The sequence below is a fragment of the Martinezella tropici genome, from assembly GCF_003287875.1.
GTDB lineage: Bacteria > Pseudomonadota > Alphaproteobacteria > Rhizobiales > Rhizobiaceae > Rhizobium > Rhizobium tropici_C.
The window spans coordinates 225,933-280,941 of record NZ_QMKK01000044.1; the positions used below are offsets into that span (position 1 = coordinate 225,933).

56 protein-coding genes and 1 other RNA gene (2 of these 57 only partly in view) are annotated in these 55,009 nt (G+C 60.4%); 34 read left to right on the forward strand and 23 right to left on the reverse strand.

The annotated features are described in order from the left end of the window. On the reverse strand, positions 1–608 hold the start of the coding sequence (locus DQ393_RS19425) for an ABC transporter transmembrane domain-containing protein (RefSeq protein WP_112343368.1). The gene continues 1,213 nt to the left of window position 1, outside the view; 608 of the gene's 1,821 nt are visible here — the first part of the coding sequence; it begins with the start codon at positions 606–608; its stop codon lies beyond the left edge, outside the window. 174 nt (positions 609–782) lie between these two features. Here DQ393_RS19425 and rpmE point away from each other — a divergent pair, with 174 nt between their 5' ends. Then, entirely contained in the window at positions 783–1,004 is a 222-nt protein-coding gene (gene rpmE, locus DQ393_RS19430) for a 50S ribosomal protein L31 (protein WP_034503571.1), read from the forward strand. A 75-nt stretch (positions 1,005–1,079) separates the two neighbouring features. On the opposite strand, the gene DQ393_RS19435 is transcribed toward rpmE, so the two are convergent. The 4 genes from DQ393_RS19435 to DQ393_RS19450 form a co-directional block, all read right to left on the reverse strand. After that, positions 1,080–3,017 carry an elongation factor G gene (locus tag DQ393_RS19435; RefSeq protein WP_112343369.1) on the reverse strand — a complete coding sequence of 646 codons (1,938 nt, stop codon included), beginning with the start codon at positions 3,015–3,017 and terminating at the stop codon, positions 1,080–1,082. Between the two features lie 279 nt (positions 3,018–3,296). Then, complete coding sequence (locus tag DQ393_RS19440) at positions 3,297–3,812, reverse strand: DUF1465 family protein (protein WP_112343370.1); 516 nt, start codon at positions 3,810–3,812, stop codon at positions 3,297–3,299. A gap of 385 nt (positions 3,813–4,197) precedes the next feature. Next, positions 4,198–4,389, reverse strand: coding sequence for a DUF1192 domain-containing protein (locus DQ393_RS19445; protein WP_112343371.1), 192 nt, complete (start codon positions 4,387–4,389; stop codon positions 4,198–4,200). Positions 4,390–4,417: 28 nt separating this feature from the next. Further along, the gene (locus DQ393_RS19450; protein ID WP_112343372.1) at positions 4,418–5,692 is read right to left on the reverse strand and encodes an MFS transporter; all 1,275 of its coding nucleotides are present in this window, start codon (positions 5,690–5,692) and stop codon (positions 4,418–4,420) included. Positions 5,693–5,846: 154 nt separating this feature from the next. Between DQ393_RS19450 and DQ393_RS19455 the strand changes: the two genes are divergently transcribed. Further along, complete coding sequence (locus DQ393_RS19455) at positions 5,847–6,080, forward strand: hypothetical protein (RefSeq protein ID WP_112343373.1); 234 nt, start codon at positions 5,847–5,849, stop codon at positions 6,078–6,080. 47 nt (positions 6,081–6,127) lie between these two features. Here the strand turns inward: DQ393_RS19455 and DQ393_RS19460 are convergent, their stop codons facing one another. The 8 genes from DQ393_RS19460 to tkt all read right to left on the reverse strand — a co-directional run bounded on the left by DQ393_RS19460 (position 6,128) and on the right by tkt (position 17,321). Then, entirely contained in the window at positions 6,128–7,045 is a 918-nt protein-coding gene (locus DQ393_RS19460) for a PhzF family phenazine biosynthesis protein (protein WP_112343374.1), read from the reverse strand. A gap of 159 nt (positions 7,046–7,204) precedes the next feature. Next, complete coding sequence (locus DQ393_RS19465) at positions 7,205–8,467, reverse strand: serine hydrolase domain-containing protein (RefSeq protein WP_112343375.1); 1,263 nt, start codon at positions 8,465–8,467, stop codon at positions 7,205–7,207. A gap of 330 nt (positions 8,468–8,797) precedes the next feature. Beyond that, complete coding sequence (locus tag DQ393_RS19470; RefSeq protein ID WP_112343376.1) at positions 8,798–9,823, reverse strand: class I fructose-bisphosphate aldolase; 1,026 nt, start codon at positions 9,821–9,823, stop codon at positions 8,798–8,800. A gap of 213 nt (positions 9,824–10,036) precedes the next feature. Beyond that, positions 10,037–11,239 (reverse strand): phosphoglycerate kinase, encoded by a 1,203-nt coding sequence (locus tag DQ393_RS19475; protein ID WP_112343377.1) that lies wholly within the window; start codon positions 11,237–11,239, stop codon positions 10,037–10,039. Positions 11,240–11,311: 72 nt separating this feature from the next. Further along, the gene (locus DQ393_RS19480; RefSeq protein WP_112343378.1) at positions 11,312–13,162 is read right to left on the reverse strand and encodes a potassium/proton antiporter; all 1,851 of its coding nucleotides are present in this window, start codon (positions 13,160–13,162) and stop codon (positions 11,312–11,314) included. Between the two features lie 514 nt (positions 13,163–13,676). After that, positions 13,677–14,261, reverse strand: a complete 585-nt coding sequence (locus DQ393_RS19485) for a putative glycolipid-binding domain-containing protein (protein WP_112343379.1) — start codon at positions 14,259–14,261, stop codon at positions 13,677–13,679. Between the two features lie 2 nt (positions 14,262–14,263). Beyond that, on the reverse strand, positions 14,264–15,274 hold the full coding sequence (gene gap, locus DQ393_RS19490) for a type I glyceraldehyde-3-phosphate dehydrogenase (RefSeq protein WP_112343380.1): 1,011 nt from the start codon (positions 15,272–15,274) through the stop codon (positions 14,264–14,266). Between the two features lie 64 nt (positions 15,275–15,338). Beyond that, positions 15,339–17,321, reverse strand: coding sequence for a transketolase (gene tkt / locus DQ393_RS19495; protein ID WP_112343381.1), 1,983 nt, complete (start codon positions 17,319–17,321; stop codon positions 15,339–15,341). 399 nt (positions 17,322–17,720) lie between these two features. Here tkt and DQ393_RS19500 point away from each other — a divergent pair, with 399 nt between their 5' ends. The 3 genes from DQ393_RS19500 to ssrS all read left to right on the forward strand — a co-directional run bounded on the left by DQ393_RS19500 (position 17,721) and on the right by ssrS (position 18,647). Further along, a complete protein-coding gene (locus DQ393_RS19500) occupies positions 17,721–17,996 on the forward strand; it encodes a DUF4164 domain-containing protein (protein WP_015341018.1) in 276 nt (91 codons plus the stop codon). Between the two features lie 48 nt (positions 17,997–18,044). After that, entirely contained in the window at positions 18,045–18,422 is a 378-nt protein-coding gene (locus DQ393_RS19505) for a cell division protein ZapA (protein WP_112343382.1), read from the forward strand. A 66-nt stretch (positions 18,423–18,488) separates the two neighbouring features. After that, positions 18,489–18,647: non-coding RNA, 6S RNA (gene ssrS, locus DQ393_RS19510), on the forward strand. 94 nt (positions 18,648–18,741) lie between these two features. Here ssrS and DQ393_RS19515 read toward each other — a convergent pair. After that, positions 18,742–20,541: a chloride channel protein gene (locus tag DQ393_RS19515; protein ID WP_112343383.1), complete on the reverse strand. Its 1,800-nt coding sequence runs from the start codon at positions 20,539–20,541 to the stop codon at positions 18,742–18,744. A gap of 291 nt (positions 20,542–20,832) precedes the next feature. Here DQ393_RS19515 and DQ393_RS19520 point away from each other — a divergent pair, with 291 nt between their 5' ends. Continuing rightward, positions 20,833–21,270 carry a MarR family winged helix-turn-helix transcriptional regulator gene (locus tag DQ393_RS19520; RefSeq protein ID WP_112343384.1) on the forward strand — a complete coding sequence of 146 codons (438 nt, stop codon included), beginning with the start codon at positions 20,833–20,835 and terminating at the stop codon, positions 21,268–21,270. Between the two features lie 40 nt (positions 21,271–21,310). Here the strand turns inward: DQ393_RS19520 and DQ393_RS19525 are convergent, their stop codons facing one another. Next, positions 21,311–22,027, reverse strand: a complete 717-nt coding sequence (locus tag DQ393_RS19525; RefSeq protein ID WP_112343385.1) for an SDR family oxidoreductase — start codon at positions 22,025–22,027, stop codon at positions 21,311–21,313. Between the two features lie 43 nt (positions 22,028–22,070). Next, on the reverse strand, positions 22,071–22,889 hold the full coding sequence (locus tag DQ393_RS19530) for an SDR family NAD(P)-dependent oxidoreductase (protein ID WP_112343386.1): 819 nt from the start codon (positions 22,887–22,889) through the stop codon (positions 22,071–22,073). Between the two features lie 101 nt (positions 22,890–22,990). On the opposite strand from DQ393_RS19530, the gene DQ393_RS19535 reads away from it, so the two are divergent. Further along, positions 22,991–23,854: a helix-turn-helix transcriptional regulator gene (locus DQ393_RS19535; RefSeq protein WP_112343387.1), complete on the forward strand. Its 864-nt coding sequence runs from the start codon at positions 22,991–22,993 to the stop codon at positions 23,852–23,854. A gap of 39 nt (positions 23,855–23,893) precedes the next feature. Here the strand turns inward: DQ393_RS19535 and DQ393_RS19540 are convergent, their stop codons facing one another. Beyond that, on the reverse strand, positions 23,894–24,223 hold the full coding sequence (locus DQ393_RS19540; protein WP_432422009.1) for an ArsR/SmtB family transcription factor: 330 nt from the start codon (positions 24,221–24,223) through the stop codon (positions 23,894–23,896). Positions 24,224–24,637: 414 nt separating this feature from the next. Here DQ393_RS19540 and mprF point away from each other — a divergent pair, with 414 nt between their 5' ends. The 8 genes from mprF (at position 24,638) to DQ393_RS19575 (ending at position 33,548) form a co-directional block, all read left to right on the forward strand. After that, the gene (gene mprF / locus DQ393_RS19545) at positions 24,638–27,247 is read left to right on the forward strand and encodes a bifunctional lysylphosphatidylglycerol flippase/synthetase MprF (protein ID WP_112343388.1); all 2,610 of its coding nucleotides are present in this window, start codon (positions 24,638–24,640) and stop codon (positions 27,245–27,247) included. Beyond that, entirely contained in the window at positions 27,244–28,641 is a 1,398-nt protein-coding gene (locus DQ393_RS19550; RefSeq protein WP_112343389.1) for a virulence factor, read from the forward strand. The genes mprF and DQ393_RS19550 overlap by 4 nt, the downstream gene beginning before the upstream one ends. 198 nt (positions 28,642–28,839) lie before the next feature. Continuing rightward, a complete protein-coding gene (locus DQ393_RS19555; RefSeq protein WP_112343390.1) occupies positions 28,840–29,514 on the forward strand; it encodes an HAD family hydrolase in 675 nt (224 codons plus the stop codon). 105 nt (positions 29,515–29,619) lie between these two features. Beyond that, positions 29,620–30,207 carry a 5-formyltetrahydrofolate cyclo-ligase gene (locus tag DQ393_RS19560; protein WP_112343391.1) on the forward strand — a complete coding sequence of 196 codons (588 nt, stop codon included), beginning with the start codon at positions 29,620–29,622 and terminating at the stop codon, positions 30,205–30,207. 3 nt (positions 30,208–30,210) lie between these two features. Then, positions 30,211–31,035 carry a TIGR00282 family metallophosphoesterase gene (locus tag DQ393_RS19565; RefSeq protein ID WP_112343392.1) on the forward strand — a complete coding sequence of 275 codons (825 nt, stop codon included), beginning with the start codon at positions 30,211–30,213 and terminating at the stop codon, positions 31,033–31,035. A 174-nt stretch (positions 31,036–31,209) separates the two neighbouring features. After that, positions 31,210–32,052 (forward strand): MBL fold metallo-hydrolase, encoded by an 843-nt coding sequence (locus tag DQ393_RS19570; RefSeq protein WP_112343393.1) that lies wholly within the window; start codon positions 31,210–31,212, stop codon positions 32,050–32,052. A gap of 85 nt (positions 32,053–32,137) precedes the next feature. Next, on the forward strand, positions 32,138–32,689 hold the full coding sequence (locus tag DQ393_RS33210; RefSeq protein ID WP_146758988.1) for a hypothetical protein: 552 nt from the start codon (positions 32,138–32,140) through the stop codon (positions 32,687–32,689). A gap of 112 nt (positions 32,690–32,801) precedes the next feature. After that, positions 32,802–33,548 carry a YebC/PmpR family DNA-binding transcriptional regulator gene (locus tag DQ393_RS19575; protein WP_095435726.1) on the forward strand — a complete coding sequence of 249 codons (747 nt, stop codon included), beginning with the start codon at positions 32,802–32,804 and terminating at the stop codon, positions 33,546–33,548. A 55-nt stretch (positions 33,549–33,603) separates the two neighbouring features. Here the strand turns inward: DQ393_RS19575 and DQ393_RS19580 are convergent, their stop codons facing one another. Beyond that, positions 33,604–34,401 carry an anti-sigma factor family protein gene (locus DQ393_RS19580; RefSeq protein ID WP_112343394.1) on the reverse strand — a complete coding sequence of 266 codons (798 nt, stop codon included), beginning with the start codon at positions 34,399–34,401 and terminating at the stop codon, positions 33,604–33,606. Next, positions 34,398–35,153 carry a sigma-70 family RNA polymerase sigma factor gene (locus tag DQ393_RS19585; protein WP_181592389.1) on the reverse strand — a complete coding sequence of 252 codons (756 nt, stop codon included), beginning with the start codon at positions 35,151–35,153 and terminating at the stop codon, positions 34,398–34,400. The genes DQ393_RS19580 and DQ393_RS19585 overlap by 4 nt, the downstream gene beginning before the upstream one ends. A 343-nt stretch (positions 35,154–35,496) precedes the next feature. Between DQ393_RS19585 and DQ393_RS19590 the strand changes: the two genes are divergently transcribed. The 3 genes from DQ393_RS19590 to DQ393_RS19600 all read left to right on the forward strand — a co-directional run bounded on the left by DQ393_RS19590 (position 35,497) and on the right by DQ393_RS19600 (position 37,498). Further along, entirely contained in the window at positions 35,497–36,471 is a 975-nt protein-coding gene (locus tag DQ393_RS19590) for an MBL fold metallo-hydrolase (RefSeq protein ID WP_112343396.1), read from the forward strand. A 25-nt stretch (positions 36,472–36,496) separates the two neighbouring features. Next, a complete protein-coding gene (locus tag DQ393_RS19595; RefSeq protein ID WP_112343397.1) occupies positions 36,497–36,958 on the forward strand; it encodes a tetratricopeptide repeat protein in 462 nt (153 codons plus the stop codon). 102 nt (positions 36,959–37,060) lie between these two features. After that, positions 37,061–37,498 carry a DoxX family protein gene (locus DQ393_RS19600; RefSeq protein ID WP_112343398.1) on the forward strand — a complete coding sequence of 146 codons (438 nt, stop codon included), beginning with the start codon at positions 37,061–37,063 and terminating at the stop codon, positions 37,496–37,498. Between the two features lie 63 nt (positions 37,499–37,561). On the opposite strand, the gene DQ393_RS19605 is transcribed toward DQ393_RS19600, so the two are convergent. Further along, complete coding sequence (locus DQ393_RS19605) at positions 37,562–38,560, reverse strand: LLM class flavin-dependent oxidoreductase (protein WP_112343428.1); 999 nt, start codon at positions 38,558–38,560, stop codon at positions 37,562–37,564. A 192-nt stretch (positions 38,561–38,752) separates the two neighbouring features. Here DQ393_RS19605 and ruvC point away from each other — a divergent pair, with 192 nt between their 5' ends. From ruvC to DQ393_RS19645, 8 genes are all read left to right on the forward strand, one after another. Continuing rightward, positions 38,753–39,265, forward strand: a complete 513-nt coding sequence (ruvC, locus tag DQ393_RS19610) for a crossover junction endodeoxyribonuclease RuvC (protein ID WP_095435719.1) — start codon at positions 38,753–38,755, stop codon at positions 39,263–39,265. A gap of 60 nt (positions 39,266–39,325) precedes the next feature. After that, positions 39,326–39,577, forward strand: a complete 252-nt coding sequence (locus tag DQ393_RS19615; RefSeq protein WP_069611835.1) for an AbrB/MazE/SpoVT family DNA-binding domain-containing protein — start codon at positions 39,326–39,328, stop codon at positions 39,575–39,577. Between the two features lie 2 nt (positions 39,578–39,579). Next, positions 39,580–39,993, forward strand: coding sequence for a type II toxin-antitoxin system VapC family toxin (locus DQ393_RS19620; protein WP_112343399.1), 414 nt, complete (start codon positions 39,580–39,582; stop codon positions 39,991–39,993). A 12-nt stretch (positions 39,994–40,005) separates the two neighbouring features. Continuing rightward, positions 40,006–40,620, forward strand: coding sequence for a Holliday junction branch migration protein RuvA (gene ruvA / locus DQ393_RS19625; RefSeq protein WP_112343400.1), 615 nt, complete (start codon positions 40,006–40,008; stop codon positions 40,618–40,620). A gap of 154 nt (positions 40,621–40,774) precedes the next feature. After that, positions 40,775–41,815, forward strand: a complete 1,041-nt coding sequence (gene ruvB / locus DQ393_RS19630) for a Holliday junction branch migration DNA helicase RuvB (protein ID WP_075851554.1) — start codon at positions 40,775–40,777, stop codon at positions 41,813–41,815. After that, entirely contained in the window at positions 41,816–42,718 is a 903-nt protein-coding gene (locus DQ393_RS19635; RefSeq protein ID WP_112343401.1) for a metallophosphoesterase, read from the forward strand. It abuts the gene before it with no gap. Positions 42,719–42,724: 6 nt separating this feature from the next. After that, a complete protein-coding gene (locus DQ393_RS19640; RefSeq protein WP_181592387.1) occupies positions 42,725–43,234 on the forward strand; it encodes an NUDIX hydrolase in 510 nt (169 codons plus the stop codon). Positions 43,235–43,245: 11 nt separating this feature from the next. Then, complete coding sequence (locus tag DQ393_RS19645; RefSeq protein WP_112343402.1) at positions 43,246–43,809, forward strand: DinB family protein; 564 nt, start codon at positions 43,246–43,248, stop codon at positions 43,807–43,809. Here the strand turns inward: DQ393_RS19645 and DQ393_RS19650 are convergent. The 3 genes from DQ393_RS19650 to DQ393_RS19660 are packed head-to-tail and all read right to left on the reverse strand — an operon-like array spanning position 43,754 to position 46,784. Beyond that, entirely contained in the window at positions 43,754–44,704 is a 951-nt protein-coding gene (locus DQ393_RS19650) for an NAD-dependent epimerase/dehydratase family protein (protein WP_112343403.1), read from the reverse strand. The two genes, DQ393_RS19645 and DQ393_RS19650, sit on opposite strands and share 56 nt — an antisense overlap. Then, positions 44,701–45,564, reverse strand: coding sequence for a glycosyltransferase (locus DQ393_RS19655; protein WP_245430405.1), 864 nt, complete (start codon positions 45,562–45,564; stop codon positions 44,701–44,703). Before DQ393_RS19655 ends, DQ393_RS19650 begins: the two co-directional genes overlap by 4 nt. Beyond that, positions 45,564–46,784: an NAD-dependent epimerase/dehydratase family protein gene (locus tag DQ393_RS19660; protein ID WP_112343404.1), complete on the reverse strand. Its 1,221-nt coding sequence runs from the start codon at positions 46,782–46,784 to the stop codon at positions 45,564–45,566. Before DQ393_RS19660 ends, DQ393_RS19655 begins: the two co-directional genes overlap by 1 nt. 136 nt (positions 46,785–46,920) lie before the next feature. On the opposite strand from DQ393_RS19660, the gene ybgC reads away from it, so the two are divergent. From ybgC to tilS, 8 genes are all read left to right on the forward strand, one after another. After that, a complete protein-coding gene (gene ybgC / locus DQ393_RS19665; RefSeq protein ID WP_112343431.1) occupies positions 46,921–47,376 on the forward strand; it encodes a tol-pal system-associated acyl-CoA thioesterase in 456 nt (151 codons plus the stop codon). Between the two features lie 427 nt (positions 47,377–47,803). Continuing rightward, positions 47,804–48,526, forward strand: a complete 723-nt coding sequence (tolQ, locus tag DQ393_RS19670; protein ID WP_112343405.1) for a protein TolQ — start codon at positions 47,804–47,806, stop codon at positions 48,524–48,526. 27 nt (positions 48,527–48,553) lie between these two features. Continuing rightward, on the forward strand, positions 48,554–49,012 hold the full coding sequence (gene tolR, locus DQ393_RS19675) for a protein TolR (protein ID WP_069611827.1): 459 nt from the start codon (positions 48,554–48,556) through the stop codon (positions 49,010–49,012). Between the two features lie 9 nt (positions 49,013–49,021). Then, positions 49,022–50,251 carry a hypothetical protein gene (locus DQ393_RS19680; RefSeq protein ID WP_112343406.1) on the forward strand — a complete coding sequence of 410 codons (1,230 nt, stop codon included), beginning with the start codon at positions 49,022–49,024 and terminating at the stop codon, positions 50,249–50,251. A gap of 322 nt (positions 50,252–50,573) precedes the next feature. Then, positions 50,574–51,878, forward strand: coding sequence for a Tol-Pal system beta propeller repeat protein TolB (tolB, locus tag DQ393_RS19690; RefSeq protein WP_112343432.1), 1,305 nt, complete (start codon positions 50,574–50,576; stop codon positions 51,876–51,878). Positions 51,879–52,030: 152 nt separating this feature from the next. Then, complete coding sequence (gene pal, locus DQ393_RS19695; RefSeq protein WP_112343408.1) at positions 52,031–52,564, forward strand: peptidoglycan-associated lipoprotein Pal; 534 nt, start codon at positions 52,031–52,033, stop codon at positions 52,562–52,564. A 159-nt stretch (positions 52,565–52,723) separates the two neighbouring features. Further along, positions 52,724–53,737, forward strand: a complete 1,014-nt coding sequence (ybgF, locus tag DQ393_RS19700; protein WP_112343409.1) for a tol-pal system protein YbgF — start codon at positions 52,724–52,726, stop codon at positions 53,735–53,737. Positions 53,738–53,742: 5 nt separating this feature from the next. Continuing rightward, a protein-coding gene (gene tilS, locus DQ393_RS19705; protein WP_112343410.1) for a tRNA lysidine(34) synthetase TilS crosses the window boundary here: on the forward strand, positions 53,743–55,009 show its 5' portion. The gene runs 65 nt beyond the window's last position; 1,267 of the gene's 1,332 nt are visible here — the first part of the coding sequence; its start codon is at positions 53,743–53,745; its stop codon lies beyond the right edge, outside the window.

Sequence of the window (55,009 nt, forward strand, 5' to 3'; positions counted from 1 at the left end):
CGCTTGCGCACGGAACGGCCGAAACTGACCAGCGGCAGGACGATGATCGGGATGGCGATCAGGACGATGCTGGAGAGCTTCGGGCTGGTGACGATCATCATGATCACGGCGCCGAGACAGAGGATGAGGTTGCGTAGCGCCACGGAGGCGGTAGCGCCGACCGCGGACTTGATCTGAGTCGTATCGGCCGTCAGGCGCGAGACGATCTCGCCCGACTGGTTGACATCGAAGAAGGAGGGCGACAGTCGCGTGACGTGGTCGAAGACCTCGCGGCGCATGTCGGAGACGATGCGCTCGCCGATGGAGATGACGAAATAATAGCGCAGCGCGCTCGCCGCGGCGAGCACAAGGGCCATGCCCAGGATCGCAATGAAATAGCTGTCGATCAGTCCACGATCGGCCTGATCGAAGCCGTGGTCGATCATGCGGCGCACGGCGACCGGCAGAGCGAGCGAGGTGACGGCTGCAAGGACGAGCGAAACAAGCGCTCCGGCCACCATGCCGCGATATCGCCTGAGGTATGGCGCCAGTCGTCCAAGGGGACGGATTGTACTGTTTTTCTTTTCCTCTGCCGGGCCAGTCTCTGACAAGTCGTCTCCAATCCCCATATCAGCAAGGGACTCGACGTTTCGCCCCTTGTTATCGCCGCTGCCTTCATGTATAGGCACGCCATCTTAATTGGAAGCCGTGGCCTTTAACGGACTGCGGCTTCATTTATTCAATCGGTTCGGTTGCCGCAATGCCTTGCGACAAATGGACCCTGGCATGACAGGAAGATTGTTATGAAGGCCAACATTCATCCCGACTACCACACGATCAAGGTAGTCATGACCGACGGCACCGAATATGAAACCCGCTCGACCTGGGGTTCTGAAGGCGCTGTCATGAACCTCGAAATCGACAGCAAGTCCCATCCGGCTTGGACCGGCGGTAACCAGCAGATGATGGACCGTGCCGGCCGCGTTTCGAAGTTCAACAAGCGCTTCGGCGGTCTCGGCATCTAATCGCTCTGCGATGTGCTGTTTGAAAAGAGCCCGGTTTTGCCGGGCTTTTTTGCGTTGATACAGAGCTTCGCACCCTCATCGCACACGCCGCAGGTAATCTGCGCGGTCGAACGGGTTTGTTGCTGAGCGCTCCCGAACGCGGTGCGGACCCGATAGCGGTGCATAATGATCGAAGGCGTGATCCAGGACACCCGCTCCGCCCGACAATCCCGGCAACTGCCTTTGAATGGCTTGGATCATGGATGATGCCACGATGCCTTCCAGCCGTGCCAGCCCACCGTCGATCAACGATTTTTTCACCGATGCCCCGGATTTTGCCAGCAGACTATGCGCGCCGGTCAGCGCCGTCGCTGGTATCTCGATATGAAAATGCTCGATGGGCTCGCACAGGATCGTGCGCGCGGACGAAAGCGCCGAAGCCAGCACCAGCGGCGTCAGCTTGCGGAAGTCCACCGCCGTCGTGGCCGGCGAGCTTTGACGCGCCGTCGTCATGGCGACGTGGCAATCGATGACTTGCCATCCGAAAAATCCTTCTTTCAATGTTTCGAACGTGGCTTCCTCGACGGCCCGGTAGAAGCTTGCCGGCATCTGGCCGACGTCCACTTCCAGGGCAAAGCTGTTGCCGGTGCCTTCCGGCCGTGGCTCGACGCGCAATCCGACGGTTGCGAGAAACGGATTGGGTTCCCTGAATATATGCTCAACCGCGCTCCCCGTTCCGACCGGCCTTTCGACATAGATGACGGTGCTTTCCTCGAAGGCGATGTCCAGGCCGAACTCGTTCGAGAGCGTCGCCTGGATGACCTCTTTCTGCACCTCGCCATAGAGCGAAACGTATATTTCGCCGGTTTCCTCGTTGGAGCGCAGGTTGATGAGCGGATCCTGTTCCGCGAGTTGGCCAAGGGCGAGCCAGAGCGCCGCGGTTTCGGAGGGGCGCATCGGGCGGACGCGTGTTTCCAAAGTAGGCGGCGCAAAGTGGCGAAGGCTTCCAAGTGACGTCTCGGTGCCGATCCAGTCGCCGATGCGGGCATTCGCGAGCCCGCCAACCTTGGCGATCTGCCCCGCGCTGATCTGCGTGACCTTGTCGGCTCGGCCGCTCCTGAAAAGCTGAAGGCTGCTGACCTTTGCCGGGCCGCGAGAAGTTTCGATGTCATCTCGAAGGTTGATCGTGCCTGATGCCAGATAGAGATAGGCGAGCTTCTCGCCGCCCCATCCGCGTTCGATCTTGAAGATCGTTCCGGAAACCGGACCATCAGGATTCGGACGCCGGCTCGGAAGCAAGGTTTCGATTGCCGAGATCAGGGTGGGGGTGCCAAGGCCCCGTGTCGCCGCACCGGCAAATGCCGGGTGAATCAAAGATTTTGCCACCTGATCGACGAGGGCGCGCTCCAGCCTTTGTCTCGTCAGGCGCTCCGGATGAAGCACGTAATCGGCCAGCATGGCGTCGTCGTTGACTGTAAGCGCCTCGCATAGGTGCGAGAAATGAGGATCGCTTCCAATATCTGCGGCTTCCACGACAGCGAGCCTGCCGCCGCCATTGCCGACATCCGACATCGTAACCGGGCGAACCGCCAGCTGGGTCGCAAGATCCTTGAGAACGTCATCGTAACGCGCGCCGAGGCGATCGATCTTGTTGATGAAGAACAGGAAGGGGATGCCGAGGCGCCGCAATGCGCGGACGAGCACGCGCGTCTGCGGCTGCACGCCCTCCACCGCCGAAACGACGACCACGGCCGCATCGAGCAATTGTAGGATCCGTTCGATCTCGGCGATGAAGTCCGGATGGCCTGGTGTGTCGATGAGGTTCACCGTCACATCGCCGATGGCAAAGGAAACCACCGCCGCGGCAATGGTGATGCCGCGTTGTCTTTCGAGTTCGAGACTGTCGGTCTGCGTATTGCCGGCATCGACGCTGCCGGGTTTGTCGATTATGCCGGTGTCGAAAAGGAGTCGCTCCGTAAGGCTAGTCTTGCCTGCGTCTACATGGGCGAGAATGCCCAGATTCAATGTGCGCATAGTCCATCATCTTCTCAGAATTTCGGATTTGATTTTCGTGAGAAGTGAGCCGGCGCATTGGGTCCTCCACGCACATCGATATCGGCTTGCCAGCCTTTCGTATGAGAAAGACTGGCACTTCTTTTTACAGATGTTTCGCGGAATCCGTCAACCTTTGCCCGGTTTCTACTTTGGGCTTAACTTTGCGTGTGGCTTTTCCGAGTGTGGAATGGCCGCCAAAACGAAACCGGCCGCGCCAGGCGCGACCGGTTCAAACTCATAACCGACAGTTTGAGTAGCTCAGTTGCCGCCGAAGGCAGTCTGCAGCAGGGTCAGCTGTGCTTTGACGCTGTTCTGGTTATCGGGAACCATCGCAGTCTCGGTCGGGCGATAGATCTCGCGGTCGAGCAGGGCGACGCGGTTCTGCAGGCGCAGCGAACGCTCGACCAGATCGCGGAAAGCTTCCGGCAGATCGTTCCAGCCCGGAGCGCTGCGGTCGACATTGAAGCCGTCGAGACGAACCTTGTTCTTTTCGGCCAGCACCTGGTCGCGTGACATTTCGCCATTGTTGACGGCGCGCTGCAGCAGCAGCCAGGAGGCCATCTGCATGAGGCGGGTGGTCAGCCGCATGGATTCGGCGGCATAGAGCACGGACGCCATGCGCGGCAGAACCTTGGAGGCGGCGCGGCCCTGGCCGTCGAGATAGCCTGCGGTTTCCTCGACCAGCGACATGCCTTCAGAATAAAGTGCCCTGAACTGCGCCGACGATGCGGCATGGCCAGCAAAGCTGATCGTGTTCAACCCAAGTTCCGACATCGAATAAATCCCTGCTTCACGCAACACTTTTGTTCAGGAAAAGCCGGTCAAGTCCCTAAGAGCTTTCGGCATCCGCTTTTATGACTTTAGGATGCTGGTTTTAACTGAAATCCGCAAGGCGATTCTTAAGAAAGGGTTAATCTCCACAGTTTCGATGGAAGCGGTGTTACAAGATGAAAAAAGAAGAGCCGCAAAAGCGGCTCTCAAGGTAAAACAGGGAGAAAAATCAGACCAATTCGCCAAGTGGAGGAACTGTCTGAGTCCAGAGCGAATCTGGATGATCATAGTAATATGTCGTAAAGCTTAATATTCGGTTGAGCATGTATTGATTCCGGGCTCGGCCGTACGGATTTCATGCTGTCGCCACGCGCCTGGAACAAGGGCTTCAGAAACGGAAGAGGCTCTCCGCCGCCTTTCGTCCGGATGCCTTGGTTTCGATTTCCTCTTGCAGCCGGGCGATCTCGCCCTCAAGCAATGCTATGCGGTTTTTCAGCTCGTCCACCGATAGCAGCGATAGATCGCTGCCGATTTCATGGGCTGACGGCTGTTGCGGACGATCATCATCGAACAAGCTCATTTCGGCTCCTCCTTTCCCTTTTGGGGGATCAGGTGCCGTAATTTACAGTTATATCGTCCTTTTTTGAAGTCTCGCTCCGCGCGAGCGCCATGCTCTCGGGCGTGATCATCTGCGCATTGGCTGAAGGCATGGTCGTATAGGCGTCGCGATCGCCCGCGGGCTTGGCGGCGCGCATACGGCTGCGGAAGATCGAATAGGCCGTGATCAGCACATGAGCGATGGCTGTCACGAAGAACAGCGCATAGGGGCCGATGGCGGACATGACCGGTCCGCCGAGCGTCGGGCCGATGATGGTGCCGATGCCGTAAAGCAGCAGCAGGCCACCGGAAACCTTGACGAAATCTTCCGGTGCGGCGAAGTCGTTGGCGTGGGCAACCGCGATCGGATAGAGGGTGTTGGCCACCGAGCCATAGATTACCACCATGCCGATCAGGAAGGCGGGACTGCCGGGCTGCACCAGGAAGAGCAGCAGGCCGTCGAGTGCGGCAACGGCGGCCATGCCCGCCAGCACATAGCGTCGGTCGATCCGGTCGGAAAGGCGACCTGCCGGCAGCTGCATGACGGCGCCCGCAAAGATGGTCAAGCTCATCATCAGCGCGATATCGCTTTGGGAAAGGCCGGCATTGGCGCCGAAGACGGCGCCGAGCGTACCATAGGCGCCGTTGGCGATGCCGACGAGGAGGATGCCAATCGAGGCGACGGGCGAATTGCGGTAGAGCGCCTTCAGGTCGAGGCTGACGGCCTTGAGCGGCTGCGGGGAGGCGGCGGTCGACAGCGTCGTCGGCAGCATGGCGACGCAATAGCAGATGCCGCACATCATGAAGAGGATGGGCGTGTGGATGTCGGCAAAGGGCACCATCATCTGGCCGGCAACGGCGCCGATGAGGGTGATGCCGATATAGAGCGAGAAGATCGCGCCGCGGCTCTCATTGGTGGCGCGCTCATTGAGCCAGCTTTCGATGATCATCGAGGTGCCGGCGGTGCAGAAGCCGGTGACGGCGCGCAGCGCCACCCACCAGATCGGGTCGACGATAATGCCGGTCAACAAGGCGATGATGGCGATAACGGAGATGAAGCCCGAAAAGGCGCGAACATGGCCGATGCGCCTGACCAGCTTCGGCGCAGTCAGGCAGCCGAGCACGAAGCCGGTGGCCCAGGTCGTACCGAGCAGACCGAGCGTCGTGGTCGCATAGCCTTCGGCGGTGCCGCGTACGGGCAGCAGCAGGCTGTGCAGGCCGTTTCCCGTGAAGAGGAAGAGCGTGCCGAACAGCAGAGCGAGTACGGGCAAAATATTTCTTTTCATGCTCCCCACCTTCGTGCGGCTCCGCTTAAGGAACCGATAAGACAGGATCCCGCCCTGCCTGTTTTCAGTATTGATTGTGTCCCGGATTGCCGCTATCGGCCTGTAGAAACAGTCTGTTGGCGCGGAAAGATGTCCGTCCTGTGGCGATTACAGCATGAACGCGAAAGCTATGCAGCGGTTTTTGGTCGCGGCGGCTCTCACTCTTGCGAAAATGGGGAAAAAGAGCGTGACAAAAGCCATAGCGGTGCTGCTTCTGCTCGCCATGGCGGTGCACATCATCAAGCCGCTGGGGCTGCCGGGACTGAAGCGCAGGGCTGATTTCTGGAAGATCGCGATCTTCGCCTTTGCCATCTGGACAGTGGCGTTGGTCATCAATGAAGTATTTTAGGCGTTGCAGGGCGGGATTCGGGCTTTCGGCGGGCCGCTCGTGGCAGCCTAAAGCAGGACCTCGCCGCGCATGACGTGGACGCTGCTGCCGGACAGCAAGACTTCATTTACCGTGCCGGCAGTTTTCTTGACCTCGACGCCGATGAGGCTGCGTCTTCCCATCTCCACGCCCTGCTCGATGGTGATCTTCACGTCCGCATCCCGGGCCGGCAGCAGTGAGGTGAGGTAGGCGCCGAGGGCGGCGGAGGCGCTGCCGGTCGCTGGGTCCTCCGTCACATTGTCGAGCGGCGCAAACATGCGGGCGCGGATTTGCCACGGATTTTCAGCTGAGCGCAGGTAGAGAAAGAGCGAGAAGCCGGTCTTGTCTTCTTTGTGCCGCGCGGCCGCTTCGGCAAATACAGCCGCGTTCGGCCTTGCCTTTCCAAGCGCCTCGAGACTGTCCAGTTCGGCAAAGGCAAAGGGCAGGCCAACTGAGGCGAAGGTCGGGGCATGCGTGGTTTTACGGATCGATCGCGGATCGATCTGGACGCAACGCGCAATCAAGTCATCGGCAATCGTTTCGCCGATCGTCAGGCTCGCCGGCGCGCGTATGCTTGTGCTTGTAACGGCGCCATCGGTGCGCAATAGCGTCACCTCCACCAGGCCGGCATCCTCCTCGAAGGTCAGCCTGTCACCTGTGGGCTTTCCGAAGATCCCCTGCTGCTGGCCGAGAACGAAGGCGGTGCCTACATTCGGGTGGCCGGCAAAGGGAATCTCAGCCGTCGGGGTGAAGATGCGAACGCGCGCAGTGTGATCGGACTTTTCGGGTGGCAGCACGAAGGTCGTTTCTGAATAACCGAACTCGGCTGCGATCTTCTGCATGGCCTCGCTGCTGAGGCCACGGGCATCGGGGATGACGGCCAGCGGATTGCCGACGAAACGCTCCGATGTGAAGACGTCGACGGTAACATAGGCAACGGTGTTCATGGCAGCCCCCAGAGCTTCGGTAGATCTGTGAGGATTTAGCCGCTGGCCGGCTGGTGCTGGAAGTGGGAACTTGTGCCGGTGACAACTTCACCAGCGGTCACCATCGAAGGTCTGGCTTCCGTATCAGCTTTAAGGCCCCATCACGCGCTGGCGATTGCTTTAATTGCTCTGGAACTGTTTGAGCACGCTGGACCAAAGTTCGACGAGCTCGGCACTGCCGACATCGCCGGGCTTCGCACGTACTGCCGTGTGAACGAGTACCAGATGCGTTGCCGGATCGACGAGGATGCGCTGGCCGGCTCGGCCGTCCAGAAAGAACGTTCGGCGCGGGCCAGGCATCAGCCAGGTTTGATAGCCGTAGCCCCATGGGTTCGTCTCATGATTGACTGCGAGGAACGAGCCCTGCTTGACCGGCTGCGTCGCATCGAGCAGCCACTGGCGGGGTATGATCTGCCGGCCGTTCAAGGCGCCGTCATGCGCGAGCAGCAGCCCAAAGCGGGCGTAGTCGCGAAGTGTCGCGCTGAAGCAGCAGTAGCCGACTTCCTGGCCTGTTCTATCGACCTGCCAGTTCGCGCTGGCTTCCGCACCCATCGGCTGCCAGATGCGGGTCTGCAGATAGTCCGCCATGCTCATATGAGTGGCGTGGGTGAGGACGAGGCTCAGTCCCTCCGTATCGAGATTGCTGTAGTGCCAGACCGTATCGGGAGGCGCGACCCGCTTGTTGAAGCGGGATATGGCTGTAATGGGGTCGAGCTTTTCCGGGCCAAGCAGTGAATTGCTGAGATGAATATTGTCGTCGGGGTTGCCGAAGTTCTCGGTGAAGGCAATGCCGGAGGCCATGCGCAGCAATGCGCGGATCGGCGTGGCGCCCATCTCCGTGCCTTTCAGCTCCGGCACATAGGTCTCGACCGTATCGTCGATCGAATGAATGGCGCCCTCGGAAATCGCAATCCCGATCATCATGCCTGTCAACGTCTTCGCCAGGGATTGCGAAACGAAGCGGTCGTGATCGTTGCGGCCGTATTGATAATGTTCGAACAGGATCGTGTCGTCGTGTGCAATCAGCAATCCCGTGGTGGGATTGGTGTCCAGATACTTCGACAACGAAGCGGTTTCGGTGCCGAAGGTGAACTTGATTGAAAGTTCGGAAGGGGCTCGAAGCAATGGCAACGGGTGCTCGGCGGCTGCGATCGTGTGCGTTGGTGCGAGCTGATCGGCGTGACTGAAGTTGCCGATCATGTTCTTTTGTTCGCTCAGCGGCAGACCGACGGGATAGCCGAGTTTCTCGCCGTAGGCCTCTGCGTCTGGCCCGGTCGGTGAGAAGACGGGAACAGCCGACTGAAATTGCTGGGCGCGAGAAATGTTTATTTGTGCAACTAATACTACAGCAAGAACAGCAACAAAGCTGCGCCAAGCAAGCATATGGCAACCCCTCTATTTGGCCCGTTTATTACAAGTGGGACAACCAGTGCCGCGTTTTCGTAACATCCATTTGACATGGTTTGTTTTCCGATATCACGGCAAGCCTATTCTTGTCATTGGGACAGATGTGACTTGCTCTGTTCTGAACGTCCGGCTGGATATTCCTCGAAAGCAAAAAACCCCGATCGCATCGCGATCGGGGTTTTTCGTTCATTCGAATACTCAAGCGGTTCAGCTTTTCAGAGCGTCATCGAACTGCTCTATCCCATTGTTTCCACGCGATTCCGGGAAAATTGCAGTGCACTTTCCCCGGAATTACTCCAGCTGATATCAAGCAGCCTGTTCGCGATCCTTCGTCCAGCTGCCCTTGGCGGCGAGATAGTTCATCTCGGCGCGATGGGTGAAGGCGCGTTGGCCGGCTGCGACGTTCTCGGCCTTGCCGCCCCAGGCCTTCAGCGCGCTGTCCTGCAGGGCGCGGCCGTAGGAGAAGGTCACGTGCCAGGGCAGATCGTAACCGGAGTTGATCGCGGAGAGATGGGCGGTTGCCTCTTCCGTCGACTGGCCGCCGGAGAGGAAGGCGATGCCGGGAACGGCTGACGGAACGGTTTCCTTCAGTACCTTAACGGTGCGTTCGGCGACCTGCTCGACGGAGGCCTTGCGGACCTTCTTGCCGTCGATGACCATGCTCGGCTTCAGGATCATGCCTTCGAGCTTGATGCGGGCTTCTGCGAGCTCCTGGAAGACGATCTGCAGCGTCCAGCGGGTGACTTCCTCGCTGCGGTCGAGGCTCTGCGTGCCGGGTTCGCCATCCATCAGCACTTCCGGCTCGACGATCGGGACGATCTTGGCCTGCTGGCAAAGAGCGGCATAACGGGCGAGCGCGTGGGCGTTGGCCTTGATGGCGCCATAGGTCGGCAGCGTATCGGAAACGGCGATCACGCCGCGCCACTTGGCGAAGCGGGCGCCGGCTTCATAATATTTCGCCAGGCGGTCGGCGAGGCCGTCGAGGCCTTCGGTGACGGTTTCGCCGGGGAAGGCGGCGAGCGGCTTGGCGCCGACATCGACCTTGATGCCGGGAATGCTGTCTGCAGCCTTGATGATATCGACGAAGGGGGTGCCGTCCGCTGCCTTCTGGAAGAGGGTTTCCTCATAGAGGATGACGCCGGAGATGTACTTCTTCATGGCGTCGTCGGAGCGGAAGAGCATTTCGCGATAGTCGCGGCGGCTCTCTTCCGTTGATACGAGAGAGATGGCGTCGAAGCGCTTCTTGATCGTGGCGGTGGATTCGTCCGCCGCCAGGAGGCCCTTGCCACCAGCAACCATCTTTACGGCAATGTCTTCAATTCGTTCGCTCATTTTGTTTCTCCAAGGCGATTTCAATCGGCGACAGGATCAATATAGATCGGCGATAACAGAAGTGTAGAAGGAGGGAAATGGCTGGCTAACTAATTGAAACGATTGAAATGATTTCAACCGTTTGAAAGTTTTGGACGCTATCCTAGCACTCATGGAAAAGCCGCGAAAGCTTTAGCTTTCGCGGCTTTGATCAATCATCGCGAAGAGGTTTTCTTACTTGCCGTTCTGCAGAACGGCGACGCCGGGAAGAACCTTGCCTTCCATCCATTCGAGGAAGGCGCCGCCGGCCGTCGAGACATAGGTGAAGTCGTCGGCAACGCCGGCGTGGTTGAGTGCCGAGACGGTGTCGCCGCCGCCGGCGACCGAGGTCAGCTTGCCGGCCTTGGTGCACTCGGCAGCATATTTGGCGACCGCGACGGTGGCGGCATCGAAGGGAGCGATTTCGAAGGCGCCGAGCGGGCCGTTCCAGACCAGCGTCGTGGCGCGGCCGATCCAGCCATTGACGGCTTCGACCGACTTCGGGCCGACATCGAGCACCATGGCATCGGCGGGGATGGCGTCGATCGCCACGACCTCGTTATCGGCTCCGGCCTTGAATTCGCGCGCGATGACGCCGTCTTCCGGCAGAACGATCGCGCAGCCGGCCGTGGCGGCTTCGATCATGATCTGCTTGGCGGTGTCGGCGAGATCGTGTTCGCAGAGCGACTTGCCGACATTGGTGCCGCGCGCGGCGAGGAAGGTGTTGGCCATGCCGCCGCCGATGACAAGCGCATCGACCTTCTTCACCAGGTTCGTCAGAAGGTCGATCTTGGTGGAAACCTTGGCGCCGCCGACAATGGCGACAACCGGGCGGACCGGATTGCCAAGACCCTTCTCCAGGGCTTCGAGCTCTGCCTGCATGGTGCGGCCCGCATAGGCCGGCAGCAGGTGGGCGAGGCCTTCCGTGGAAGAGTGGGCGCGATGCGCGGCGGAGAAGGCGTCGTTGACGTAGATATCGCCATTGGCGGCAAGCGACTTGGTGAAGGCGGCGTCGTTCTTTTCCTCTTCCTTATGGAAGCGGGTGTTTTCCAGCAGCAGGATGTCGCCATTGTTCATCTTGGCAACGGCATCGGCGGCCGGAGCGCCGATGCTATCGGAAGCAAAGAGAACGGCGTGGTCCAGAACTTCTTCGACCGCCGGTACGATCAGTCCGAGGGACAGATCCGGGGAGGGGCCATCCTTCGGACGGCCGAAATGGGCAAGCAGGATGACCTTGGCACCCTTTTCCGACAGTTCGAGAATCGTCGGAGCGACACGTTCGATGCGGGTCGCATCGGTGACCTTGCCATCCTTGACCGGCACATTGAGGTCGACGCGCACGAGCACGCGCTTGCCGGTGATGTCGGTGAGATCGTCGAGAGTTTTGAAGGCTGCCATAGGAGGATCCAATGTTGTTGGTGGCGAAAAGTGCGCCGACCATACTACGGATGATCGGAGACGCAAGGCCATTCAGGCGTCGTTTTTTCCGGCATTTGAATCGTTTGAAACGCTGGCTTCCGGGTGCTCCCGACGCTTCTGCAGGTGAGCGCGGATGCTCTTAAAAATATCGTGGAGATTGATGAAGATCGGCATCAGAACAGGCGGCTCCACCGCTTCGAGCGACATGCCGACCGACTGGATGTGGTCGCTCTCGTCGAGATCGCGGACGATCAGAATGATCTCGCCCAGGCGAACGCGATCCGCATAATCGGCCTTGCCGCCCAGGCGATGGCGCATGAGTTCGGCGATGGTAAGCCCCTTCTCCTGTTCGCTCAGCAGGCCCGGCCCATAGGCCGCATCGAGATCGGCGGCGGGGCGCAGCGGCGAGATCGAGAAGGCGCCGAAGAACTCGGCATCGTCGGGATCGACCGGGGCGCGGCTGGCAAAGAGGCGGTCGAGAAGCCGGGAATAATTGGGCGAGATGAAGAGATAGACGATATCGTTTTCGCGCAGGCGACCGGCATATTGATAGCGCATGGATTTGCCGTCGCGCACGACGAGCGAAGGCATTGCCCAGCGCGGTATACGTTCGCCGCGCAGGACCGGGCTGTCCTTTACGACACGATAGGAGAGGAGTTCGTGGTTGACGGTGCCGGGCAGGTCGACCTCGACCTTGTCGATCGCTCCCATGCGCGGGGGAATGATGAGGCCGAGGCGGCGCGCCATGGGTTTGATGGTCCAGCCCTGTACGAGCAGCGACACCAGCACGACGATGAAGGCAACGTTGAAATAGGTCTGGCCTGATTGCAGGTTGCCGAGGATGGGCATGATGGCCAGCAAGATGGAGACGGCGCCGCGCAAGCCGACCCAGGCGACGAAGCCGGTCTCGCGCTGGGTGTAATCGAAGGGCAGCAGGCAGAGCCACACGGCGATCGGTCGGGCAATGAAGATCAGGAAAAGAGCCAACGCCACGGCGGGTATGGCAATGGCCGGAAATTGCGACGGCGTGGCGAGCAGGCCGAGAACGAGGAACATGATGATCTGCGCCAGCCAGGTCATGCCGTCCTGGAAGCGCTTGATCGAGGCTGAGGCCGGCATCTTGCGATTGCCGGCGTAAATGCCGGCGACATAGACGGCCAGGAAACCGCTGCCGCCGACAGCGCCGGTGAAGGAGAAGACGAGGAGCGCCAGCGCCAGCACGAAGATCGGCGTCAGGCCGCGATCGGTCTCCAGCCGGCTGACGATGAGCACGATCATCATGCCGCCGAGCAGGCCAAGGACGACGCCAAGCCCCATCTGCTGGATGAAGGTGGCGAGCATGGCGAGATTGATGCCGGCATAGCCTTCGCCGCTTGCGAGCAGCTCGACCAGGGCGAGCGTCAGGAAGATCGCCATCGGATCGTTGGTGCCGGATTCGACTTCGAGTGTCGAGCGCACCTTGTCGCGGATATTGATGCCGCCGATGCGCAGCAGGAAGAAGACGGCCGCGGCGTCCGTCGAAGCGACGATAGAGCCGAGCAGCAGCCCCTGCAGCCAGGTAAAGCCGAGCAGCCAGGTGGCGGCAAGGCCGAACAGCGCCGCCGTGGCGATGACGCCGACGGAGGCGATCGTCAGCGCCGGTGCCGCGGCAAGTTTGAAGGCCTGGATCGGCGTGCCGTAGCCGGAATCGAAGAGGATGATGGCAAGAGCCAGCGAGCCGAGAATATAGGCGAGATAATTGTTGGAGAATTCGATGCCGAGCCCGTCGGTGCCGGCGGCAAGCCCGATCATCAGGAAAAGCAGCAGCAAGGGTGCGCCGAAGCGGAAGGCGAGGAGGCTGGAAAAGGCCGCAATGAGAACAAGGACCGTGCCGACCAGCACGATGACGTAAAATGCCTCCACCTTGTCTTCCCCTTTCCCTGCGCCGCTGGGCCAAAAGCCCGGAATGCGGAAGTCCCTTCGTCATCCCATCATGCAGTCTTGCCGGTCATATTGGCAAATATGACCTTATTCAGAGGAGAGCTTTACGACTGAAGCCCACTCTGACGGTTGCGACGGCGTGGTGTGATGCGCTTTTGCCAGAACGGCGAAGCGGCTTGGAATGCCCTGGGAGACGTCCTGTCCAAAATTTATTGGTAAATCTGGACCATAGCAGGGCAGGGAGAACAAAGATTGAGGCGTTTTGAAGGGCAATTGCGGTTGGGCCAAAAGGTTTGTGCGTGGATCCTCGGGTCAAGCCCGAGGATGACGATGCTTGAGAATAGGCCAAAGACACATAGCGACTTGGGAGATGCATCTCAAAAAACTATCGTTTGTCCGCGGTCCACCTCGAAAACACGTCATCCTCGGGCTTGACCCGAGGATCCAAGCACAAGCTCGTTGCTTGCTGAATGAGCAAGAGTAACGATACCGCAGCTCAAACATCCACGCGCCTGAAATAGATCGGATAATCGATCACCAGCCCATCCTCGTCCACTGGGAGGTCGACGCTGAAATCCCTGTCTTCGGCGGCGTAGCGATAAAGTTTCTCCGGCACGATGCAGGTATAATGCTGGCCGTCGCGCGCCGGCTCGAACGTGTCGAATGGGATATAGAGCATGGAAAGCTTGGCGGTTCCGCTTTCCGGCGTCATCTCCAGCCGGCGGATCGGCAGGCTGTTTGTGAAGGGCGAGCCGTAGAGATCGATATCGATGCAGCCGTCGAATTGCGGCAGGGCCACGCCATCCTCGGTACGCCAATGTCCCTTGCCGTCCGAGACCAGCGCGAGACGGCGTCCATCGGTGGCTTCGACGGAGAAGGAAAGAACCGCCCAATGGGTGGAGCAATCGATGCGGTAGTAAACGCCGTAGGGCGTGCCGCCGCGGGCACCAATGATCATGCCGGCGGCGCGGATGGCCGCGGCGCCGGCATGATCGAGAGGGGTGATCGTCAGGTGTTCCAGCCCGTCTCCTTCCATGGGACGCCAGCGGACTGTCGTCGGAAGGAGCGGGCGGAAGGCCATGATCAGATCGTCTTGGCGAAGGCGACGGCCGTGTCGGACATGCGGCTCGAGAAGCCCCACTCGTTGTCGTACCAGGACAGGACGCGCACGAAGTTGCCTTCCATGACCTTGGTCTGGTCGGTCGCGAAGATCGACGAGTGGCTGTCATGGTTGAAGTCGCGTGAAACCAGCGGCTCGTCGGTGTAGCCGAGGATGCCCTTCAGCTTGCCGTTCGATGCAGCCTTGATGGCTTCGTTGATTTCACCGACCGTCGTTGCCTTCTTGGCCACGAACTTGAAGTCGACGACCGAGACGTTCGGCGTGGGAACGCGGATCGACGTGCCGTCGAGCTTGCCCTTGAGGTGCGGCAGAACGAGACCGACAGCCTTTGCGGCGCCCGTCGACGTCGGGATCATGGACAGGGCTGCGGCGCGGGCGCGGTACAGGTCCTTGTGCATGGTGTCGAGCGTCGGCTGGTCGCCGGTGTAGGAGTGGATTGTCGTCATGAAGCCATGGTCGATGCCGACAGCGTCATCGAGAACCTTGACCACCGGCACCAGGCAGTTCGTGGTGCAGGACGCATTAGAGATGACCAGGTGCTCCTTGGTGAGCTGGTCATGGTTGACGCCGAAAACGACGGTCAGGTCAGCGCCGTCGGCAGGAGCCGAAACGATGACGCGCTTGGCGCCGGCCGTCAGGTGAGCGGCGGCCTTGTCGCGGGCGGTGAAGATGCCTGTGCATTCCATCGCGATGTCGACACCGAGATCGCGGTGCGGCAGGGTTGCCGGGTCCTTGATCGCCGTGACCTTGATCGGCTTGCCGCCGCCAACGATGATCGTATCGCCTTCGACCTTCACTTCGGCGGGGAACTTGCCGTGGATGGAATCGTAACGCAGCAGGTGGGCGTTGGTCTCGACCGGGCCGAGGTCGTTGATGGCAACGATCTCGATGTCGGTGCGGCCGGATTCGACGATCGCACGCAGGACGTTACGGCCGATGCGGCCAAAGCCGTTGATAGCAACTTTTACAGTCATTGAATGTCACTCCCGTTCACTCAGGGTGTTTATCTATTGGATTTGAGAGCGCTTGTCAGCGCCCTCAGGAAAGCTTTGCCTCAGCGGCGGTGACAACGGCCTCCGTCGTGATGCCGAAGTGCTTGTAGACGTCCTTGTAAGGAGCGGAAGCGCCGAAGCCCTTCATGCCGATAAATGCGCCTTCAGGTCCGATGAAGGCATCCCAGCCTTCGCGAACGCCGGCTTCGACGGCAACCTTGACCGGCGAGGTGCCTATGACATCCTTGCGGTAGGCGTCCGGCTGCTCGAAGAAGAGTTCGGTGCAGGGAACGGAAACGACGCGCGTGGAGACGCCCTTGCCTTCGAGAACGGCGCGGGCGGCAACGGCGAGTTCGACTTCGGAGCCCGAAGCGAAGATCGTCACCTTGGCGTCGGCATTGCCGGCCAGCGTGTAGGCGCCGAGTTCGCAGAGGTTCTTCTCGCTATATTCCGTACGGGCGGCCTGCAGGTTCTGGCGGGTCAGCGCGAGACCGGACGGACGGTTCGTCGTCTTGATAGCGATCTGCCAGCATTCGGCCGTTTCAGTTGCGTCCGCCGGGCGGAAGAGCTGGAAGTTCGGGATGGCGCGCAGGCTGGCGACCTGCTCGACCGGCTGGTGGGTCGGGCCGTCTTCGCCGACGCCGATGGAATCATGCGTCAGCACGTGGATGGCGCGGATACCCATCAGGGCAGCGAGGCGGAGCGGCGGACGGCAATAATCCGAGAAGATCAGGAAGCCGCCGCTATAGGGGATGAGACCGCCGTGCAAGGCGATGCCGTTCATGGCAGCGGCCATGCCGTGTTCGCGGATGCCCCAATGCATGTAACGGCCGGAGAAATCGGTCGGGGTGATCGACTTCATCTGGCTGGTCTTGGTGTTGTTCGACGGCGTCAGGTCGGCCGAACCGCCGAGCGTTTCCGGAATGAAGCCGTTGATGACTTCGAGCGCGTCTTCCGAAGCCTTGCGGGTTGCGACCGTGGGCTTGGTTTCCGCGAGCTTCTTCTTGTAGTCGCTGATGGCGGCGTCGAATCCGGCAGGCAGCTTGTGATCGAAGCGGCGGGTGAATTCGGCCTTCTTGGCCGGGTCGGCTGCGGCAAGGCGGCCTTCCCAGGCTTCGCGGGTGCCGATGGAGCGTTCGCCGGCAGCGCGCCATTCACCGAGGACGTCATTCGGGATGACGAAGGGCTCGTAGGGCCAGTTGAGCGCGACGCGGGTCGCGGCAATTTCCTCGGCGCCGAGCGGCGAGCCATGGACCTTATGGGTACCCTGCTTGTTCGGAGCGCCGAAGCCGATGATCGTCTTGCAGGCGATCAGCGTCGGGCGGTCGGACTGGTGGGCGGCTTCGATGGCGGCGCTGATGGCAGCCTGGTCGTGACCGTCGATTTCGATCGTGTTCCAGTGAACGGCCTTGAAGCGGGCGACCTGGTCGGTGGAGTCCGAAAGCGAGACGGCGCCGTCGATGGTGATGGAGTTGTTGTCCCAGAACAGGATCAGCTTGTTGAGCTTGAGGTGGCCGGCCAGCGCGATCGCCTCATGGCTGATGCCTTCCATCAGGCAGCCGTCGCCGCACATGGCATAGGTGTAGTGATCCTGAAGCTCCGAGCCGAATTCCTCGCGCAGCTTACGCTCTGCGATCGCCATGCCGACCGCATTGGCAATGCCCTGGCCGAGCGGGCCGGTCGTGGTTTCGATGCCGGTGGCGTGACCATACTCAGGATGGCCGGCGGTCTTGGAGCCGAGCTGGCGGAAGCGCTGGAGCTCTTCGACCGTCATGTCGGGATAGCCGGTCAGATAGAGGACCGAATACAGCAGCATCGAGCCGTGTCCGGCCGAGAGCACGAAGCGGTCGCGGTCAGGCCAAAGCGGGTTCTTCGGATCGAAGCGCAGATATTTGCCAAAGAGAACGGTGGCAACATCAGCCATCCCCATCGGCAAACCGGGGTGACCGGAATTGGCCTTCTCGACAGCATCCATGGCAAGGAAACGGATCGCATTCGCCATCCGGTCGTGTTGTTCGCGAGAGTTCATGGGTTTTTCCGCAGTGTTCCGGGTTCGGGGGATGGCCGCACGCTTGGGAGGGAGGCCATCGGTTGAAAGGCGGATGAAAGCGACACTCTTCCGAACGTCATTTCCAACGTCGCCTCAGGCGGCTGAGACATAGCAGTTAGGGCGAGCAAGTCAACAAATCGAGGGCTCAATCCGACCCTCCAGCGGCAATTTTTTAACATTTGCCCGTTCACTTTTACAAAAGACGACAATGATGCGACAATGCCTGTGCAGCCGGAAAAGGCGGCATTCATCCACAGAATAGGGGGCCTGCCACATGGCAGCCTTTATTGACGTGCTGTTGCCGAGTTGAATATTGTTGCGAAATCAGACAAGTGGCCGGATGTTTTGATTCGGGCCTTGCGCGGAGAAGCGAAGGGTATGACACCTTCAGGCAAAACGGTGGACGCGGCGCTCGCTCAATTGCGCCAGGCACTCTCGACTTTGGAGAGCGCCGTCGACGGGCGGTTCGAGCGGGAACGGGCGCAAAGCGATATAGAAGGCGAGGTCCGCAGGGTTCACGCCGATCGTTCCCGCCTTGCCCAGGAATTGGACCAGGCCGAGTTCCGTGCGAACCGGCTCGAGGAGGTCAATCGGGAAGTGTCGCGCCGGCTGGTTACGGCGATGGAAACCATAAGAGCCGTGCTGGACCGCTGATCCCCTCGGGAGGCAGCCGTCGCAGCGCGGCAGTGATCGGAAAGTCGAATGGCGCAAGTAACGGTAACGATCGACGGCAAAGCCTACCGGATGGCCTGCGAAGAAGGTCAGGAAGATCATCTGACGGATCTCGCCAATCGCTTCGATCGCTATGTCATGCATTTGAAAAGCCAGTTCGGCGAAATCGGCGATCTCCGGGTCACCGTCATGGCCGGCATCATGATCATGGACGAAGTATCGGAATTGACCCGGCGTGTGTCTTCGCTGGAGGCCGAGCTGGAAACCCTGACCAGCAGCCGGGATACGACCGTGGCGGCCAACGCGCGCGCCGAGGAAACGCTGGCAAGCGTCATCGATGAGGTGACGGCGCGCATTCACGGCATTACCGAGAAGCTTCTCGCGCGGCCCGGCGCGGAACAGGCTTGAGTTTATTTCTGCGGATGCCAGCTGCGGCCCTCTGGTGCGACGACATAATCCGCTCTATATAGTTTTGGCGGTCTGCGCTTCCCGACAGGAACCACAATCCCTGGGGCCATACTCGATCCAAAGGGAGCTGTCCCTGACCAGGCCCGTGGGCCTGGACACACGGTGCCCACCTACGTTTGTAGGCACCCAGGATCGTAAACATCCATCGGTCGTCGTGGATCGCTCTCAAATTTTCCGGCTCAGGGCCAATTTTCCCAGCTGATTGCAAAGGAAGGCGCCGCGCAGTTCTGCCGCCGCGCTGACGCCACTCCTCCTCCCCTTAACTTTTCGACCGCAGATAGGCGCCACGCTCCAGTTCCGCCCGGTTCGTCGCGCTGCGCAGCCGCAGCAGGTCCTTGCGGGCGATCAGGCCGACGAGGCGGCCGGTCTGCGGCTCGACGACGGGAACGCGTCCCGTGTCGGCCTGGATCATGATATCGGCGACGCGTCCCACAGTATCGTCAGCATAGGCGACCGGGAGCGATGTATCCGAGATTACGTCATAGAGCGATTGATCCATGAGGTCCGGCTCGCTGTGCCAACGCAGAGCATCGGCGCGCGAGATCATGCCGACCAGGCGGTCATTGTCGCCGACGACGGGATAGAAGCGGTGCGCATCCGGCTGCTCTGTCATCCGGTGCAGCGCTTCCGACAGGCGCATGGCGGCAGGCAGGGTGTCCACCTTTGCGATCATGATGTCGCGGGCGCGGGTGAGCTCGAACGGGTCTATGCCGTATTCGCGGGTGATGTGCTGGCCGCGCCGTGCGATCTTTTCCGTCAGAATCGATCGTTTCAGCAGAAGGACGGTGACGGCATAGGCCGAGACCGTTGCCGCGAGCAAAGGCACCAGCGCGCCCATGTCTCCGGTCAGCTCGACGGCGAAGAATGTACCGGTGAGCGGAGCGCGCATGGTGCCGCCCATCATGGCCGCCATGCCGAGCATCGCCCAGAAGCCGGGATCGCCGGGCAGGGCAAGGCCGACGAGCCAGCCGAGCGCGCCGCCGAGGATCAGCAGCGGTGCTAGAACGCCGCCCGACGTGCCCGAGGAGAGCGCCACCAGCCAGATGCCCGCCTTGACAAGCAGGATCGCCAGCACTGCACCGACGGCGATATGGCTGTGCAAGAGATCGGCGATGATGTCGTAGCCGACGCCCAGCGCACGTGGTTCGATCAAGCCGCCGAGCCCAACGACGAGGCCGCCGAGGGCTGGCCACCACATCCAGTGGATCGGCAGCTTTTCGAAGGCATCCTCGATCTTATAAAGCAGGGTGGTCAGCAGGCCGGATTGCAGGCCCGAGACGATGCCGAGGCCGGCGGCGAGCGCGATGCCCCACCAGGAGAGCGACATCTCGAAATGCGCGGGGAAGAGCGGGCCGCTGCCGAGCAACAATGGACGCCAGATGACCGAAACGCAGGCGGCGACAGCGACTGGAATGAAGCTGCGCGGCTTCCATTCGAACAGCAGCAGTTCGACGGCGAGCATGACGGCCGCGATCGGCGTGCCGAACACCGCGGTCATGCCGGCGGCCGCGCCGGCAACCAGCAGGGTCTTTCTCTCGGCCGCACTCATATGAAAGAGCTGCGCGAAGAGCGAGCCGATGGCGCCGCCAGTCATGATGATAGGGCCTTCCGCACCGAAGGGGCCGCCGGAACCGATCGAGATTGCCGATGACAGCGGCTTCAGCATCGCCACCTTCGGCGACATGCGGCTGCCGCCGATCAGGATCGCCTCGATGGCTTCGGGAATGCCGTGGCCGCGGATCTTTTCGGAACCGTAGCGTGCCATGAGGCCGATGACGATGCCTCCGAGAATGGGAGCGGCGATCATCCAGGGCGAGCGTGCTACCATGGCGAAGGAGAGCGACGCGGTGCTGATCTTGAACAGCCAGAGGGCGTTGCTGACGAGCGCGATGAGATTGATAAGCCCCCAGGCGGCGAATGCGCCGCCGGTGCCGACGACAAGCGCCATGGCAATCAGCACCAGGACGCGCTTGTCCGTGGTGAAATCGCCATTGTCCTTGCGGGAAGCTCCGCCGGAGAAATCGCGACTGTGACTTTGTAAGGTTACAGTGTCCTGCATTTGCGCCTTCTGTTCCAGAGCATTTTCCTGTTCTCACGCATTCCGGACGGAAAACCGCTGCGTACTTTTCCCGGAATGCTCCAAGCGCGCGGCCGTCCTTCAGCCACTCCCCGCTTTGAGATGGCAAATATATCGTAATGCGATATAAATCAACTGAGGCGCGGTGCGATCTGCAAGATTCGTTTTCGGCACTATAGTTCCTTGATCTGGAGCACGGTGTTGCCGCAAAACCGCTGAAGATTTTGCGCGACATGCTTTAGGACCGCGGGCGGCGGCAATGAGGACGATTTGATGGTGCGACGTTTGGATGAAGCTCTTTCACAGGCGGATTACGAGGCGCTGGCGACGCTGCGCTATACCCTGCGCAAGTTCATGGATTTCAGCACCTCGGCTGCCCATGAGGCGGGTCTGCCGCCGCAGCAGCATCAGGCGCTGCTGGCCATCAAAGGGAATGGCGCCACCGAAGCGATGACGATCGGCATGCTCGCGGAAAAGCTGCTGATCGCGCCGCATACGGCGACGGAACTGGTTGGGCGCCTGATTGAGGGTGGCTATGTCACCCGCCATCCCGATCTCACGGACAAGCGCCGGCAGATCCTGCACTTGACGGAAAAGTCCGAAGAGGTTCTCCAAATGCTCAGTTCGATCCATCTGGTCGAAATCCGTGAGATGGCGCCGCGACTGATCGAGATTCTGACCCAGCTTCAGGCTGGGGTCCACAATGATTGAGGGCGCCATTGCCTGGTGATACCGGCAATGGCGCGAGGGATCATTGGCCCAAGCGGATACCGCCGTCGCAGATCAGCGTGTGACCGCTGGTGAAGCCGTTGCCGATCAGGAAGGCGATGGCTTCGGCGATCTCCCGTGGTTTGCCGACACGGCCAACCGGCGTGCGCGCAGCGAAGCCGGCAAAGGTCGGCTCCTTCTGTTCTTCGCTTAGGAAATCCCACCAGGGGGTATCGACGACGCCAGGAGAAACGCAGTTCACCCGGATGGGCTTGAGTTCGACGGCGAGGATCGGTGCCAAAGCGGCGATGGCGGCATTGATGGCTCCGAGCCCGGCGGTTCCGGGCATAGCCGCCTGCGCCGACACGGCGGAGACGAAGGTGATGCTGCCCTGTTTCGACAGATAGGGCAGGCAGGCCTGAGCGCAGGCGAAATGCGCCAAAGTCTTCTGCTCGAAGCCTTTCCTGACATCGGCAAGGTCGACCGTGGCGAAAGGGCCGGCGCCATTGCCGCCACCCAATGCCAGCACGAGATGATCGACCGGTCCGATTGTCTGGAAGGCCTCGCCAAGGCGGCCAAAGGCGGCCGCATCCATGGTGACGGTGGCAATATCGTTGTTGAGGTTTTGCCGAGCTGCCTGGAGTTTGGCGGCATCGCGCCCGGTAATGGTGACGCGATAGCCTTTTTCGAGAAGATGGGCGGCGGTCGCAAGGCCGATACCGGAGGAGCCGCCGATAATAGCGATGTGTTGAGACGACATGCATGTCTCCTTTTGAGGACAGAGAGTGATGGAAGGGTGTGGTTCAGGCGGTGCGGGTAAGGCTTTGGCTGAGTGTTCGCAGGTTCCGGCGCGCGGTTGGGTCATAGGCCTGGGCAATGGCGCGGGATGGGCGCAGTCCGTCGTAATAGAGGCCCGTATGGCCTTCCAAGCCGCTGCCGACAGCTAGATTGAGTATGGCATCGGCGCCCTGATCGACGGAGCTCAGCGGTGCGACACCCGCCTCACGCACCATGGTCGTGTCCATATAGGTTGCCGGATGCAGGCAGTTGACGGTGACGGCGGAGCCGGCGAGCTCCTCTGCCAGATCGAAGGTGAAGATGATCTGCGCCAGCTTGCTCTGGCAATAGGCGCGCACGCCGCTGTAGCCGCGGGTCAGCATGACATCGGAGAAGTCGATGGCTTGCTGACCGACCGAGGAAACATTGACGATGCGGGCGGGAGCGCTTGCCTTCAAGAGCGGCAGGAGCCGGCGCGTCAGCAGAAAGCCGGCGAGATAGTTCACGGCAAAGCGCAGTTCATGTCCATCGCGGCTCTCCTGGCGTCCACCGCCGCCGCCACTGGTGCCGATGCCGGCATTGTTGATCAGGACATCCAGGCGCTCATGGTCGCGTTCGACGGCATCGGCAAGCGCGCGGACCTCGTCCAGCGAGGAGAAGTCGGCGACATAGAAGACTGCATCGCCGCCCTTATCGCGAATGCCGGAGACCACTTCTTCCGCCCGCGCCCGGCTGCGGCCGTGGACCAGCACCTTGGCACCGGTCTCCGCCAATCTTTCGGCAACCCGCCGACCGACGCCATCGGTCGAGCCCGTGATCAGGATCGTCTTACCGCTCATATCCATCGCAACAGCCTCCATATAGCTTACGCCAAATACTTTGGCAGCTTGCGAAGGCGACAAACAGTTTCGACTTTATCCTAGTATTAATCCTGCTATGATGAGGCATGACCATCAATCAAAACCAAACCATCCTCGAGGCCCGGCGTCGTGAATTCGGTGCCTTCCTGCGCTCTCGCCGAGAAAAATTGACCCCGGCAAGTGTCGGGCTTCCGGCAGGGTTTCGCCGCCGCACGCCTGGGCTCAGGCGCGAGGAGGTGGCGCTGCTCGCCGGCGTCGGCGCCACCTGGTACACATGGCTGGAGCAGGGCCGCGACGTGCGCGCCTCGGCGGAGGTTCTTTCGGCGCTGGCCGACGCGCTGCGCCTTGATCCCGCCGAACGGCGGCATCTCTTTACGCTGAGCGACCGGCCGTCGGCGGAGGTTCCCTCGCACGGACCCGAGGATGTGCCGGCCGCGTTGTTGCACATGCTTGCGAGCCTTAAAGGTCAGCCTGCCTATGTTCTCGGCCGGCGCTGGGATGTGCTGGCCTGGAATGCTGCGGCCGTTGCAATATTCGGCGATTACAGCCGGCTGCAGGGCGATGCGCGCAACAGCATCCATCGGGTTTTCACCGATCCCGCCCATCGGCAGCTATTGGTCGATTGGGAGATCGTGGCGGCGAATTCGCTGGCGATGTTTCGTGCCGACAGTGCCCGTTATGCCGGCGATCCGGATTTCGAGCGGCTGATCGCCGCCTTGACGCAGGCAAGCCCGGAATTTCGTGTTTGGTGGCCGAGGCAGGATGTGCTGCGGCCGCTGACCGGTCACAAGCGTCTGCGCCATCCCGAAGGTGGCCTTATGACATTCGAATATACCGCGCTTGCCGTGATGGATCGGGTTGATATGAAGCTGGTGGTCTACACGCCACTCGACGAGGATGGATCGAGCGACAGGCTGGAGCAACTGTTGGGCCGAGTTGGCGTGGCATAACCCTTCGGCTTCCATCGAGCACAGCCATTACTCCGCTTTTCAACCTTCCAAATCGCTTTTCAGCCGATCGAGGATAGTGAGCGCATGGCCGGCATAAGCACTGATCCAGCGATCGTGGATCTGCTTGATCGGCAAGCTGTTCAGATGGTTCCAACGCTCGCGTCCTTCCTTTTTGGCGATCACGAGGTCTGCATCTTCAAGCACCTTCAGATGCTGCATTACGGTGCAGCGGTCCATATCCGTAAAAGCCTCGCAGAGCATGCCAGTCGTTCGCGGCGCATCCTTGAGCATATCCAAAATTTCGCGCCGGCGACGATGCGCAAGGGCCTTGAAGATGAGGTCGCTATGCTTCCGGCTTGCCCGCGCCAATCCTTGCTGGCGGCCGGTTTCATTTTTGCCTGGCTGAAGCCGCAGACGGGAATCTTGCCGAGCGACCCCGGCTCGGACGGTCTGTCGGGTGAGGCAATCCGAGTAGGTGGTACCGGCAGGTGACCGCGTCGCAGATTCCTGATAGGGAGCAGCATGCGGGGGAGTGGGAAGATCACTTTTGTGTGTGGATAAGCTTAAAAGCCGGGTGAATGACAAAATCCTTTAAATAATAACAGATTCATTGGTGGCGGAACGGGGCCTGCGCCAAAATTGCCTAAATTCAGAACGATGGGAGCGCGCGTCATACCGGGCCTGCTGAAAGAAGCGTATGCGGCAACACGAAGACACACTGCCGGTGTTACTGGATGTTCCCGATAATCAGGACCGGCAAAGGTCATTATAAACAGGTAGAAGATGTCGAGCCCAATCGATCTGGAAAATGCCGATGAGGAATTGGAAGAGCGTGGCGGTTTCGTCGGTCTGTTGAACCGCTATCGCGCGCTGATCGTCGCCCTTCTCACCGTCGCCGTCTTCTGCATCGCCGCCTATGCGATCTACGATCTGACCAATGAGGTGCGCTATGACGACGTCGTTCACGCCCTGACGACGACCAAGATCTCTTCGGTACTGCTCGCACTGCTGTTCACCGGCCTGAGTTTCGCTTCCCTGATCTTCTACGACCAGAACGCGCTTGAATATATCGGCAAGCGGCTGCCGTTCCCGCATGTGGCGCTGACCTCCTTCAGCGCCTACGCGGTCGGCAATACCGCCGGTTTCGGCGCGCTCAGCGCCGGTGCGATCCGCTATCGCGCCTATACCCGGCTCGGCCTCTCGCCAGATGACATCACCCGCGTCATCGCCTTCGTCACGCTTGCCTTCGGTCTCGGACTGGCCGCCGTCGGTTCGATCGCGTTGCTTGTCATCGCCGATGAGATCGGCCCGTTGATCAATGTCAGTGGATTGTGGCTGCGGCTGGTCGCCATTGCCATCCTCGCCGCACTTGCTTTCGTCGTCTATGCCGGCCGCAATGGTCGCGAGGTGCGCATCGGGCCGATCGCCGTCCGCCTGCCGGATTCGCGGACCTGGTCGCGGCAATTCCTCGTCACCGCTTTCGATATCGCCGCATCGGCCTCCGTGCTCTATGTGCTGCTGCCGGAATCCTCGATCGGTTGGCCCGGCTTCTTCGCCATCTATGCCATTGCCGTCGGACTTGGCGTGCTCAGCCATGTCCCGGCCGGCTTCGGTATTTTCGAAACGATCATCATCGCCTGGCTCGGCAGCTCGGTGAACGAAGATGCGGTGCTGGGTTCACTGGTCCTCTATCGCGTCATCTACAACGTCATACCGCTCGTCATCGCGATTGCCGCGATCTCCGTGGCGGAGCTGCGCCGCTTCGTCGATCATCCCGTCGCGTCGAGCATGCGCCGCATCGGCGCCCGTCTCATGCCCCAGCTGCTGTCTGCTTTTGCGCTGCTGCTCGGCATGATGCTGGTCTTTTCGAGCGTGACGCCGACGCCGGACCAGAACCTGATCGTGCTTTCCGACTATCTGCCGCTATCGCTCGTCGAAAGCGCGCATTTCCTCTCGAGCCTTCTCGGGCTTGCGATCATCGTCGCGGCGCGCGGCCTCAGCCAGCGTCTCGACGGCGCCTGGTGGGTCGCGATCTTTTCGGCGCTGCTGGCGCTGTTCTTCTCGCTGTTGAAGGCGATCGCCATCGTCGAGGCCGGGCTGCTCGCCTTCTTCGTTTTCAGCCTCATGGTCAGCCGCCGCCTATTCAGCCGGCCCGCTTCATTGCTCAACCAGACGCTTACCGCCGGATGGCTGACGGCGATTGCCGTCATCTGCATCGGCGCCATTGTCGTGCTGTTCTTCGTCTATCGCGATGTCGGATACAGCAACGAGCTCTGGTGGCAGTTCGAATTTGCCGACGAGGCGCCGCGCGGCCTTCGCGCAGCGCTCGGCATTTCCATCCTCTCCTCGGCGATCGCGATCTTCAGCCTGCTGCGTCCCGCGACAAAGCGCCTGGAGCCTGTAACCGACGATGCGGTGACGCGCGCCGTCGAAATCGTTCGCAAGCAAGGCGTGGCCGACGCCAATCTGGTGCGCATGGGCGACAAGAGCATCATGTTCTCTGAAAAGGGCGATGCTTTCATCATGTATGGCAAGCAGGGCCGCTCCTGGATCGCACTGTTCGATCCGGTCGGTCCGCGCCAGGCGCTGCCCGATCTCATCTGGCGCTTCGTCGAGGCTGCGCGAGCCGCAGGATGCCGTTCGGTATTCTACCAGATTTCGCCGGCGCTTCTGTCCTATTGTGCGGATGCCGGTTTGCGTGCCTTCAAGCTCGGCGAACTGGCCGTGGTCAACCTTGCCAATTTCGAACTGAAAGGCGGCAAATGGGCCAACCTCAGGCAAACCGCGAGCCGCGCGGTCCGCGACGGACTAGAATTTGCCGTTATCGAGCCTCAGGATATACCTGCAGTCATGGATGAGCTTGCCCATGTGTCGGACACATGGCTTGCCGATCACAATGCCAAGGAAAAGAGCTTTTCGCTTGGCGCGTTCGACCCGGATTATGTGTGCTCGCAGCCGGTCGGCGTGTTGAAGAAGGATGGTAAGATCGTCGCTTTTGCGAATATCCTGATGACGGAGACCAAGGAAGAGGGATCCGTCGACCTGATGCGTTTTTCGCCCGATGCCCCGAAGGGTTCGATGGACTTTCTGTTCGTGCAGATTCTCGAATATCTCAAGGAGCAGGGCTTTCAGCGTTTCAACCTCGGCATGGCACCGCTGTCGGGCATGTCGAGACGGGAATCGGCGCCGGTTTGGGACAGGGTCGGAGGGACTGTCTTCGAGCATGGCGAGCGTTTCTACAACTTCAAGGGGCTTCGTGCCTTCAAATCCAAGTTCCATCCTGAATGGCAGCCGCGCTACCTGGCTGTTTCGGGAGGTGTCAGTCCAATGATCGCGTTGATGGATGCCACATTCCTCATCGGAGGCGGACTTAAGGGGGTCGTGAGGAAATGATCTTGAAATACGCAATGTCGTTGGCTTTCGCCGGCATGGTGTCGCTGAGCCTTCTGGTATCGGGGCCGGCGCGCGCTGAGGCCGACGATGCCAAATATGATCTGGGCATGATCCCCGCGCCGCATATCATGCGTCCGCAAGGTAAGGTTACGAGCGAAGTCGTTCTGATTTCCGACCTTGCCGGCTGGAGCGACAAGGAAAAGGCGGTCGCCGACAAGCTCGTTGCCAACGGCACGCTGGTCATCGGCATCGATTATCCGTCCTTTCTGGCTTCGCTCAACAAATACGACGTCAGCCAGAACGACGGCTGCATCTATATCGTCGCGGATTTGGAATCGCTGAGCCAGCAGGTGCAGCGCTCCTTTGCCGACAGTACCTATCAGCTGCCCATCATTGCCGGCGTCGGCTCAGGCGGCGCCATGGCGCTGACCATTGCCGCCCAGACGCCGGATGCGACGATCGCCGGCACGCTGGCCGTCGATCCGACCGCCGGCATCGGTCTGAAACAGGAGCTCTGCACGCCGGCCGAGAAGAAGACCGATGGCGACATGGTGTCCTTCGGCCTGCAGGAAGGTGCGCTGCCCAACCCGATCCTCGTGACCTTCACGCCGAATGCACCGAAGGATGGACGCGACCATATCGAGGAGATCCAGAAGGAACATCCCGAGGTCCAGTCGACGGATTCGGGCAATGGCGATACCTATGCGACGCTCGAGGCTTCGCTTGCCGATCTGATGAAATCGATCGACAGCTCCAAATCGCCGCTTGGCCTTCCCCTCGATGTCATGGAAACGACGCCGACCGAAGATACGCTTGCGATCGTCTATTCGGGCGATGGCGGCTGGCGCGATATCGACAAGGAGGTCGGCAGCTATCTGCAGGATCAGGGCATCCCCGTCGTGGGCGTCGACTCGCTGCACTACTTCTGGTCGGAGCGGGATCCGCAACAGACGGCCGATGATCTTGCCCGCATCATCGATTTCTACACCAAGCGCTTCAAGGTCAAGCACGTGGTGCTGGTGGGCTATTCCTTCGGCGCCGATGTATTGCCGGCGAGCTATAACCGCCTGAAACAGGCCGAAAAGGACAAGATCGTCCAGATGTCGCTGCTTTCTCTGTCACAGAAGGTCGACTATGTGATCTCGGTCATGGGTTGGCTCGGCGCTTCGAGCCAGGGCAAGGGCGGCGATCCCGTCAACGACCTCAAGTCCGTCAATCCGAAGATGGTACAGTGCGTCTACGGCAAGGACGACGACGAGGATGTCGCATGCCCGCTGTTGAAGGGCACCGGCGCCGAAGTCATCGCCATGGATGGCGGTCATCATTTCGATGACGACTACGAGGCCCTGGCGAACCATATCATCAACGGCCTGAAGAGCCGCCTCGGCGAGTAGCATTCATGACGCGCGGCATGCTTGCTTGCCGCGCGTCCCATCCTGTTCCTTCCCGTTACCGCAGGCAGATGCCTTTTCCTGGATGCTCGGCGCAGCATTTGTTTGCTTCTTGCCGCGGCTGCCGCTAGTCGGAAGGATACATAGCATGAGTGCCGGTTTCACGCCGCCGCTCGCCGTCACATCCAGAAAGGTCCATCCTTGTCCGCTGCATCGTCCTCCGCCTTCACCAAGACCTATTCCGGTTTCCTGTTCGACATGGACGGCACGATCATCAATTCGATTGCTGCTGCAGAGCGTGTCTGGGGCAATTGGGCACGCGGCCAGGGTCTTGATGTCGAGAAGTTCATGCCGACCATGCATGGCAAGCGCGGGGTCGATACCATCGGCCAATTGAATCTGCCTGGCGTCGATCCGATCGCGGAGGCGCTGAAGATCACCGAAGCCGAGATCGCCGATGTCGAGGGTGTCATCGCACTGCCGGGCGCCGTCGATTTCCTTGCATCACTGCCGCCGGAGCGCTGGGCGATCGTTACCTCGTCGCCCTATCGGCTGGCGCTGGCGCGGCTGGACGCGGCCGGGATCCCGGTTCCGCGCTTCATGGTTACCGCCGAAGACGTGAAGGTCGGCAAGCCCGATCCGCAGGGCTATATTCTCGGCGCGCAGCGCCTTGGCCTCAGCCCATCGGAGTGCCTGGTGTTTGAAGACGTCTTGGCCGGCGTCAAGGCGGGCGAAGCGGCCGGTGCCGATGTGGTGGTCATCACCGCCACGCATTCGCATCCGATCGAGACCGGTCATACGACGCTGCAGAACTATGAGAATGTTCGCGCGCATGTGGACGGCGACAGAAAATTGTCGATCATCCGCAAGGACTGAAAGAGCTGACTTCCTTCTGCTACGGCTGGATGTCGCTTTCGCGCTTTGCAACGGGCGGCCGGCTCATTATGTTTTCGCGATATCATAGATACTTGCGAAGATCCGATGAGCCCCAAAGAGCTGAAAGCCCGATACCGTAACGAATGCCTGGCGGCGCGCGATGCCATTCCGGCCGATGAGCGCATCGAAAAAGGCCTTGCCATGCTTGCCCATGGCGGCGATGTCATCGATGTCGAACCGGGGACCGTTGTCTCCGGCTTTCTGCCAATCCGCTCCGAAGTGGATATAAGGCCGCTGATGGCGCGGCTGCGGGAACGTGGTGCACGGCTTTGCGTGCCCGTCATCCTCGACCGCAACACGATCGTCTTCCGGGAGCTTGTCGCGGATGCGCCGCTGGTTCCCGTCGGATTCGGGACTTTCGGCCCGGGTCCCGATGCGGCGGTGTTCGATCCCGATGTCATGCTCGTGCCGCTTTCGGCCTTTGACAGAAGCGGGCATCGCATTGGTTATGGGGCGGGCCATTACGATCGCGCTATCGAGCGCTTGCATCAAAAAGGCTTGAATCCCCAGCTGATCGGCATTGCATTCGATTGCCAAGAAGTGCCATCAGTACCGGCTGAGCCGCATGATGTCCGTCTTGACGCGATTTTGACCGAGAGCGGACTCAATTTCGTTTCGGAAGTGATTGGATAGCGAATGCGGCTGCTTTTTCTGGGAGATATGGTCGGCAAGACGGGACGAACCGCGGTGTGGGAACGCCTGCCGGGGCTCGTATCCGACCTGAAGCTCGATTTCGTCATCGTCAATGGCGAAAACGCCGCCGGCGGATTCGGTATCACCGAGGATATCTTCCTAGAAACGATCAATGCCGGCGCCGATGTCGTGACAACGGGCAACCATGTCTGGGACCAGAAGGAAGCCGTTGTATTCTGCGAGCGCCACGACCAGTTCCTGCGCCCCGCCAACTATCCGGCCGGCACGCCCGGCCGCGGCTCCGGCCTCTATTATGCCCGCAACGGCGCCCGCGTCCTCGTCGCCAACATCATGGGCCGCGTCTTCATGCATCCTGAGCTGGACGATCCCTTCAAGTCGGCAGAAGCCATTCTTGATGCCTGCCCGCTGAAGGAACAGGCCGATGCGATCGTCTTCGATTTTCATGCAGAGGCGACGAGCGAGAAACAGTGTTTCGGCCATTTCGTCGATGGCCGTGCAAGCTTCGTCGTCGGCACCCATACGCATGTGCCGACCGCGGACGCGCAGATCCTCAATGGCGGCACCGCCTATATGTCGGATGCCGGCATGTGCGGCGATTACGATTCTTCGCTCGGCATGGACAAAGAGGAACCGTTGAACCGCTTCATTTCGAAGATGCCGAAGGGACGTTTCGAGGCGGCTTCGGGGCCTGCCACCATCTGTGGCGTCGGTGTCGAGATTTCCGACACGACGGGATTGGCCGAAAAAATCGCGCCGCTGCGGCTCGGACCGCGTCTTGCGGAAACCATTCCAGATTTCTGGCGCTGATCGCTGCACCAGAGCCGGATGATTTTAGGTCAGGTCGACCTAAAATCTGAATCCGCTCTATAATTCATCATCGGCATATGATGACGCGATTGTGAGCAATCCCATCTGATTGCCGCTGGACCCGTTTCCGATCATGCCGCATCCTTCGGCCACTATCTGGCTTGAGGGGATGGCATGTTACAGCGATTTCCTGTCCTTGCCGTGTTTTTCCTGGCGATCATCCTCAGCTGGAACGTCGCGGACGCCCAGCAGAATCCGGTTCCTCCGCAACCCAGCCAATGCCAGGCGATCGCGCAGTCCCTGCCCAAGGCGACATTCGTCAGCTTTTCTCCTCCCGGTCCGACGCTCGCCAATAATCCGGTTAATGGTGATGTGAAGATCACCTTCCTCGGCCATGCCACGCTTTTCATCGAAACGCCGGGCGGCGTTTCCATCGCCACGGATTATAGCGGCGCCTATCCACCGCCCTATACGCCTGAGGTCGTGACGATGAACAAGGCGCATCCGAGCCACTACACGCTGACGCCAGACCCGGCGATCAAATATGTGCTGCATGGATGGAGCGACGTGCCCGGAGAGCCGGCAAAGATCCGCATGACCGTCGGTGATACGCTGATCCGCAATGTCGTCACCGATATTCGTTCCTGGGGTGGCGGCATCGAAGCCAACGGCAATTCGATCTTCATCTTCGAGGTGGCGGGCCTCTGTATCGGCCACCTCGGGCATCTGCATTTCGAACTCACCGACCAGCAATATGCCGAAATCGGCCGGCTCGATGTCGTGATGGTGCCGGTCGACGGCGGCTTGACCATGGGGGCCGACAGCATGAGCCGCGTGGTGAAAAGGCTGCGCTCGTCGCTCATCCTGCCCATGCATCGCTGGGGTCCACCGGTCGATCAGTTCCTGGCCCTGTTCGGTCCCGATTTCGATGTCGGCTATGCGCCGACCGCGAGCGTCACGGTGTCGGTGAAGACCCTGCCGCGCAAGCCGCTGATCTATGTGCTCAAGGGGCTATGACGATTTTCGTTGAGATATATATCCCGCCCATCTATGCAACTTCCACTGGTCATGATTGATTGTGCTGTACCATTGGGGGAAGCGCATGAATCGGGTTCTTTTCACTGCATTAGTAGCTGCGGCGTTGTCGGGCTGCATCTCATCAAACCCGGTCAACACGACGCCCGATGGCTATCGCATCGAAAAATTCAGCCAGGGAACGGTTTCTGTTGGCAAGAGCGCAAATCTGTTAGCGGCTGGCAGTTGGAGCGTGTCTTGCCCAGCCGATGCGATGACCGACAAACGCAATTGTAGCATTACGTCCCTATCGGGGGCTTTGTTCATTGACTACGGCAGTTCGCCGACACCCCAACGCGTCTGCCTCTTGTCACATGATGCGCCGGGCATGACTGCATTGATCAGAGTCGATAGCCATCCGGCGGTAGCTACCGATACACATGGTTGCGTTCCGGCAAGCCGGATCATTCAACAGATGAGAAGCGGCAGTACTTTTCTGGCGCGCGTCGGCGCCATCAATGACTGGTCGCCCGATCTACGACCCGTAATCAAGGACGAACGCGCATCGCTCGAGGGATTGAACAAGGCCATGGAAACCGTCGGCGATATTCGGGCAGGCAAGCTTGCCGTCAAGCCATAGGAATGTGGCGGAAGGCCCCGACCGACACCATTATTCGGCTTTTCACTTGAATGAAGGCCGCTTCGCTCTTATAAGGCGGCCATTCCCAACAAAAGACGTGAACAGGGGTGCCATGGCTGGCCATTCACAGTTTAAAAACATCATGCACCGCAAGGGCCGTCAGGACGCGGTGCGGTCGAAAATGTTCTCCAAGCTGGCGCGCGAAATCACGGTCGCTGCCAAGATGGGTCTGCCCGACCCGGCCATGAACGCAAGCCTGCGTCTGGCGATCCAGAACGCCAAGGCGCAGTCGATGCCGAAGGACAATATCGATCGCGCCATCAAGAAGGCTTCCGGTGCCGACACCGAGAATTACGATGCGATCCGTTACGAGGGCTACGGCCCGGGCGGCACGGCGATCATCGTCGAAGCACTGACCGACAACCGCAACCGCACGGCGTCCAACGTCCGCTCGATCTTCACCAAGGCCGGCGGTGCGCTTGGCGAAACCGGCTCGGTGTCCTTCTCCTTCGATCACGTCGGCGAAATCACCTACAAGCCTTCCGCCGGCGATGCCGACAAAGTCATGGAAGCGGCGATCGAAGCCGGTGCCGATGACGTCGAAAGCGATGAAGAAGGCCATGTGATCATCTGCGCCTTCGAATCTCTCGGCGAGGTCGCCAAGGCGCTCGAAGCGACGCTCGGCGAAGCCGAAACTGTCAAGGCGATCTGGCGCGCGCAGAACAACGTGCCGGTCGATGAAGAAAAGGCTCAGTCGCTGATGAAGCTCATCGAAAACCTGGAAGACGATGACGACGTTCAGAACGTCTATTCGAACTTCGAAGTTTCTGACGAAGTTCTGGCCAAGCTCTCGGCCTGATCCTTTGCAGTTATTCAAGAAAAGCCGGCTGTAGAAACGCAGCCGGCTTTTCGCGTTATGGAGCTGTCGCGCGGATAAAATCGTCGCGGAAGGTGAAGAGATCCGGTGCGGCGACATCGGAGACTGCCCAGAAGACCAGTCCATCCGCATGCCATTCGACGAAATTGTAGCCCTCCTTCTCGGCATTGTTTTTGGCTCGCGCAGCGCCCGGCCAGATGAAGAGATTGATGACATGGCCGTGCCGGCGATAGATCAGCGCCGCCACCACCCGCCCGTCGAGATAATCCACCCTGCCACCGACGAGAGGGAAGCCCTGTGTCGCCAGATCGACCACGGGCGGGGAGAAATCGATCTTGCCGTTGAACCATGGTTTGACCGTGTGCTGGTCTGAGGTCAGCACGTCGGTCAGATGGTCGGCGAGCATCGAGCGCACATGGCTTGCGAGAAGCTGATCCTCGATCGTCTGGCTCTGCTGCTGCACGTTCAGCACCAGCATGAGGCTGGCGGCGAGAACGGCAAGCGAGGGCACGAAGCTCCATTCGCGCACGAGCCGCCAGACATGCTGCCACGGGCTCTCCGTGTGGCTCACGGCTGCGCGCCTCATCATGGATTGCTCCAGCGTGAGTGCCGCCTGCACGCGGGCATGGACGGTATCAGGCGCCTGCCATTTTACACCCTCGCGTGCGGAAAGACGCTTGACCATCAGGGCATTCTCCATCTCGCCGGCGCAGTCCCGGCAGGTGGCCAGATGTGCCTCGAAGCGCGCGGCATTGGCTGCGTCAAGTTCGCCGTCGATGAAGCCGTGCAGCAGGTCGTTCCATTCGCCGTGATCATTATGGTCTCCGCCGTTCATCGTGCCGCCCCTTTTCCTTCGAGGCTGCGCCAGACTTCGCCGAAATCACGGCGGGCGCGGGCGAGGCGCGACATGACGGTGCCGATCGGCGCATCGATGATCTCGGCGATTTCCTTGTAGGAGAGATCCTCGAGTTCGCGCAGGACCAGAACCTCGCGCATGGCATCAGGCAGCCTGTTGATGACCTCGCGCACGCGCTGCGTTTCCGACTTGCGGATGAAGGCCGCCTCGGGCGTATCCTCCTCGGAGGCGGGATCAGGGGAAGGCGAGCCTTCATCCGAATCCCGTTCGTCCGACATCGGCTGCTCATAGCGGGTCTTGCGCCGCCCCTCCTGCAGCCAGGCGTGATAGCAGTTGCGGACGATGGTGAAGGTCCATGCGCGGGCATCGCCATCGCGAAAGCCGCCGAAGCCGCGATAGGCGCGAAGATAGGCCTCCTGCACGATATCCTGCGCGGCATCGGCATCACGGCTCAGGAAACGCGCGAAATTATAAGCGGCGTCGAGATGCGGGATGATCGTTTGCTGGAAGCGGCGCATGCTCTCGTCGGGCAGCGCGGTCGCGTGCTTCAATGGCTCCGCGCTGGCAGCGGATTGAGCGACCGCCATCTGGACGGCGTGATTGCCGGGCTTTGCCTCGGCAATGAAACGGCGCAGGCGAGCCAGAAATCGGGCAAACCTGCCGATCGCGGTGTTTTGCGGCGAGTGCCATGTCCATGGGCGGGGCTGGCCGCCAAGTATCATCGAACTCATAGATCGGGCGTCTGTCATCGTGATCCCCGCAAAACGCCGCTGCTGACTGTAAGCTTCAGCTAAGGCGCTTGCAATGTTGCCTGAGAGGCTAGATCGCGCTTGCGCGGGTTTTATTCCCGGTCGGATGAAAAAATCAAAGGCGAGGGAATGCGGAATGTCCGTCATCCCGTCCGCCAATCCCTCACCGCTAAAATAATCAAATAGATTTCAATGGCTTGCAAGAAATCTTCGGTCGAGGGGGAATAAGCGCTCATCACCATCGATCTTCTTCCTCAGTGGACGGCCGCGATCGCTTGCGACCTCCGCCTGGCCCGAAAAGCCATAATCCCGAGGAGATACCGCGATGTTTGATATGACCCGCCGCGCCGTGCTCGGCACGGCTGCAGCTGCGGCAGCCTTCGGGCTGTCGTCGAAGCTCGAATTCATACCGCAAGCCTTTGCCGCCACGCCGCTGGAGCCGACGGTCGGCTTCTACAAATACAAGGTCGGTTCGATCGAGGTCACGGCCATCTATGACGGCATCTGGCGCAAGCCGCACGATCCGGCCTTCATCAAGAACGCCTCCGTCGAAGACACCAAGGAAGCGCTTTCCAAGGCCGGTCTGACCACCGACTTCATGCCCATTCCGCTGACCGTCGTCGTCCTCGATATTGGCGGCCGCAAGATCATGATGGACGCCGGCTCCGGTGTCGGACAGTGGCAGACCAATGCCACGCATCTGCCAGCCAACATGGCTGCCGCCGGCATCGACTACAAGAAGATCGATACGATCATGATCTCGCATTTCCATCCCGACCACGTCTGGGGCCTGATGGAAAAGGGAACGAATGCGGCCGTCTTCCCGAATGCCGAGCTGGTCGTCAACGCGGCCGAATACAACTGGTGGACCGATCCCGGCCGTGTCGACAAGCTGGCGGAGGGCCGCAAGGAAGCCGGCCGGCGCATCGCCTCCGTCTTCCCGACATGGAAGAACTGGAAGCTGGTCGACGACAATGCGGAAGTGGCGTCCGGCGTGCATATGCTGGCCGCCTATGGTCACACGCCCGGCCATTCGGTCTTCCTCATCGATGGCGGTAGCGAACAGCTGATGGTCTCGGCCGATATCATGTATGTGCCGGCGCTGCTCGCACCTCATCCGGAATGGGAAGGTACCTACGACCAGGACGGCCCGATGGCCGTCGCCACCCGCCGCAGGCTGATCGACCGCGTCATTGCCGACAAGATCAGGATCTGCGGCTCGCACTTCCCATTCCCGGGCTCCGGCACTTTCGTCAAGGACGGCAATGCCTACGGATTTACCCCCACCATCCAGGCCTGAGTGGCCAGAAAGAGGAGCAACTACCATGTTCAGACATGCCATTTTCGGGATCGCCGGCCTGTGCGCTGTCGCCATCCTTCCGGCCGCAACGGCAGGCGTTGCCTTTGCCGTCGATAATATGGAATCGACCGATGCGCCGGACCTGACCTCCGTGCGTGCCAAGATCGCCGCCAAGGACTATGCCGGAGCACTCGCCGAGCTTCGCGATATCGCCGAGGAGCACGAGCAGGCCGATGTCTACAATCTGATGGGCTTCACCCTGCGCAAGACCGGCGACTTCAAGACATCGCTGACCTACTACACCAAGGCCCTGGAACTGCAGCCGAATCATAAGGGCGCGCACGAATATCTCGGCGAACTCTATGTCGAGACCGGTGATATGCCCAAAGCCCGCGAGCAGCTGGCAACGCTGACCAAGCTTTGCCCTAGTGGATGCGAGGAGCTTGAGGACCTGACCAAGGCGATCTCCGCCAAGGCAACCAACTGACGCTGTGTTTCAAACGATCCGGTGCCCTTCCATTCGATCATGTCGTGGGGATACCGCCGGACAGGATCGGAAATCTATGAATCTGACGGGAAGGAGATGGTCATGGAATTCGAAGAGGGGAGTGCAGTTCTCGTGAACATGACCGATATGGCATTGCTGTTCGGTCGCATACTGCTGTCGCTGCTCTTCCTGGAAGAGGGCATCGAACTTGCCAGCAATTTGGACAATGCCTTGGATGCCATGGCCAGGCTTGGTGTCACGGCTCCCATCGCGGTTGCAACCATCGTGCTGCAGCTTGGCGCGGGTCTCGCCATTGCGCTTGGCCTGATGACCCGGTTGGCCGCATTTGGCCTCGGCCTGTTCTGCTTGCTGACGGCGATGCTCTTTCACACGAACTTCGCCAGCCACAACGAGCTGCTGCATTTCGAAAAGGATTTGGCGATCGCCGGCGGCATGTTCGCGCTGACCGTCGCCGGCGCCGGCAAGCTGTCGCTCGACATACTCATCCGGCGCCACTGGAAGACGAGGCTCGTGGCTTGAGCCGTCGATTGGCCGGTGAGCCGACCAACGGGTTTCTGCTCACCAATTGGACTGTTTTGAGAATCAGGAAACCTTCTTGAAGCTCGGAAGCGTTGCGAAGAGTTCCACCGACTTCAGCCGCGCCTTGATGTCATGGATCGGCATCGAAATGATCACTTCATCAGCCTCCGTATCCCGGATGAACTGCGAAATCTTCTTTTCGGCCGTCTCAGGTGAGCCAACGATGGCATAGCGCAGCGTATTTTCCACATTCAGCTTTTCCATCGGCGTCCAGAAATCGTCCATGTCGCTGCGCGGGCGCGGGAAGGGGCCGCGCACGTTGCGGCGGAGATTGACGAATTGCTGTTGGGCGGAGGTGAAGTGATACTGCGCTTCTTCGTCCGTATCGGCCACAGCGCCCATGGCGCCGACCATCACATAGGGCTTATCGATCGTGGCCGAGGGCGTGAAGCGCTCACGGTAGATGGCGATGGCATCCATCAGGGCTTCCGGCGCGAAATGCGAGGCGAAGGCATAGGGCAGGCCGAGCATGGCGGCGAGATGGGCGCTGTAAAGGCTGGAGCCGAGCAGCCAGATGGGGATGTTGGCGCCATGGCCGGGAACGGCAAGGATGACCTGATTATCGTCGGCCGGGCTGAAGAGGTGCTGCAGTTCGACGATATCCTGCGGGAAACTCTGCGCACCGGCATCGATATTGCGCCGCAGGGCTTGCGCCGTGCGCATGTCCGTGCCCGGCGCGCGCCCAAGGCCGAGATCGACGCGGCCGGGAAACAATGCTTCCAGCGTGCCGAATTGCTCGGCAATCACCAGCGGTGAGTGGTTCGGCAGCATGACGCCGCCCGAACCGATGCGGATGCGCGAGGTTGCCGCGCCGACATGGCCGATGACGACCGACGTCGCGGCGCTGGCGACACCCGGCATGCCGTGATGCTCGGCAAGCCAGAATCGGTTGTAGCCCAGCTCTTCCGCCTTCTGCGCCATGCGCTTCGAACTCTCGAAGGACTGGCTGATGGTGCTGCCTTCGGCAACGGGCGAAAGATCGAGGATGGAAAAGGGAACCATGGCAAGAACCTGCGTGGTGGAAAGGAGGGGTTGCTTGCACATGTAGGAGCACTGCACGCCTATTCCAAACCCTGTCGCCGCAATTTCGTCACGATGTTTTCAGCGCGGCTCCGGCAATCGCAATCTGTCCCTTGTTTTTGTTTTGTTCACATTTCGCTGGCACATGTCGGGCCTGAAAGATAGGTTTGATCCATGCAAAATACGATTCGCATCATCGGCATCGATCCGGGCTTACGCCGCACCGGCTGGGGTATCATCGATACCCTAGGCAACTCCCTGCGTTTCGTCGCGTCGGGAACCGTGACGTCGGATGGCGACATGGATCTCGCATCCCGCCTTTGTCAGCTTCATGACGGTCTTGCCGATATCGTGCACAGCTACAAACCGGATGAGGCCGCGGTCGAACAGACCTTCGTCAACAAGGATGCGGTGGCGACGCTGAAGCTTGGGCAGGCGCGGGGCGTCGTCATGCTGGTGCCGGCACGCGCCGGCCTGCCGGTGTCGGAATATGCGCCGAATGCCGTCAAGAAGGCCGTCATCGGCGTCGGCCACGGCGAGAAGCAGCAGATCCACATGATGTTGAAGATCCTGATGCCCAAGGTCGAGTTCAAGGGCAATGACGCCGCCGACGCGCTGGCTATCGCCATATGCCATGCCCATAACCGCGGCACCAGCAGACTGCGGCAGGCAGCACTGGCCGGATAGTTTGTTCTTGACTTGTTCCCATGGTAATGATAATTCTTACTTTGTAATTGGAGAGTAAGAATGCGTGTGACATCCAAGGGACAGGTGACTATCCCCCGCGACTTGCGTCAGTTGGCTGGCATAGAGCTCAACAGCGAGGTCATATTCTCCATCGAGGATGGAAAGCTGGTTGTTTCGCCCAAGAACGGCAAGCGGGAGATTGAGGATCGGCAGCGGCTCGATCGGTTCATGGCTACCCTCAAGCGCCTGGAAGGCACCGGTGATCAGGATATCGACGCCGAAGCGCTGATGTCGATGACGCGTGACCGGTAGGCATGGTCACCATCGTCGACACGAATGTGTTGGTTGATCTGGCGATATCTGGTTCAGCCTGGCACGGCTGGTCCAGTGGGCAGGTTCTTTCAGCTTTCAAGCGAGGACCGGTGGTTATCAACCCCATTATCTACGCGGAATTCTCTGTGCGTTATAGCAGCATGGATCAAGTGGACGAGCTGCTGCCGCAAAGCGAATTTCGCCGTGAAAGCCTTCCCTGGCCAGCAGCATTTGCCGCAGCAGCGGCTTTTAGGGTTTATCGGCAGGCTGGCGGTGGAAGAGACCGCATTCTTCCAGACTTTCTGATCGGAGCACACGCTGCAGTGCGCGGCTATTCCATATTGACGCGAGATCCGAAGGGTTACCGCTCCTACTTTCCCTCGCTCGACCTCATCACCCCCGAAACCCATCCCTGACGGACATTATCCATGATCGGCAAGCTGAAAGGCACAATCGAAGAGATCGGCGAAGACTATGTGCTCGTGGACGTGCACGGCGTTTGCTACGTCGCCTATTGCTCGGCCCGGACGCTGTCGAAACTCGGTTCGGTCGGCGAGGCCTGCATTCTCTTCATCGAGACCTATGTCCGTGAAGACCAGATCCGCCTTTTCGGCTTCATGACGGCGCTGGAGCGCGAATGGTTCAACATCGTGCAGACGGTTCAAGGCGTGGGCGCGAAGGTGGCGCTGGCTTTGCTGTCGACCCTGACGCCGGCCGAGCTTGCCAATGCGATCGCCTTGCAGGATCGTGCTGCCGTTTCGCGGGCGCCCGGTGTCGGCCCGAAGGTCGCCATGCGTATCGTGACGGAACTGAAGAACAAGGCACCCGCCTTTGCCGGCGATGCCGCCAATATCGGGCTCAAGCAGGAGCTTGGGGAAGGTGTTGCCGCAGCGCCCGTTGCCGACGCCGTCTCGGCGCTGACCAATCTCGGCTATTCCCGCGATCAGGCCGCCAACGCCATCGCCGCGGCAATGAAGGCAGCTGGCGAGGGTGCCGACAGCGCCAAGCTGATCCGCCTCGGCTTGAAGGAACTGTCGCGGTGAGGCTTTGCACCTTCCGCAATCCTTACTATTGTCGCAAAGTCGAGAGATCGACATGGGGTGCTCCGTCGTCAAAGACTATTTTTGAGTGCGGCAGAATAAATGCTGCCTTCGGCGCGGGAGCCGCAAAACGCATACCGGAAATGGAACCTCTGACATGAGTGAAGCCGCACGTCTGATATCGCCGGAAAAGCGGGGCGAAGACATCGATGCGACGCTCAGGCCGCAATCGCTGGACGAGTTTACCGGCCAGGCGGAAGCGCGCGCCAATCTGAAGGTCTTCATCGAGGCGGCCAAGGGGCGGGGCGAGGCGCTGGATCATGTGCTGTTCGTCGGCCCACCCGGCCTCGGCAAGACGACCTTGGCGCAGATCATGGCCAAGGAACTCGGCGTCAACTTTCGCTCGACGTCCGGTCCGGTCATCGCCAAGGCGGGCGATCTGGCGGCGCTGCTCACCAATCTCGAAGAGCGCGACGTACTCTTCATCGACGAGATCCATCGGCTCAATCCGGCCGTCGAAGAAATCCTCTATCCTGCGATGGAAGATTTCCAGCTCGATCTCATTATCGGCGAAGGCCCGGCGGCGCGTTCGGTGAAAATCGATCTCGCCAAGTTCACGCTGGTTGCTGCCACCACCCGCCTCGGCTTGCTGACGACGCCGCTGCGCGACCGTTTCGGCATTCCGGTACGTCTGAGTTTCTATACGGTCGAAGAGCTGGAGCTGATCGTTCGGCGCGGTGCGAGGCTGATGGGCCTCGGTATGACCGACGAGGGTGCGCGCGAGATTGCAAGACGCGCCCGCGGCACGCCGCGCATCGCCGGCCGCTTGCTGCGCCGCGTGCGCGATTTCGCCGAGGTCGCCAAGGTCGAAGCGGTGACGCGCGAGATTGCCGACGAGGCGCTGACACGGCTTCTCGTTGACAATGTCGGCTTCGACCAGCTCGACAAGCGCTACCTCAATATGATCGCGGTCAATTTTGGCGGCGGGCCGGTCGGTATCGAGACCATAGCCGCCGGGCTTTCCGAGCCGCGGGATGCGATCGAGGATATTATCGAGCCCTACATGATCCAGCAGGGCTTTATCCAACGCACGCCGCGCGGCCGTGTTTTGACCGCGATTGCCTGGAAACATCTCGGCCTGCAGCCACCCAAGGATCTGGAGGCCGCGCAGTTCGGGTTGTTCCGGGAGGAAGATTGAATGCTCGGCCGTCGTGCCTTCCTGAAGCTTTTCGGCGGCAGCATGTTCGGATTGATGGCACTCGGGGGATATGCCTTCGGCTATGAGCCGGTCGTTCGTCTCAATGTCACCCGCTACGCCTTGGTCCCGCCGGGATGGGCGCCTGGGCTGAAGCTCAGGATCGTGGCGCTTGCCGATTTTCATGCCTGCGAGCCATGGATGAATGCCGAGCGCATCGCTTCGATCTGTGACCGCGCAAACCAGCTCGGCGGCGACATTATTTTGCTGCTCGGCGATTATACGTCGGGAACGGACCTTATTACCTCACGCGTCGATCATCGTATCTGGGCGGCGGAACTGGCAAAGCTGCAGGCGCCGCTCGGGGTTCATGCCATCCTCGGCAATCATGATTGGTGGCATGATTCGAGCGCGCAAAGAACCGGCCATGGGCCGACATTCAGCCATCGGGCATTGGAAGCTGTTGGCATCGAAGTCTATTCCAACCGCGCGGCACGCCTGGAGAAGAACGGACAAGGCTTCTGGCTTGCCGGCGTCGAGGATCAGCTCGCGCTGCGCCGGAGCATGCGCTGGAAGCGTCCCTTCACCAAGGGGCTGGACGATCTCGGCGGCACGCTGGCGCAGGTCGGCGATGATGCGCCTGTGATCCTTCTCGCCCATGAGCCCGATATCTTTCCCGCCGTTCCCCAGCGTGTCTCGCTCACTTTGTCGGGGCATACGCATGGCGGGCAGGTGAGGATTTTCGGCTGGTCGCCCTATTCGCCTTCGCGCTATGGCGACCGGTATGTCTATGGCCACATCGTCGAGGAGGCGCGCCATATCATCGTATCCGGCGGCCTCGGCTGTTCCATCGCGCCGGTCCGCTTCGGCGTTCCGCCTGAAATCGTCGTGATCGACGTGGGATAGGGGATCATGTCGAAACGCAAACTCATCAGATTGAATGCTGGTCCCCAGCGCTTCCAGATGCGCGTTGCGGGCCTTGGATTTCGGGACGGCCATGTCCTGGTGCATCGCGCCGTGCACGAGCATTTCTGGACTTTTCCCGGCGGCCGCGCGGAGATCGGCGAGACCTCGCAAGAGACGTTGCGGCGGGAGATGATGGAGGAGATCGGCGTTAACGTTACGGTCGGGCGTCTGCTCTGGTCGGTCGAGAATTTCTTCCATTACGAAGAGATGGATTGGCATGAGCTCGGCCTCTATTATCTGATGGAGATTCCTGCCGACTTTCCCTTCGATTCGAAGGAAATCGTGCATCGCATTCAGGATGGCGACAACGATCTGGAGTTCAAATGGGTGCGGGCGACGCGCGATGCGCTGATTGCACTCGACATCCCGCCCTATTTCATCGCCGAAGAAATCGAGGCCTTGCCGCTGACGTCTCGCCATCTCGTCTGGCGGGATGGTGATCTCGACAAGGCTTGAGGAGGAGGCTTATGTCCGCTTTCGATCCGGTTCGCAGCTTTCGCAAGCTTGCCTATAACAATGCATTGGCGAATGTCCGGCTGCATCGTGCCTGTGCGGCCCTCCAGCCCGGCGAATTCGAGGCCAAGCGCGTCAGCTTCTTTCCGTCGATCAAGGCAACCCTCAATCATATCCTGACGGTCGACTGGTTCTACGTCGATGCGCTGGAAGGCGGCACTCTGGGCCTCAAAGCTTTTGATATCGAGGAGCCGTATGACCGGCTGGACGAGTTGAGCCAGGAGCAGGCCGACGTCGATCGCCGGCTGGTTGCTCTCTGCGAGGCGCTGACGCCGGAGATCGCGATGCGGATCATCGATATTCAACGCGACGGCCGCATCCAGCGGGAGAGGGCGGACGATGTGCTGAACCATCTGTTCCAGCATCAGACGCATCATCGCGGGCAGGCCCATGCCATGCTGGCCGGAGCCAGCGTCGCGCCGCCGCAGCTCGATGAGTTCATCGTTTCCGACGATGCGCGCTTCAGGGGCGAGGAATTGGCAGCGCTTGGTTGGGACGAAACGAAGCTGATGCGCTGAGATCGACTTGTGGCGATATCGTCTTCGCCAGCGTTTCGATCGTCCGCTGTAGCAACGCCTTTCCGCCGCCCTTCCATCCGAGCGCGCGGATCTTCGACGTATTCATGGCATTGGTTTCGTATGCCGTAGGCGCTGGCAGCGCGTGCGGACAGCCGGTTGCGCTTTGAAGATACCCCAGGATTTCGCGCGTGTCGGTGAGTATATCGGAGAGATTGAAGGCTTGGCCGTCAATGCGGGCAGCTTCCGTCTCCAGCAAAAGACGGATAGCGCGGCCTAGATCGCGGCCATGAACCTCGGTTCCAGAGCGCGGGGGAACCGGCCTGCCGCTCAGATAGTCGTCGAACAACGCGCCCCATTTGTTCGGTCGCAGGTCGCCATAGACGCCTGTCGCTCTCAGGCTCGTGGTCGCAAAGCCAGGCGTGGACAGAGAAAAAAGTGCGTGTTCGGCGTCGCGCTTCACCTCACCGTAGAGCGTGTTTGGCATCAGCTTGATCGCCTCGGTCAGCTCCTCTCCGGAAATCCTGTCTCCATAGACAGCACGGGAGGAGAGAAAGATGCAGCGACGAATGCCGGCCTTCCGCGCCGTCTCGAAAAGCCTGACCGAGCCGTCGAGATTGAGCCGGCGAAAGCCTTCCGGATCGTCCCCTTCGCCGCCGCGATATTTGCCGGCGACATGGCTGAAGGCGGCGTGCACGAAGAAATAGGCATCGTCGAAAGCGCCGCTCTGATTCTCCATCGGGTCAAGGCTTAAGGGGACGAAAGAGACGGGCTGCGAAAAGAGGCCCGATGGAAGCGGATTGCGTCCGCCGATCGCAACCTTGTATCCGGCTGATAACAGCTCTTCGGCGATGTATCGGCCGACGAGGCCTGTTCCGCCCGAGATCAGGATCTTCATGCCGCCGCCCGCGGATTTGCGAGCGTGGCGATATCGGGCATGTTTCCGCCGGCATGGAAGCTATGCCATAGCTCGATCAGTGGTCTCAGCTGTTCCGCCTTGGGGTGGTTTTCCTCCCAAGGTTTTTCATACTGGTAGTGCAGGATCGAAACACTGTTCCAATCCCAGAGCTCGGGCATGCTGAACCAGACATATTGCAGCATGTTCATAAAGATCGGCAGGCCGTGCCAATCCGGGAAGAAGGTCTCGAGAAAGGTCTGGTCCGTGCGCCGCCAGAAGACGTCGGGACGGTCGAGGCTCTCCAGCATATGCCGGAAGGTCGCAAGCGACGGCTTGGCGACGAAGACGCCCGAATTCAACCGGTGGAAATCGGCAAGGCTTTCATAGACGTTCGGGGCGGCCGAAAATTCAGGATAGTCGAAGAGCCTATCGACGTTTCTCAATACGAGCGCGTCCGCATCGATGAAGACGCAGGTGCCGTATTCGATCAGTTGCCAGAGTCGCAGCTTGCAGAAATTGTCGAGCGGCGTGTGGAAGGAGGGCTTGCGGCCCTTGGTGAATGGGGCGGCGGCGTGAAGATTGCCGCGGGCATGCCGCTCGTTGAAGGCATCCGACAAGGGAAGATGCTCGACTTCCACCAGCCGGCAGTCGAGTGCTGCCAATGGGGCGAGGTCGTTTTCGCCGATCCCTTCGGTATGCAACACGACGATGTCGGCTTTCGTGCGGCTGCGCACGATCGAGCGGGCAAGCGCCAGCGCACCCATGGCATAATCGGCATTCGTGACGAGCGTCACGAATGCCTGCCCGGCACGAGGGCGGCTGTGAGGCCGCAAGCCTTGCAGCATTTCGCTTCCAAGCATCATGATACGGACTTCAGCCTCTTGCCCTCGGGATCATGGTTGACCGTCGCGGCGAGATCCTTGGTCCAGGCGGAGATGGCCGGGACGCGCGAGCGATCGACGCGATAGGCATATTTCCTGGCGACGTCGACGATTTCGCTGAGAAGGCCGGCTTCAAGCGTGATCGGCGCCAGCCCGAGATCGAGGAATTTTTCGTTCTTGACGATCAGGTCGTTTTCGGGCGCTTCCTTGCGCGGATTGGGCAGACGGACGACTTCCGCGCCGCTCATCTTGGCGATCATCTCGGCGAGATCGCGCACGCGATGCGTTTCCGTCATCTGGTTGTAGATCTCGACGCGGGCGCCGCGAGCCGGCGGATTCTTTAGCGCGAGTTCGATGCAGCGCACCGAATCCTGAATATGGATGAAGGCGCGGGTCTGGCCGCCGGTGCCGTGTACGGTCAGGGGATAGCCGATGGCCGCCTGGATGAGGAAGCGATTGAGCACCGTGCCATAATCGCCGTCGTAATCGAAACGGTTGATCAACTGCTCATGCCGGCGCGTCTGTTCGGTGTGGGTACCCCAGACGATGCCCTGATGCAGGTCGGTGATCCTCAGCCCGTCATTCTTGGCATAGAATTGGAAAAGCAGCTGATCGAGGCACTTCGTCATATGGTAGATCGAGCCGGGATTGGCCGGATAGAGAATCTCCTGGCTGACGGTACGACCGTCGGCCGTGTCGATGCCGACGGGCAGATAGCCCTCCGGAATAGCGGCACCCACCGTGGAATAGCCATAGACGCCCATCGTGCCGAGATGCACGAGATGCGCGTCGAGATTGAGTTCGACGAGCGCGTTCAGGAGATTATGCGTGGCATTGACGTTGTTGTTGACCGTGTAGTTCTTGTGGCGGTCGCTCTTCATCGAATAGGGCGCGGCGCGCTGCTCGGCGAAATGCACGATGGCATCGGGGCGATGCTCGGCCAGCCACTTCTTCAGGAGCTCATAGTCCTTGGCCAGATCAATCAGGTGGAAATGGATGCGGCGGCCGGTTTCGGCGTGCCATATACGGGTGCGTTCCTGAATCGAATCCATCGGCGTCAGCGACTGGACGCCGAGTTCGGTATCGATCCATCGGCGGGAAAGATTGTCGAGGATGTGGATCTCATGACCGGCGTCGGAGAGGTGAAGCGAGGTTGGCCAACCGATGAATCCGTCACCGCCCATAACCGCTATTTTCATGAGATTTTTCCTTCTGCGCCGATCCGCTAGCCGGCACCATTCCGGATAGTCGGAGTTTATGACAATTGTTCAAAGCTTGCTTGATGGCAGAACTTCGGCCAAAGAGATGCCGGACATTCAAGGAGATGCGGCAACGATGAACAGCCCCTTTCTGATTGCTGGGGAACTGGAAGCCGGAAGCCACCGGCTGGTGCAGCGAGTCTACTATGAGGATACGGATTTTTCCGGCCTCGTCTATCACGCGCGCTACCTGCATTTCCTCGAGCGCGGACGCACGGACTATCTGCGTTGTCTCGGCGTGGAACAGCGTGAACTCCTGAATGCCGATGAAGAGGGGCTGGTTTTCGTCGTCCATCGCATGGAGATCGATTTCAAGGGACCGGCGCGCATGGATGACGTGCTGACGATCCGAACGGTCACGGAAAAGGCCGGCGGCGCCAAGATGGTGCTGTCCCAGGAGATACGGCGCGGCGATACATTGCTGATCGCCGCCAAGGTCATCATCGCTGTGATCAACGCGAAAGGACGCCCGCGCCGTCTGCCGGAAAAGCTTGCGGCGCAGATGCTGGCGGCATCGGAGAATGCCGGCTAGCAAAGGATTTGGCGTCTTCACGTTCGCCGCGCGGCGGGAGCAAAGACCGCATGTTGAAAACAGGCTGCTTGCAATAACTTGAGTTTTATGTGAAGGAATTCGCCGCGCAAGCTTTGTCTGCGTTTGCCGCCGGTTTCGTCCGGTCAGTTCTTCCCTGGAGCTCCCTGGAGCTAGAATAACCTTCGCTGCCGTTAAATCCTTCATGTTTCGACGCTAACATTCTTTTAACCATAATAGTGTCTTACTGGTTATGTCGGAGGTTGTGCGGTGCACGCCTTCCTTTGACCAAATTTGACGGCAAGAAGGCAGTTGTAAGCTTGGAAGGCTTGACCAGGGCGTTCAGCGGCGGCTGCCAAACAATTCTTGTGAGATCACTTTTAGCCGCCCGGTCTAGCGCCGGGCGTTTGGATTCGGGGATTTTGGATCAATGGAACAAGTAGCATTGGCGGCGGCCACCACACCGGACATCACCCTCTGGTCGCTCTTCATGCAGGCGGGCCTGGTAGTCAAGCTCGTGATGATCGGCCTGCTGGCAGCGTCCGTATGGACCTGGGCGATCGTCATCGACAAATATCTGAGCTATGCGCGAGCGCGCCGGCAGTTCGATCATTTCGAGCAGGTCTTCTGGTCTGGCCAGTCGCTCGAAGAACTGTACCGCACGCTTTCGGAGCGCAACAATACGGGCCTCAGCGCCATCTTCGTCGCTGCCATGCGCGAATGGAAGAAGTCCTTCGAGCGCGGCGCCCGCTCGCCGATCGGCCTGCAGATGCGTATCGACCGCGCCATGGACGTGACGCTGGCGCGTGAATCGGAACATTTGACGGCGCGCCTCGGATCGCTCGCGACCATCGGTTCTGCCGGTCCGTTCATCGGTCTTTTCGGTACGGTTGTCGGTATCATGACCTCGTTTCAGGCGATCGCCGGTTCGAAGTCGACCAACCTTGCGGTTGTTGCGCCTGGTATCGCCGAAGCGCTGCTGGCAACCGCCATCGGCCTGGTCGCCGCTATCCCCGCCGTTATCGCTTACAACAAGTTTTCTGGCGATGCCGGCAAGCTCTCGGGCCGCATGGAAGGTTTCGCGGACGAATTCTCCGCCATCCTTTCGCGCCAGATCGATGAGAAGCTGCAGCCGCGTCAGGCAGCGCAGTAAGTAGCGGACAGAACCGGAGTATTTCACATGGCAATGTCTGTTGGAGGCAAGGGTGGCGGCGGAGGCCGCCGGGGTGGTCGTCGCGGCGGAGGCCGGGGCGGCCCGATCGCCGATATCAACGTGACGCCGCTGGTCGACGTCATGCTCGTGCTGCTGATCATCTTCATGGTGGCGGCGCCGATGATGACATCGGGCGTGCCGATCGACCTGCCGCAGACCCAGGCAGGCGCACTGAACGCCCAGACCCAGCCGATCACCATCTCGATCAAGGCTGATGGCCAGGTGTTCCTGCAGGAAACGCAGATCGATGTCGCTGAAATCGCCGCCAAGCTGCAGGCGATCGCGACCACGGGCTACAACGAGCGCATTTTCGTGCGTGGCGACGGCAAGGCGCCTTACGGCGTGATCGCCGACGTCATGTCGCGTATCCAGGAAGCCGGTTACAAGAATATCGGCCTGGTTACGCAGCAGATAACGGACCACTGACGAACCGACATGAAGCGCAGTCTCGCCACTTCTGCTGTCATTCACGTCCTGGTGCTGATCGGCGCCATGGTGTCGCTGAGTGCGCCGGCGCCGCTGGAGACGCCGGAAAGCACGGCAATGGATGTCGATATCGTGACGGCGGATCAACTGCAGCAGGGCGAGAAGAAGGCGCCGGTGACGGATCACGCCGCGCGCAAGCCGACGACCAAGCAGGATCAGGTCGCCAACGCCCAGAATACCGGCGAGAACAAAGTCGACATCAAGAACCCTGTCGTGCCGACGCAAAGGCCGGAGAGCGACACGGCGGCCCTGGCGCCGAAGAAGGTGGATGCGCCAGTACCGCAGGACGATCCGAGGCCGAACGACGTCAAGACGATCGAGCAGAAGGAAACGGAAGCCGCCCCGAAGGAAGTGGCCGCCATTCCGCAGCAGAAACCAGACGTAACGCCCACTCCGACACCGAAGACGGACCCCACGCCGCCGACGCCGAAGGCCGATGCAACGCCGACCCCGCCGACGCCGCAGCCGACCGAGCAGGCTGAAATCCAGCTGCCGAACAATGTTCCTGTGCCGGATATCAAGCCGCAGCCGACGCCGCCGAAGGCTGCCGAGCAGAAGCCGGAAGTCAAGCCGACGCCGAAGCCGGACGTGAAGGTGGCCGAGGCCAAGCCGACCGACAAGACGACGACGCAGAGCACCAGCAAGACCACATCGGCTGACGACGGCAAGAAGGACGCTGACAAGAAGCGTCAGGCCCCGAAGGCCTCCAGCAAGGGCCTTGACGATGGTCTCGCCGATCAGATCAACGACCTTCTAAACAACACTTCGTCGAAGGGTGGCGCGAAACGCTCGTCGCAGCAGGCTTCCGCAGGCGCCGATACCCAGGTCGCTTCGCTTGGCGGCAAGAAGTCGCTTGGCGCCGGAAAGCTCAGCCAGAGCCAACAGGACGGTTTGCGTGATCTGATCCAGAAATACTGGAACCTCCCACCTGGTCTTGAAGGCGGTGGCGACGTGCGAATCAAGGTGCACTTCAAGCTCGACAAATCCGGGCAGATCGTCGGTGAGCCGGAAGCGACGACGAACGGTGGACCGGCTTCGACACAAAGTGCCATGCAGTCCGCCGCTATACGAGCGGTCCTTCGCGCGCAATCGGAGTTCATGACGATTCTTCCGGCGGACAAATATGAGGACTGGCAGGAAGTCGTCGTCAATTTCAGCGCAGCGGACCTGGGAATGTGATGCGGAAAGTGCGGCTTTTGACGAATCACTGTCCATGCATCGGCACTCCGGATATTCCCGGCCCGAAGGACGTTCATATTCGGACCTACCTGAAGCTTGATAGCAATGGACGGATCGCGGGAGAATCCGATGTCGTCCCGCGGGGCGGTCCAGGGAAGACTCAAAAAATCGTGGTGGCAAATGCGATGCGTACCGTCCTTCGGGCGGCATCCTTCAAGAACCTGCCGCAAGCTCAATTCGATAATGAAACTAGCCGGGTCGACGTCCTACAGGACTTCGATCCCGGCCACATGGCGCTTTAATGCTGAAAGGCTTGGCACATATGATCAGAAAATCCCTCGTTCGTCTCCTGCTGGTGCTGGCAGGCCTGACCGCAGTCCTTGCCACTCCGGCCTATGCCGTGGTCGAGCTCAACATCAACAAGGGCAACGTCCAGCCGATGCCGATCGCTATCACCGACCTTCTGTCGAATGATAGCCTTGGCCCGCAGATCTCGGGTGTGATCGCAGCCGATCTGCAGCGCTCCGGATTGTTCGCGCCGATCAACAAGCAGGCCTTCATCGAGAAGATCACCAATCCGGATTCGACCCCGCGCTTCCAGGACTGGACATCGATTAATGCGCAGGCGCTGGTCACCGGCCGCGTGACGCAGGAAGGCGGCCGCCTTCGTGCAGAGTTCCGCCTGTGGGACACGTTCGGCAACAGCCAGATGATCGGTCAGCAGTTCTTCGCCCAGCCGGACAACTGGCGCCGTGTCGCGCACATCATTGCCGATGCGATCTACCAGAAGATCACCGGCGAGAAGGGTTACTTCGACACGCGTGTCGTTTTCGTTGCCGAAAGCGGCCCGAAGACGGCCCGCAAGACGCAGCTGGGCATCATGGACCAGGACGGCGCCAACGTCCGCATGCTGACCGACGGCAGCGATCTCGTGCTGACGCCGCGCTTCTCGCCGAACCGGCAGGAGGTGACCTATATGTCCTTCGCCAATCAGCAGCCGCGCGTCTATCTGCTGCAGCTGCAGACAGGCCAGCGCGAACTGGTCGGCAACTTCCCCGGCATGACCTTCTCGCCGCGCTTCTCGCCGGATGGCCAGCGCGTGATCATGAGCCTGCAGCAGGAAGGCAATGCCAATATCTACACGATGGACCTGCGCTCGCGCACGACGACACGCCTGACCTCGACGGCCGCCATCGACACTTCGCCGTCCTATTCGCCCGACGGCTCGCAGATCGCCTTCGAAAGCGACCGCGGCGGAAAGCCGCAGATCTATGTGATGGGTGCGGACGGTTCCAACCAGCGCCGCATTTCCTTCGGTGACGGTTCGTACTCCACGCCGGTCTGGTCGCCGCGCGGCGATCTCATCGCCTTCACCAAGCAGTCCGGCGGAAGCTTCTCCATCGGCGTCATGAAGACCGACGGTTCGGGCGAGCGACTGCTGACCACGGGCTTCCACAACGAAGGTCCGACCTGGGCACCGAACGGCCGCGTCATCATGTTCTTCCGCCAGCCGGCCGGTTCAGGCGGCCCGCAGCTCTATTCGATCGACCTGACCGGCTATAACGAACAGAAGATCCCGACTCCCGGCTTTGCTTCCGACCCGGCATGGTCGCCGCTTCTCGAGTAGTGAAGGACCTGCCACGTTATCGCCGCAAAGTCCTGTGAGTGGACCTTTTCGGGACGATTTTAGGACATCATTAACCATATTTGTTGGAATCGGATTAACCGAACCCGGTTACAGTCTGGCAACCCTGATAGAGACTTAAGGAGAGACCGGCTATGAGCCGCATCGCAACCCCGGCCGTTGGCCACATGCAAAACCTCGCCCGCAACCCGATCATGATCGCGCTTTTCGTCGGCCTTTCTCTGGCTGGCTGCGCTTCCAAAAAGGGTCTGCCGAACGATGCCAACGGTCTCGGCCTGAACGGTGCCGGCAATGCTACTCCGGGTTCGCCGCAAGACTTCACGGTCAATGTCGGCGATCGCATCTTCTTCGATACCGACAGCACCTCGATCCGCTCCGACGCCGCTCAGACGCTCGACCGTCAGGCTCAGTGGCTCGCCCGCTATCCGAACTATGCGATCACCGTCGAAGGCCATGCCGACGAGCGCGGCACGCGTGAATACAACCTGGCCCTCGGCGCTCGCCGCGCCGCTGCCACCCGTGATTATCTCGCTTCGCGCGGTGTCCCGGCCAAGCGCATGAAGACGATCTCTTACGGCAAGGAACGTCCGGTCGCTACCTGCGACGATATTTCCTGCTGGTCGCAGAACCGCCGCGCCGTCACCGTGCTCAACGGCGCCGGTTCCTGATAGGTCAAAAGCCAGTCGAGAATGTATAAAGGCGGCCTCCCAGCCGCCTTTACTTTTTTGACCACACTTTGGCCGAACTCCGTTGCTTTTTGAGAGCAATTGTAAAAATCTCCTGTTCGAGCCCTTGGCCCGAAGAATCAATGAGACAGGACGATCCATATGAGAAAACTTGTCGTGGCGAGCATGCTTTGTCTCGCTGCCTTCGCAGGTAGTGAGCGTGATGCTTCTGCCTTGTCGCTGTTCGGAATCCACCTCGGAGGCCGTGATGCCTCCACGCAGTCGGCTTCCAGCAACGTGTATCAGAGACAAGCGCAATACGGCCAGGCACCGGTCGTCAATGTTCAAAGCAGCGATGCCGAGATCCGACTGCAGCAGCTGGAAGATCAGATGCGCCAGCTGAACGGCCGTGTCGAGGAAATGAGCTATCAGCTGCTGCAGATGCAGGAACAGATCCGCAAGACGCAGGAAGACAATGAATTTCGTTTCCAGCAGCTGGAAAAGCGCGGTGGCGCGCCGGCTGCAGGCAGCACAATGAAGAAGAGCGAAGCCGATGTTCCGGCATCGGGCTCCGGCGGCCAGCGGCAGGATGATATTGCCGGCGTCATCGGCGATTCGCAGAACAATGACGTCGCTTCCCAACAGGGAAGCGGCTCGGGCAAGCCGCCGAGCCAGCTTGGTTCGATCCAGTTCGACCAGGGCGGCAAGCAGGTCGGCTCCTCTATTTCGGGGGCCAACAATGGCTCGGGCGCGCCGCCGAGCGCCGGCTCCGGGACACAGACCGCCTCGCTTGGCAATGAAAACGATCAGTACAAGGCCGCTTATGGCCATGTCCTGTCGGGTGACTATAGTGTCGCCGAACAGGAGTTCCGCCAGTATCTCGACAGCTATCCGAGCAGCACGCGGGCCGCGGATGCGAATTTCTGGCTCGGAGAGGCGCTATACTCGCAGGGCAAGTACAACGACGCCGCCAAGACCTTCCTCAATGCGCATCAGAAATATAGCGGCTCGGAGAAGGCACCTGAAATGCTCCTGAAGCTCGGGATGTCGCTCGCCGCGCTTGACAACAAGGATACGGCCTGCGCCACGCTTCGCGAAGTGACCAAGCGCTACCCGAAGGCCTCGAAAGCCGTGACCGGCAAGGTCGCCAGCGAAGAGAAGCGGCTTGCCTGCTGAGCGCCATGTCCATTGACGCTGTGACCGGCGGTGCCACAGCCCTCATGCCAGAAGCCGCCGCGACTGTATTCCTGCAATCCCTATCGACACCTGCTCATATTCTGGTTGCCGTTTCCGGCGGCAGCGATTCCATCGGGCTCTTGATTGCCCTTGACGAGCAGCTGAAATCCCATTCCCGCAGAGATATCACCCTTAGCGCCGCGACCATCGACCATGGGCTGCGCGCTGCCGCGGCAGACGAGGCGCGAGAGGTCGCAGCACTCTGCGCTTTGCGCGGCATTCCCCATTTTACCCGTCGCTGGGAGGGCGAGAAGCCGGCAACCGGCCTCATGGCCGCGGCGCGCGAGGCTCGCTATGAATTGCTCGCCGATCTTGCCGAGGAGATTTCGGGCAATCTCATCGTCACCGCGCACACCATGGATGATCAGCGTGAGACCATGGTCATGCGCGGCAAGCGCCGGCTGGCGGAGGTAGACGGCCTTGGCACCGGCATCGCCGACGCGATGCTATTTGACCGGCGCATCTGGATTGTCAGGCCGTTTCTGGCCTGCCGGCGGATGGATATCAGACCTTGGCTCAAGATGCGCGGCATATCCTGGCTCGATGACCCCAGCAACGCAGATATGAGATATGAGCGCGTGCGTACGCGCATGGAACTTGAAGCGGATGCGTCGGGATCGCTTTCGGGCGATGGCGGCGCCGGTCGCGCCGCGCTATCCGGGAAGGCGGCCGCATGGCTGGACGACCACGTCACTATCCATGCGAATGCGCTTTGCGTCATCGATCGATCCGGCCTTTCGACCGATAAAGCGGTTGTCGCCTATGCCTTGTCTTACCTTGCCGCCGTCTTCGGTGGCAGGACTTATGCGCCGGGGCGCGCGCAAATGCAGCGTGTTCTCGAATTTGTGAACGGCGCGGATCCCGGCCGGCGTACGGCCGGTGGCGTGGTCTTCGACCTGCGCCGCGATGGGCTCTACCTCATGCGGGAAAGCCGCAATATCGCCCCACTGTCGCTCGCACCAGGCAAAAAGGGCAATTGGGACGGCCGCTTCGAAATAAGCAATTCGGGCCGTGTGCCCCTCGTCGTGCGCCCCGCCGGAACGGAGAATGCGGCGATTTTCCCGTCGAATCTGCCGAAAGGAGCCGCGCGGCGCGCCGGGGCAGCGCTGCCGGTGATGACGACGGACGTGGGGACAAAGGCGGCGTCGGTTGCGGTCGTGCCCTATCTCGCGCCTTTCGACCGCTTTTTGACACGATTCGACCTCACATTCG

What these genes read in the sequence shown, in the direction of transcription:
- tolR (WP_069611827.1), top strand. Translation starts at nt 48,554, where the DNA reads ATGGCAATGTCTGTTGGAGGCAAGGGTGGCGGCGGAGGCCGCCGGGGT.
- DQ393_RS19660 (WP_112343404.1), bottom strand. Translation starts at nt 46,784, where the DNA reads ATGAAAATAGCGGTTATGGGCGGTGACGGATTCATCGGTTGGCCAACC.
- DQ393_RS19470 (WP_112343376.1), bottom strand. Translation starts at nt 9,823, where the DNA reads ATGAGCGAACGAATTGAAGACATTGCCGTAAAGATGGTTGCTGGTGGC.
- ruvB (WP_075851554.1), top strand. Translation starts at nt 40,775, where the DNA reads ATGAGTGAAGCCGCACGTCTGATATCGCCGGAAAAGCGGGGCGAAGAC.
- mprF (WP_112343388.1), top strand. Translation starts at nt 24,638, where the DNA reads ATGTCGAGCCCAATCGATCTGGAAAATGCCGATGAGGAATTGGAAGAG.
- DQ393_RS19585 (WP_181592389.1), bottom strand. Translation starts at nt 35,153, where the DNA reads ATGAGTTCGATGATACTTGGCGGCCAGCCCCGCCCATGGACATGGCAC.
- DQ393_RS19440 (WP_112343370.1), bottom strand. Translation starts at nt 3,812, where the DNA reads ATGTCGGAACTTGGGTTGAACACGATCAGCTTTGCTGGCCATGCCGCA.
- DQ393_RS19530 (WP_112343386.1), bottom strand. Translation starts at nt 22,889, where the DNA reads ATGGATATGAGCGGTAAGACGATCCTGATCACGGGCTCGACCGATGGC.
- DQ393_RS19645 (WP_112343402.1), top strand. Translation starts at nt 43,246, where the DNA reads ATGTCCGCTTTCGATCCGGTTCGCAGCTTTCGCAAGCTTGCCTATAAC.
- DQ393_RS19655 (WP_245430405.1), bottom strand. Translation starts at nt 45,564, where the DNA reads ATGCTTGGAAGCGAAATGCTGCAAGGCTTGCGGCCTCACAGCCGCCCT.
- DQ393_RS19485 (WP_112343379.1), bottom strand. Translation starts at nt 14,261, where the DNA reads ATGGCCTTCCGCCCGCTCCTTCCGACGACAGTCCGCTGGCGTCCCATG.
- DQ393_RS19445 (WP_112343371.1), bottom strand. Translation starts at nt 4,389, where the DNA reads ATGAGCTTGTTCGATGATGATCGTCCGCAACAGCCGTCAGCCCATGAA.
- rpmE (WP_034503571.1), top strand. Translation starts at nt 783, where the DNA reads ATGAAGGCCAACATTCATCCCGACTACCACACGATCAAGGTAGTCATG.
- gap (WP_112343380.1), bottom strand. Translation starts at nt 15,274, where the DNA reads ATGACTGTAAAAGTTGCTATCAACGGCTTTGGCCGCATCGGCCGTAAC.
- DQ393_RS19595 (WP_112343397.1), top strand. Translation starts at nt 36,497, where the DNA reads ATGTTCAGACATGCCATTTTCGGGATCGCCGGCCTGTGCGCTGTCGCC.
- DQ393_RS19650 (WP_112343403.1), bottom strand. Translation starts at nt 44,704, where the DNA reads ATGAAGATCCTGATCTCGGGCGGAACAGGCCTCGTCGGCCGATACATC.
- DQ393_RS19435 (WP_112343369.1), bottom strand. Translation starts at nt 3,017, where the DNA reads ATGCGCACATTGAATCTGGGCATTCTCGCCCATGTAGACGCAGGCAAG.
- ybgF (WP_112343409.1), top strand. Translation starts at nt 52,724, where the DNA reads ATGAGAAAACTTGTCGTGGCGAGCATGCTTTGTCTCGCTGCCTTCGCA.
- DQ393_RS19635 (WP_112343401.1), top strand. Translation starts at nt 41,816, where the DNA reads ATGCTCGGCCGTCGTGCCTTCCTGAAGCTTTTCGGCGGCAGCATGTTC.
- DQ393_RS19570 (WP_112343393.1), top strand. Translation starts at nt 31,210, where the DNA reads ATGTTACAGCGATTTCCTGTCCTTGCCGTGTTTTTCCTGGCGATCATC.
- DQ393_RS19680 (WP_112343406.1), top strand. Translation starts at nt 49,022, where the DNA reads ATGAAGCGCAGTCTCGCCACTTCTGCTGTCATTCACGTCCTGGTGCTG.
- DQ393_RS19450 (WP_112343372.1), bottom strand. Translation starts at nt 5,692, where the DNA reads ATGAAAAGAAATATTTTGCCCGTACTCGCTCTGCTGTTCGGCACGCTC.
- tolB (WP_112343432.1), top strand. Translation starts at nt 50,574, where the DNA reads ATGATCAGAAAATCCCTCGTTCGTCTCCTGCTGGTGCTGGCAGGCCTG.
- ruvC (WP_095435719.1), top strand. Translation starts at nt 38,753, where the DNA reads ATGCAAAATACGATTCGCATCATCGGCATCGATCCGGGCTTACGCCGC.
- DQ393_RS19455 (WP_112343373.1), top strand. Translation starts at nt 5,847, where the DNA reads ATGAACGCGAAAGCTATGCAGCGGTTTTTGGTCGCGGCGGCTCTCACT.
- DQ393_RS19605 (WP_112343428.1), bottom strand. Translation starts at nt 38,560, where the DNA reads ATGGTTCCCTTTTCCATCCTCGATCTTTCGCCCGTTGCCGAAGGCAGC.
- DQ393_RS19560 (WP_112343391.1), top strand. Translation starts at nt 29,620, where the DNA reads ATGAGCCCCAAAGAGCTGAAAGCCCGATACCGTAACGAATGCCTGGCG.
- DQ393_RS19515 (WP_112343383.1), bottom strand. Translation starts at nt 20,541, where the DNA reads ATGCAGGACACTGTAACCTTACAAAGTCACAGTCGCGATTTCTCCGGC.
- tolQ (WP_112343405.1), top strand. Translation starts at nt 47,804, where the DNA reads ATGGAACAAGTAGCATTGGCGGCGGCCACCACACCGGACATCACCCTC.
- DQ393_RS19615 (WP_069611835.1), top strand. Translation starts at nt 39,326, where the DNA reads ATGCGTGTGACATCCAAGGGACAGGTGACTATCCCCCGCGACTTGCGT.
- DQ393_RS19590 (WP_112343396.1), top strand. Translation starts at nt 35,497, where the DNA reads ATGTTTGATATGACCCGCCGCGCCGTGCTCGGCACGGCTGCAGCTGCG.
- DQ393_RS19580 (WP_112343394.1), bottom strand. Translation starts at nt 34,401, where the DNA reads ATGAACGGCGGAGACCATAATGATCACGGCGAATGGAACGACCTGCTG.
- DQ393_RS19460 (WP_112343374.1), bottom strand. Translation starts at nt 7,045, where the DNA reads ATGAACACCGTTGCCTATGTTACCGTCGACGTCTTCACATCGGAGCGT.
- DQ393_RS33210 (WP_146758988.1), top strand. Translation starts at nt 32,138, where the DNA reads ATGAATCGGGTTCTTTTCACTGCATTAGTAGCTGCGGCGTTGTCGGGC.
- pal (WP_112343408.1), top strand. Translation starts at nt 52,031, where the DNA reads ATGAGCCGCATCGCAACCCCGGCCGTTGGCCACATGCAAAACCTCGCC.
- DQ393_RS19640 (WP_181592387.1), top strand. Translation starts at nt 42,725, where the DNA reads ATGTCGAAACGCAAACTCATCAGATTGAATGCTGGTCCCCAGCGCTTC.
- DQ393_RS19505 (WP_112343382.1), top strand. Translation starts at nt 18,045, where the DNA reads ATGGCGCAAGTAACGGTAACGATCGACGGCAAAGCCTACCGGATGGCC.
- DQ393_RS19475 (WP_112343377.1), bottom strand. Translation starts at nt 11,239, where the DNA reads ATGGCAGCCTTCAAAACTCTCGACGATCTCACCGACATCACCGGCAAG.
- DQ393_RS19535 (WP_112343387.1), top strand. Translation starts at nt 22,991, where the DNA reads ATGACCATCAATCAAAACCAAACCATCCTCGAGGCCCGGCGTCGTGAA.
- DQ393_RS19525 (WP_112343385.1), bottom strand. Translation starts at nt 22,027, where the DNA reads ATGTCGTCTCAACACATCGCTATTATCGGCGGCTCCTCCGGTATCGGC.
- DQ393_RS19465 (WP_112343375.1), bottom strand. Translation starts at nt 8,467, where the DNA reads ATGCTTGCTTGGCGCAGCTTTGTTGCTGTTCTTGCTGTAGTATTAGTT.
- DQ393_RS19600 (WP_112343398.1), top strand. Translation starts at nt 37,061, where the DNA reads ATGGAATTCGAAGAGGGGAGTGCAGTTCTCGTGAACATGACCGATATG.
- tkt (WP_112343381.1), bottom strand. Translation starts at nt 17,321, where the DNA reads ATGAACTCTCGCGAACAACACGACCGGATGGCGAATGCGATCCGTTTC.
- DQ393_RS19520 (WP_112343384.1), top strand. Translation starts at nt 20,833, where the DNA reads ATGGTGCGACGTTTGGATGAAGCTCTTTCACAGGCGGATTACGAGGCG.
- ruvA (WP_112343400.1), top strand. Translation starts at nt 40,006, where the DNA reads ATGATCGGCAAGCTGAAAGGCACAATCGAAGAGATCGGCGAAGACTAT.
- DQ393_RS19565 (WP_112343392.1), top strand. Translation starts at nt 30,211, where the DNA reads ATGCGGCTGCTTTTTCTGGGAGATATGGTCGGCAAGACGGGACGAACC.
- ybgC (WP_112343431.1), top strand. Translation starts at nt 46,921, where the DNA reads ATGAACAGCCCCTTTCTGATTGCTGGGGAACTGGAAGCCGGAAGCCAC.
- DQ393_RS19500 (WP_015341018.1), top strand. Translation starts at nt 17,721, where the DNA reads ATGACACCTTCAGGCAAAACGGTGGACGCGGCGCTCGCTCAATTGCGC.
- DQ393_RS19550 (WP_112343389.1), top strand. Translation starts at nt 27,244, where the DNA reads ATGATCTTGAAATACGCAATGTCGTTGGCTTTCGCCGGCATGGTGTCG.
- DQ393_RS19620 (WP_112343399.1), top strand. Translation starts at nt 39,580, where the DNA reads ATGGTCACCATCGTCGACACGAATGTGTTGGTTGATCTGGCGATATCT.
- DQ393_RS19575 (WP_095435726.1), top strand. Translation starts at nt 32,802, where the DNA reads ATGGCTGGCCATTCACAGTTTAAAAACATCATGCACCGCAAGGGCCGT.